The following is a 54,872-nucleotide window of genomic DNA, read 5'->3' as shown; positions in this document are numbered from 1 at the left end:
AGTGAAACGATGCATCGCCGATGGTAGTGTGGGGTTTCCCCATGTGAGAGTAGGTCATCGTCAAGATTCATTTCGCAAAACCCCTATCTGCGCATGCAGGTAGGGGTTTTGTCTTTGTGGCGGAAAAACAGTCGCGCTCCTACATGGGCCGTTCGCCGCCGTTGATAGGCCCTTTACCTATGCAAGCCAACAGCCCATAGCTATCATGCCTGCCTTATTCCAAGTCGAGACTGGCATGCTGAAGTTGTTGAATCTCCTCAAGGATGGCCGGTTCCATTCCGGAGAAGCTCTGGGGGCGGCCCTCGGGGTGAGTCGCAGCGCCGTTTGGAAGCAGCTGCAGCACCTGGAGAGTGAACTGAACCTCACCATTCACAAGGTTCGTGGGCGCGGCTATCAGCTGGCGGCGCCACTGGCTTTGCTCGATGCCCAGGCGATCGCCGGTTTTGCCGAAGGCGAGCAGTGGCCCGTTTTCATTCATGAAACCATCGATTCGACCAACGCCGAAGGCCTGCGGCTCGCCGGGGCGGGGCAGACCGCTCCGTTTCTTGTCCTGGCCGAGCGCCAGAGCGCTGGCCGTGGTCGCCGCGGTCGGCAATGGGTCAGCCCGTTCGCTGAAAACCTCTATTACAGCCTGGTGCTTCGTGTGGATGGCGGCATGCGCCAGCTTGAAGGCTTGAGCTTGGTGGTAGGGTTGGCGGTAATGCGTACCCTGCGGGCGTTTGGCGTAAAGGATGTGGGGCTCAAATGGCCCAACGACGTCCTCGTTCGGGAGCAGAAGATCACCGGCATTCTCCTGGAATTGGTGGGCGACCCGGCGGATGTCTGTCATGTAGTGCTGGGTATTGGCATCAATGTGAACATGCAGGCCAACGACCAGGTCGACCAAGTGTGGACCTCGATGCGTCGTGAAGTGGGTGCGACAATCGACCGTAACCGGTTGGCGGCAATGCTCAGTCAACAGTTGCAGCACGAATTGGCACGACATCGACGTTACGGCTTTGCCGCATTCCAGGAAGAATGGGAACAGGCGCACCTCTGGCAGGGGCGCAAGGTTTCTCTGGTTGCAGGTAGTACACGCATTGATGGCGTGGTGCTTGGCGTCGACGGGCAGGGCGGCTTGCGCCTTGAGGTGGACGGGGTGGAAAAGAGCTTCAGTGGTGGTGAGCTCAGTTTGAGGTTGCGTGATGATTCTTGAGCTCGATTGCGGTAACAGCTTTATCAAGTGGCGAGTAATCCACGTCACTGATGCGGCGATTGAAAGTGGCGGTATCGTCGACTCCGATCAGGCGCTGGTGGCCGAAGTGGCTGCACTGCCCGCGGTGCATCTTACCGGCTGCCGCATTGTCAGTGTACGCAGTGAGGCGGAAAACGACGCTCTGTGCGCGATGATTGCCCAGGCGTTTGCAGTGCAGGCGCGGGTGGCGCACCCAGCCCAGGAAATGGCGGGTGTGCGCAATGGTTATGTCGACTACCAGCGTCTGGGCATGGACCGTTGGTTGGCGGCCCTGGGCGCATATCACCTTGCCAAGGGCGCCTGCCTGGTCATTGATCTGGGCACCGCTGCAAAAGCGGATTTCGTTGCGGCGGACGGTGAGCACCTGGGTGGCTACATCTGCCCAGGCATGCCATTGATGCGTAGCCAGTTGCGTACCCACACCCGGCGTATCCGTTATGACGATGCCTCCGCCGAGCGTGCGTTGGCCAGTTTGGCGCCAGGGCGCTCGACTGTCGAAGCTGTCGAGCGCGGTTGCGTATTGATGCTGCAGGGTTTTGCGCGTACCCAGCTCGAGCAGGCGCGTGCATTGTGGGGGGAGAATTTCACGGTATTCCTTACAGGCGGCGATGCGCCGCTGGTAAGGGAGGCCGTGCCGCAGGCGCGTGTCGTGCCTGACCTGGTTTTCGTAGGCCTGGCCATGGCCTGCCCATTGAATTGAGGTGCCTATGCGTTGGTTGTTTCTGCTGTTACTGGTGCTCAACGTCTTTTATTACGTGTGGCATCAGCAGGAAGCCCCGCTGAAGGTCAAGGAGGTCGCGCCCCTGTCGCTGTACAAGGGCAGTCAGCAAGAGATTCGCCTGTTGCGTGAAACGGGTGTGTCGGCACCACCCAAGCGCCGGGATGAGTGCTTGGTAGTGGGTGGTGCAATGGCACAGGGGCAGCTCGATGCACTGCGTCAGCGCCTCTTGAGTCTGGACATTGCCACGCAGCCTATAGTGGGGCAGCTGCCTGGAGCAGATGGTCGTTGGCTCAAGGTTGCCCCGGAAAGCGAGCGATTGCTGGATCAAACCGTCCTCGTGAGTCTTTCCAACGATTTCAAAGACTTAAAACACAAAATTATTTTCTGCCAGGGTATTGCAACTGGCGAATAGCTTGATAGAATGGCGCCCGCTTCACAGGGAACACCACTCAGGTGGTAGAACTGGAAGCGGTGTCAAAGCAGCTAAGTTTCAGATTTGATTGAAAAAATTTGAAAAAACGCTTGACACTAGGACGGCAGACAAATAGAATGCCGGCCACATCTGGAGGGATTCCCGAGCGGTCAAAGGGGACGGACTGTAAATCCGTTGCGAGAGCTTCGAAGGTTCGAATCCTTCTCCCTCCACCAGTTTTAGCGAGAGCCGCAAGCTCCGCGGGTATAGTTTAGTGGTAGAACCTCAGCCTTCCAAGCTGATGATGCGGGTTCGATTCCCGCTACCCGCTCCAAGTTTGCTGGATTTTGCACAAAGTGTTTCGCTCTTGTAGCTCAGTTGGTAGAGCACACCCTTGGTAAGGGTGAGGTCAGCGGTTCAAGTCCGCTCAAGAGCTCCATATAAACAAGGCAGATATGAAAATATCTGCCTTTGTTTTATCAGCGCAAGACTATTTCTTCTGCGGAGGATTGTATCGATGGCTAAGGAAAAGTTTGATCGTTCCCTTCCCCACGTTAACGTCGGCACTATCGGCCACGTTGACCACGGTAAGACCACTCTGACCGCAGCTCTGACTCGCGTCTGCTCCGAAGTTTTCGGTTCGGCAGTCGTTGAGTTCGACAAGATCGACTCGGCTCCGGAAGAAAAAGCGCGCGGTATCACCATCAACACCGCTCACGTCGAGTACAACTCGAACATTCGTCACTACGCTCACGTTGACTGCCCAGGTCACGCTGACTACGTGAAGAACATGATCACCGGTGCTGCCCAGATGGACGGCGCGATCCTGGTTTGCTCGGCCGCCGATGGTCCGATGCCACAAACCCGTGAGCACATCCTGCTGTCCCGTCAGGTAGGCGTTCCGTACATCGTGGTCTTCCTGAACAAGGCTGACCTGGTAGACGACGCTGAGCTGCTGGAACTGGTCGAGATGGAAGTTCGCGACCTGCTGTCCACCTACGACTTCCCAGGCGACGACACCCCGATCATCATCGGTTCGGCTCGTATGGCCCTGGAAGGCAAAGACGACAACGAAATGGGTACTACCGCTGTCAAGAAGCTGGTAGAAACTCTGGATGCCTACATCCCTGAGCCAGTTCGTGCCGTTGACCAGCCGTTCCTGATGCCGATCGAAGACGTATTCTCGATCTCGGGTCGTGGTACCGTTGTAACCGGTCGTATCGAGCGTGGTATCGTCCGCGTTCAGGATCCGCTGGAAATCGTTGGTCTGCGTGACACCACCACCACCACCTGCACCGGTGTTGAGATGTTCCGCAAGCTGCTGGACGAAGGTCGTGCTGGCGAGAACTGCGGCGTTCTGCTGCGTGGTACCAAGCGTGACGACGTTGAGCGTGGCCAGGTTCTGGTCAAGCCAGGTTCGGTCAAGCCGCACACCAAGTTCACCGCAGAAGTCTACGTTCTGTCGAAGGAAGAAGGCGGTCGTCACACTCCGTTCTTCAAAGGCTACCGTCCTCAGTTCTACTTCCGTACCACTGACGTGACCGGTAACTGCGAGCTGCCGGAAGGCGTTGAAATGGTAATGCCAGGTGACAACATTCAGATGACTGTTACCCTGATCAAGACCATCGCAATGGAAGACGGTCTGCGCTTCGCTATCCGTGAAGGCGGTCGTACCGTCGGCGCCGGCGTCGTAGCAAAAATTATTGAATAAGTAGTTGATTTACTTGATCAGGCCGGTATAATGGCCGGCCTGATACAGCGTTACAGGTCAGTAGCTCAATTGGCAGAGCGACGGTCTCCAAAACCGTAGGTTGGGGGTTCGATTCCCTCCTGACCTGCCATTTCACCTCGGTGTGATGGCTTTCTTCTCACAGGATCCTCCTCGATGACTCCCAAAACTGAAGCCCAAGAATCGCGTTTTGATCTGTTCAAGTGGCTGGCTGTAGTGGCTTTGGTGGTTGTCGGCGTAGTGGGTAATCAGTATTACTCCGCCTCCCCGATCCTGTATCGCGTTCTCGCACTTCTCGTCCTGGCTGCTGTCGCGGGCTTTGTAGCTCTGCAGACTGCGAAGGGCAAGTCGTTCTTTGCGCTGGCGAAGGAAGCTCGTACCGAGATCCGTAAAGTCGTGTGGCCGACCCGCCAGGAAACCACCCAGACCACGCTGATTGTCGTGGCTGTCGTGCTGGTTATGGCACTGCTGCTGTGGGGTCTTGATTCCCTGCTCGGCTGGGCGGTCTCCCTGATCGTTGGCTAAAGGTGTCCCGTGGCTAAGCGTTGGTATGTTGTGCATGCTTACTCGGGTTACGAGAAGCATGTAATGCGCTCCCTGATCGAGCGCGTCAAGCTGGCTGGCATGGAAGACGGTTTCGGCGAGATCCTGGTCCCGACCGAAGAAGTCGTCGAAATGCGCAACGGCCAGAAGCGCAAGAGTGAGCGTAAATTCTTCCCTGGCTATGTGCTGGTCCAGATGGAGATGAACGAAGGGACTTGGCACTTGGTCAAGGACACCCCTCGTGTGATGGGCTTCATTGGTGGCACTGCAGACAAGCCTGCACCGATCACCGATAAAGAAGCTGAGGCTATCCTGCGTCGCGTTGCCGACGGTAGCGACAAGCCGAAGCCGAAGACGCTGTTCGAGCCGGGTGAAGTGGTTCGAGTCATTGACGGTCCGTTCGCTGACTTCAATGGTAGTGTCGAAGAAGTTAACTACGAAAAGAGTCGCCTGCAGGTGGCGGTGCTCATTTTCGGTCGCTCTACTCCGGTGGAGCTCGAGTTCAGCCAGGTCGAAAAGGTCTAGGCGGACGAAGCATCCCATACCCCGCAGCCCTGTGTGCTGCGGGGTTTTGTCGTCACTGGGATAAAACGCAAGTCATCCGGGGAGCCATCAGGCGTTCGTACCCGATATTGGAGTAGCTCATGGCTAAGAAGATTCAGGCTTACATCAAGCTGCAAGTTAAGGCCGGCCAGGCCAACCCAAGCCCACCCGTTGGTCCAGCACTGGGTCAACACGGTGTGAACATCATGGAATTCTGCAAGGCCTTCAACGCCCGTACCCAGGGTCAAGAAGCCGGTCTGCCGACTCCTGTGATCATCACTGTCTACAGCGACCGTAGCTTCACCTTCGAGACCAAGAGCACCCCTGCCTCGGTTCTGCTGAAGAAAGCTGCCGGCCTGACCAGTGGTTCGGCTCGTCCGAACACCGTTAAAGTCGGTACCGTTACCCGTGCTCAGCTGGAAGACATCGCGAAAGCCAAACAGGCTGACCTGACTGCCGCTGACCTGGACGCTGCTGTACGCACCATCGCTGGCTCTGCCCGCAGCATGGGCCTGAACGTGGAGGGTGTGTAATGGCTAAGCTGACCAAACGCCAAAAGGCAATCGCCGAGAAAATCGAAGCAGGCAAGGCCTACAACTTCGAAGAAGCGGCAACTCTGCTGGCCTCGCTGCCTGCTGCCAAGTTCGTAGAGTCCTACGACATCGCCGTTAACCTCGGTGTTGACCCGCGTAAATCCGACCAGGTCGTACGTAGCGCTACCGTGCTGCCACACGGCACTGGCAAGACCGTTCGCGTTGCCGTCTTCACCCAGGGTCCAGCTGCTGAAGCTGCTCTGGCTGCCGGCGCTGACCGCGTAGGTATGGACGATCTGGCTGCCGAAATGAAAGGCGGCGACCTGAACTATGACGTCGTCATCGCATCGCCTGATGCCATGCGCGTTGTAGGTCAGCTGGGTCAGGTTCTGGGTCCTCGCGGCCTGATGCCTAACCCGAAAGTGGGTACCGTGACCCCAGACGTAGCCGGCGCCGTCAAGAACGCCAAGGCTGGTCAGGTTCGCTACCGTACCGACAAGAACGGTATCATCCACACCTCCGTTGGCAAGATCGGCTTTGAAGCTGGCAAGCTGAAGGAAAACGTTGAAGCCCTGATCGCTGATCTGAAGCGTATCAAGCCAGCTTCTTCGAAAGGTATCTACGTTAAGCGCGTTACCCTGAGCACCACCATGGGCCCAGGTCTGGTCATCGATCAGAGCTCGCTGAACGTGTAAGAACATGGTGGCGCGACCTGTCGCGCCACCAGCAAAAATTGGGGTCCCTGCCTGGCGGGGGCTATCCAAGACCGTAGGCGGCGCAAGCCTTAAAATTCCAGCCCACGCAGATGGTGCTCCCGATTCGTTACCGAATCAGACACCAAAACGACATCCGGCTTCGGCCAGATGAAACGGTAAAAACCAGGAGTAAACCCGTGGCAATTAAACTCGAAGACAAGAAGGCCATCGTCGCTGAAGTCAACGAGGCTGCCAAAGTCGCTCTGTCCGCTGTCGTGGCTGATGCCCGTGGTGTGACTGTAAGCGCAATGACCGGACTCCGTAAAGAGGCCCGCGAGGCTGGCGTTTACGTACGTGTCGTACGTAACACCCTGCTCAAGCGCGCTGTTGAAGGCACCGAATTTTCGATCCTCAACGACGCGTTCAAAGGCCCGACCCTGATTGCTTTCTCCAACGAACACCCGGGCGCTGCCGCTCGTCTGTTCAAAGAGTTTGCCAAGGGTCAGGACAAGTTCGAGATCAAGGCAGCTGCGTTTGACGGCAATTTCATTGCAGCGAACCAGATCGACGTGTTGGCTACCCTGCCGACCCGCGACGAAGCTATCGCAAAACTGATGAGCGTTATTCAAGGCGCCACCAGCAAGCTGGCTCGTACTCTGGCAGCCATTCGCGACCAGAAAGAAGCTACCGCCGCCTAAGGCGTGCGAACTCTTTCAAAATCATACGTTTAATTTGATGGCTGCGTAGGCTGTCACCCCAATACAGGATTTAAGTCATGTCTCTGACTAACGAACAAATCATCGAAGCAATCGGCCAGAAAACCGTTCTGGAAGTTGTTGAGCTGATCAAAGCTATGGAAGAAACCTTCGGCGTTACCGCTGCTGTTGCCGCTGCTGGCCCAGCTGCTGCTGCTGCCGTTGTTGAAGAGCAGACCGAGTTCAACGTCGTTCTGACCGAAGCTGGCGACAAGAAAGTAAACGTGATCAAGGCCGTTCGTGAACTGACCGGTCTGGGCCTGAAAGAAGCCAAAGAGAAAGTCGACGGCGCTCCTCAGGTTATCGCTGAAGGCGTTTCGAAAGAAGCCGCTGAAGACGCGAAGAAGAAGCTGGAAGAAGCTGGCGCTAAAGTCGAGCTGAAGTAATCTCGACCTTGCGACTCCAGTCCGAGCGTTGAGCGAAGGGCTGATGGCTGGTGGCTTATGCCACCGGCCTTTTTCCGTTATTGGTGGCCGGTCAGGCCGGCCCCGATAACAAGCTGCAAGACACCCATGTGGGTGGCGCAAACCAAGGGGTTTGCACGATTTTCTGGCTGCTCCCGCCGGGAGAAGCCAAACAAGCAGGTGACCAAGCTGGGGAACGCTGATGGCTTACTCATACACTGAGAAAAAACGTATCCGCAAGGACTTTAGCAAGTTGCCGGACGTCATGGATGTGCCTTACCTCCTGGCCATCCAGCTGGATTCGTATCGCGAATTCCTGCAAGCGGGAGCATCCAAGGATCAGTTCCGCGACGTCGGCCTGCACGCGGCCTTCAAATCGGTATTTCCGATCATCAGCTACTCCGGCAATGCTGCCCTGGAGTACGTAGGCTATCGCCTGGGCGAACCCGCCTTCGATGTGAAGGAATGTGTCCTGCGTGGCGTGACCTTCGCGGTCCCACTGCGGGTCAAGGTGCGCCTGATCATCTTCGACAAGGAATCGTCGAACAAAGCGATCAAGGACATCAAAGAGCAAGAAGTCTACATGGGTGAAATCCCCCTGATGACTGAGAACGGTACCTTCGTTATCAACGGTACCGAGCGTGTGATCGTTTCCCAGCTGCACCGTTCGCCTGGTGTGTTCTTTGACCACGACCGTGGCAAGACTCACAGCTCCGGCAAGCTGCTGTACTCCGCTCGCATCATCCCTTACCGCGGTTCCTGGCTGGACTTCGAGTTCGACCCGAAAGACTGCGTGTTCGTACGTATCGACCGTCGCCGCAAACTGCCGGCCTCGGTGCTGTTGCGTGCCCTGGGTTACAGCACTGAAGAAGTGCTGAACACCTTCTACACCACCAACGTCTTCCACATTTCCGGCGAGAAACTCAGCCTGGAACTGGTGCCGCAGCGTCTGCGTGGTGAGGTTGCGGTCATGGATATCCATGACGAAACCGGCAAAGTCATCGTCGAGCAGGGCCGCCGTATTACCGCGCGCCATATCAACCAGCTCGAGAAGGCCGGCGTCAAGCAGCTGGACGTTCCTATGGAATACGTCCTGGGCCGCACTACCGCCAAGGCCATCGTGCATCCGGCTACCGGCGAGATCCTGGCCGAATGCAACACCGAGATGACCACCGAACTGCTGATCAAGGTCGCCAAGGCACAGGTCGTCCGTATCGAGACCCTGTACACCAACGACATCGATTGCGGTCCGTTCATCTCCGACACCCTGAAGATCGACACCACCAGCAACCAGCTGGAAGCGCTGGTCGAGATCTACCGCATGATGCGTCCTGGCGAGCCGCCAACCAAGGATGCTGCCGAGACGCTGTTCAACAACCTGTTCTTCAGCGCCGAGCGTTACGACCTGTCCGCCGTTGGCCGCATGAAGTTCAACCGTCGTATCGGTCGTACCGAGATCGAAGGTTCGGGCGTGCTGAGCAAGGAAGATATCGTCGAGGTTCTGAAGACCCTGGTCGACATCCGTAACGGCAAAGGCATCGTCGACGACATCGACCACCTGGGTAACCGTCGCGTACGTTGCGTCGGCGAGATGGCCGAGAACCAGTTCCGCGTTGGCCTGGTGCGCGTCGAGCGCGCGGTCAAGGAACGCCTGTCGATGGCGGAAAGCGAAGGCCTGATGCCTCAAGACCTGATCAACGCCAAGCCGGTTGCGGCGGCGGTGAAAGAGTTCTTCGGCTCCAGCCAGCTGTCCCAGTTCATGGACCAGAACAACCCGCTCTCCGAGATCACCCACAAGCGCCGCGTCTCCGCACTCGGCCCAGGCGGTCTGACCCGTGAGCGTGCCGGCTTCGAAGTCCGTGACGTACACCCGACCCACTATGGCCGCGTGTGCCCGATCGAGACCCCTGAAGGTCCGAACATCGGTCTGATCAACTCCCTGGCAGCTTATGCCCGCACCAACCAGTACGGCTTCCTGGAAAGCCCGTATCGCGTGGTGAAGGAAGGCGTGGTCAGCGACGACATCGTGTTCCTGTCGGCCATTGAAGAAGCGGATCACGTCATCGCCCAGGCTTCGGCCGCGATGAACGAGAAGAAGCAGCTGATCGATGAGCTGGTAGCTGTTCGTCACCTGAACGAATTCACCGTCAAGGCGCCGGAAGACGTCACCCTGATGGACGTTTCGCCGAAGCAGGTTGTTTCGGTCGCTGCGTCGCTGATTCCGTTCCTCGAGCACGACGACGCCAACCGTGCGTTGATGGGTTCGAACATGCAGCGTCAGGCTGTGCCGACCCTGCGTGCCGACAAGCCGCTGGTAGGTACCGGCATGGAGCGCAACGTTGCCCGTGACTCCGGTGTTTGCGTGGTTGCTCGCCGCGGTGGTGTGATCGATTCGGTCGATGCCAGCCGTATCGTTGTTCGCGTTGCCGACGACGAAGTGGAAACCGGCGAAGCAGGTGTGGATATCTACAACCTGACCAAGTACACCCGTTCGAACCAGAACACCTGCATCAACCAGCGTCCGCTGGTGAGCAAGGGTGACAAGGTTCAGCGTGGCGATATCATGGCCGACGGCCCGTCCACCGACATGGGTGAACTGGCACTGGGTCAGAACATGCGCATCGCGTTCATGGCGTGGAACGGCTTCAACTTCGAAGACTCCATCTGCCTGTCCGAGCGTGTGGTCCAGGAAGACCGTTTCACCACCATCCACATTCAGGAACTGACCTGTGTGGCGCGTGACACCAAGCTTGGCCCAGAGGAAATCACTGCGGACATCCCGAACGTGGGTGAAGCCGCACTGAACAAGCTGGACGAAGCCGGTATCGTCTACGTGGGTGCCGAAGTCGGCGCTGGCGACATCCTGGTCGGCAAGGTTACGCCAAAAGGCGAAACCCAGCTGACTCCGGAAGAAAAACTGCTGCGCGCGATCTTCGGTGAGAAGGCCAGCGACGTTAAGGACACCTCTCTGCGCGTGCCGACCGGCACCAAGGGTACCGTCATCGACGTACAGGTCTTCACCCGTGATGGCGTCGAGCGCGACAGCCGCGCCCTGGCCATCGAGAAGATGCAGCTGGACGAGATCCGCAAGGACCTCAACGAAGAGTTCCGCATCGTCGAAGGTGCAACCTTCGAACGTCTGCGTTCCGCCCTGAACGGCCAGGTGGTCGACGGTGGCGCGGGCCTGAAGAAAGGCACCGTGATCACTGACGAAGTGCTGGACGGTCTGGAGCACGGCCAGTGGTTCAAACTGCGCATGGCTGAAGATGCACTGAACGAGCAGCTGGAAAAGGCTCAGCAGTACATCGTCGATCGTCGCCGTCTGCTGGACGACAAGTTCGAAGACAAGAAGCGCAAGCTGCAGCAGGGTGATGACCTGGCACCGGGCGTACTGAAGATCGTCAAGGTCTACCTGGCAATCCGCCGTCGCATCCAGCCGGGTGACAAGATGGCCGGTCGTCACGGTAACAAGGGTGTTGTCTCGGTCATCATGCCGGTTGAAGACATGCCGCACGACGCCAACGGTACTCCGGTCGACGTCGTACTGAACCCGCTGGGCGTACCTTCGCGTATGAACGTTGGTCAGATCCTCGAAACCCACCTGGGCCTTGCGGCCAAGGGGCTGGGCGAGAAGATCGACCGCATGATCGAAGAGCAGCGCAAGGCCGCTGAGCTGCGCGTGTTCCTGACCGAGGTCTACAACGAGATCGGCGGTCGTCAGGAAAACCTCGACGAGTTCACCGACGAAGAGATCCTGGCCCTGGCCCACAACCTGAAGAAGGGCGTGCCAATGGCTACCCCGGTCTTCGACGGTGCCAAGGAGCGCGAGATCAAGGCCATGCTGAAGTTGGCCGACCTGCCAGAGAGCGGCCAGATGGTGCTGTTCGATGGCCGTACCGGCAACAAGTTCGAGCGTCCTGTGACCGTTGGTTACATGTACATGCTCAAGCTGAACCACTTGGTGGACGACAAGATGCACGCGCGTTCCACTGGTTCCTACAGCCTGGTTACCCAGCAGCCGCTGGGTGGTAAGGCGCAGTTCGGTGGTCAGCGTTTCGGGGAGATGGAAGTGTGGGCGCTGGAAGCATACGGCGCGGCATACACCCTGCAAGAAATGCTCACAGTGAAGTCGGACGACGTGAACGGCCGTACCAAGATGTACAAGAACATCGTGGATGGCGATCACCGTATGGAGCCGGGCATGCCCGAGTCCTTCAACGTGTTGATCAAAGAGATCCGTTCGCTCGGTATCGATATCGATCTGGAAACCGAATAACACGTGACGCGAAGGGGAGTGGGGCAGGTAATGCCCGCTCCCTGCTCCGCCAGGAGGAAAGGCCTTGAAAGACCTACTGAATTTGCTGAAAAACCAGGGTCAAGTCGAAGAGTTCGACGCCATCCGCATCGGTCTGGCGTCGCCTGAAATGATCCGTTCGTGGTCGTTCGGTGAAGTTAAGAAGCCGGAAACCATCAACTACCGTACGTTCAAGCCTGAGCGTGACGGCCTGTTCTGCGCCAAGATCTTTGGCCCAGTCAAGGACTACGAGTGCCTGTGCGGCAAGTACAAGCGCCTCAAGCACCGCGGTGTTATCTGCGAGAAGTGCGGCGTTGAAGTTGCCCTGGCCAAGGTTCGTCGTGAGCGCATGGCGCACATCGAACTGGCCTCGCCGGTTGCCCACATCTGGTTCCTGAAGTCGCTGCCGTCCCGTATCGGCCTGCTGATGGACATGACCCTGCGTGACATCGAGCGCGTGCTCTACTTCGAGAGCTACGTCGTTATCGACCCGGGCATGACCACCCTGGAAAAGGGCCAGCTGCTGAACGACGAGCAGTACTTCGAAGCGCTGGAAGAGTTCGGTGACGACTTCGACGCCCGCATGGGTGCCGAGGCTGTCCGCGAGCTGCTGCACGCTATCGACCTGGAGCACGAGATCGGTCGCCTGCGCGAAGAAATTCCGCAGACCAACTCGGAAACCAAGATCAAGAAGCTGTCCAAGCGCCTGAAGCTGATGGAAGCGTTCCAGGGCTCGGGCAACCTGCCTGAGTGGATGGTCCTGACCGTCCTGCCAGTGCTGCCGCCGGACCTGCGTCCGCTGGTTCCGCTGGATGGCGGCCGCTTCGCGACCTCCGACCTGAACGACCTGTATCGTCGGGTGATCAACCGTAACAACCGTCTGAAGCGCCTGCTGGATCTGTCGGCGCCGGACATCATCGTGCGCAACGAAAAGCGCATGCTGCAGGAAGCGGTCGACGCCCTGCTGGACAACGGTCGTCGCGGTCGCGCCATCACTGGCTCGAACAAGCGTCCGCTGAAGTCCCTGGCCGACATGATCAAAGGTAAGCAAGGTCGCTTCCGTCAGAACCTGCTCGGTAAGCGTGTGGACTACTCCGGCCGTTCGGTAATTACCGTAGGCCCGACCCTGCGTCTGCACCAGTGCGGTCTGCCGAAGAAGATGGCCCTCGAGCTGTTCAAGCCGTTCATTTTCGGCAAGCTGGAAATGCGTGGTCTGGCGACCACCATCAAGGCTGCCAAGAAGATGGTCGAGCGCGAGCTGCCAGAGGTTTGGGACGTGCTCGCCGAGGTGATCCGCGAACACCCCGTGCTGCTCAACCGTGCACCGACCCTGCACCGTCTGGGTATCCAGGCCTTTGAACCGGTTCTGATCGAAGGTAAGGCTATCCAGCTGCACCCGCTGGTCTGTGCCGCGTACAACGCCGACTTCGACGGTGACCAGATGGCCGTTCACGTGCCGCTGACGCTGGAAGCCCAGCTCGAAGCGCGCGCGCTGATGATGTCGACCAACAACATCCTGTCGCCAGCCAACGGTGAGCCAATCATCGTTCCGTCGCAGGACGTGGTACTGGGTCTGTACTACATGACCCGTGAAGCCATCAACGCCAAGGGCGAAGGTCGCGTATTCGCCGACCTGCAGGAAGTCGACCGCGTATTCCGCGCCGGCGAGGCTGCCCTGCACGCGAAAATCAAGGTTCGTATCAACGAAACCGTGAAAGAGCGTGACGGTTCCGTGGTCAAGAACACCCGCATTGTCGACACTACCGTCGGCCGTGCGCTGCTGTTCCAGGTTGTACCGGCAGGCCTGCCGTACGACGTGGTCAACCAGCCAATGAAGAAGAAGGCGATCTCCAAGCTGATCAACCAGTGCTACCGCGTGGTTGGTCTGAAAGAGACCGTTATCTTCGCTGACCAGCTGATGTACACCGGCTTTGCTTACTCGACCATTTCCGGCGTTTCCATCGGTGTTAACGACTTCGTTATCCCGGACGAGAAAGCCCGCATCATCGGTAACGCTACCGACGAAGTGAAGGAAATCGAGAGCCAGTACGCCTCCGGCCTGGTAACCCAGGGCGAGAAGTACAACAAGGTCATCGACTTGTGGTCGAAGGCGAACGACGAAGTGTCCAAGGCGATGATGGCCAACCTCTCGAAAGAGAAAGTCATCGACCGCGAAGGCAAGGAAGTCGAGCAAGAGTCCTTCAACTCGATGTACATGATGGCTGACTCCGGTGCGCGTGGTTCGGCAGCCCAGATCCGTCAGCTGGCCGGTATGCGTGGCCTGATGGCCAAGCCGGACGGCTCGATCATCGAGACGCCGATCACCGCGAACTTCCGTGAAGGCCTGAGCGTACTCCAGTACTTCATCTCGACTCACGGTGCTCGTAAGGGTCTGGCGGATACCGCACTGAAGACCGCTAACTCCGGTTACCTGACTCGTCGTCTGGTAGACGTTGCCCAGGATCTGGTAGTAACCGAGATCGACTGCGGCACTGACCAGGGCCTGCTGATGACGCCGCACATCGAAGGCGGCGACGTTGTAGAGCCGCTGGGTGAGCGCGTACTGGGTCGCGTCATCGCGCGTGACGTGTTCAAGCCAGGCACCGAGGACGTCATTGTTCCTGCCGGTACTCTGGTAGACGAGCAGTGGGTCGAGTTCATCGAGCTGAACAGCATCGACGAAGTGATCGTGCGTTCGCCGATCAACTGCGAAACCCGCTACGGCATCTGCGCCAAGTGCTACGGTCGCGACCTGGCTCGTGGTCACCAGGTGAACATCGGTGAAGCTGTCGGCGTTATCGCTGCCCAGTCGATCGGTGAGCCAGGTACCCAGCTGACCATGCGTACGTTCCACATCGGTGGTGCTGCTAGCCGTACCTCGGCTGCCGACAGCGTCCAGGTGAAGAACGGCGGTATGGTGCGTCTGCACAACCTGAAGCAGGTAGAGCGTGCCGATGGCAACCTGGTTGCCGTATCGCGTTCGGGCGAACTGGCCATTGCCGACGAATTCGGTCGTGAGCGTGAGCGCTACAAGCTGCCTTACGGTGCGGTGATTTCGGTCAAGGAAGGTGACAAGGTCGAAGCTGGCGCCATCGTCGCCAAGTGGGACCCGCACACCCACCCGATCGTAACCGAACTGAAAGGTACCGTGACCTTCGTGGGCATGGAAGAAGGCATCACCATCAAGCGTCAGACCGACGAATTGACCGGTTTGACCAACATCGAAGTCCTGGACGTCAAGGATCGCCCTGCCGCTGGCAAGGAAATCCGTCCGGCAATCAAGATGGTCGACGCTTCTGGCAAGGACCTGTACCTGCCAGGTACCGACGTACCTGCCCAGTACTTCCTGCCGGCCAACGCCCTCGTCGGCGTGGCTGACGGTGCCCAGATCGGTGTAGGTGACGTTATCGCGCGTATCCCGCAAGAAACGTCGAAGACCCGTGACATCACCGGTGGTCTGCCGCGCGTTGCCGACCTGTTCGAAGCGCGCCGCCCGAAAGAAGCCTCGATTCTGGCTGAAGTCAGCGGCACCATCGCGTTCGGTAAGGAAACCAAGGGCAAGCGTCGTCTGGTCATCACCCCGACCGACGGTAGCGATCCGTATGAAGAGCTGATTCCGAAGTGGCGCCACCTGAACGTCTTCGAAGGCGAACAGGTAAACCGCGGCGAAGTTATCTCCGACGGCCCGAGCGATCCGCACGACATCCTGCGTCTGCTGGGTGTGAGCGCGCTGGCGAAGTACATCGTCAACGAGATCCAGGACGTTTACCGTCTGCAAGGCGTAAAGATCAACGACAAGCACATCGAGACCATCCTGCGTCAGATGCTGCGCAAGGTCGAGATCTCCGAGTCGGGCGATTCCAGCTTCATCAAGGGCGACCAGATGGAACTGACCCAGGTACTGGTAGAGAACGAGCGTCTCGCCGCCGAGGACAAGTTCGTCTCCAAGTTCACCCGCGTGCTGCTGGGTATCACCAAGGCGTCGCTGTCGACCGAGTCGTTCATCTCCGCGGCTTCCTTCCAGGAAACCACCCGCGTACTGACCGAAGCGGCGGTAACCGGCAAGCGCGACTACCTGCGCGGCCTGAAAGAGAACGTGGTCGTGGGTCGTCTGATCCCGGCCGGTACCGGTCTGGCCTACCACAGCGAGCGCAAGCGTCGCCGTGATGCCGACAAGCCGCTGCGTGTAAGCGCCAGTGAGGTGGAAGCCGCACTGACCGAAGCGCTGAATTCCAGCGGTAACTAAGTACAGGGCAGGGCCCCGGCAAGCCCCGGACGGTCATCGACGACATGAAATGTTGCCGATGATCGGGCGGGGAGGGCCGGGGCCTTGTCTTGACTGGGTGCAAGATCCTCTTTAGACTTTTGTACCCTTAAATTTGGTGAGGCTCCGTCTCGCCAATTTTTGGCTTTCTTGCAAGACAATAGAGTCGCAAGACAATCAGTGGAGCTAGTAGATGGCAACTATCAACCAGCTGGTACGTCAGCCGCGTAAGCGTTCGGTCGAGAAGTCCGACGTTCCTGCGCTGCAGAACTGCCCGCAGCGTCGTGGCGTGTGCACCCGTGTGTACACCACCACGCCGAAAAAACCTAACTCGGCACTGCGTAAAGTATGCCGTGTGCGTCTGACCAACGGTTTCGAGGTTTCCTCGTACATCGGCGGTGAAGGCCACAACCTGCAAGAGCACAGCGTCGTCCTGATCCGTGGCGGCCGTGTAAAAGACTTGCCAGGTGTTCGTTACCACACCGTTCGCGGCTCTCTGGATACTTCGGGCGTTAAAGGCCGTAACCAGGGTCGTTCGAAGTACGGTACCAAGCGTCCGAAGTAATCGGTCGTTTGCAGACATCCATTTTTTTGAGTCGATAAGAGTAAGGTCGGGCAGGGGTCGAAGACCCACGTCCCGGGCTAACCTGAAGACCGTTTGAGGGCTTATCATGCCAAGACGTCGTGTAGCAGCAAAACGTGAGATCCTGGACGATCCGAAGTACGGATCCCAGATCCTCGCCAAGTTCATGAACCACGTGATGGAAAGCGGCAAGAAGGCCGTAGCCGAGCGCATCGTTTACGGTGCCCTGGATACCGTCAAAGCACGCAAGAACAGCGATCCCCTGGAAATCTTCGAGAAAGCTCTCGACGCCATCGCTCCGCTGGTCGAAGTTAAGTCCCGTCGTGTCGGCGGTGCCACTTACCAGGTTCCGGTTGAAGTTCGTCCATCCCGTCGTAACGCTCTGGCAATGCGCTGGCTCGTAGACTACGCCCGCAAGCGCGGCGAGAAGTCGATGGCTCTGCGCCTGGCCGGCGAACTGCTGGATGCTGCTGAAGGCAAGGGTGCTGCAGTCAAGAAGCGTGAAGACGTGCACCGTATGGCCGAGGCCAACAAAGCGTTCTCGCACTACCGCTTCTAATTCAAGCATCAATCATTTTGCGAGGGCTTTATGGCTCGTACTACAGCAATTAACCGCTACCGTAACATCGGTATCTGCGCCCACGTTGACGCGGGCAAGACTACCACTACCGAGCGGATCCTGTTCTACACAGGTCTGAGCCACAAGATGGGCGAGGTGCACGACGGCGCCGCGACCACCGACTGGATGGTGCAGGAGCAGGAGCGCGGTATCACCATTACCTCCGCTGCCGTTACCACCTTCTGGAAAGGTTCCCGTGGTCAGTACGACAACTACCGCGTAAACGTCATCGATACCCCCGGCCACGTTGACTTCACCATTGAAGTAGAGCGTTCGCTGCGTGTACTCGACGGCGCGGTCGTTGTGTTCTGCGGTACCTCCGGCGTTGAGCCGCAGTCCGAAACCGTATGGCGTCAGGCCAACAAGTACGGCGTTCCACGTGTTGTCTACGTGAACAAGATGGACCGTGCTGGTGCCAACTTCCTGCGCGTTGTCGGCCAGATCAAGAACCGCCTGGGTCACACCCCGGTTCCGGTCCAGCTGGCTATCGGTGCGGAAGACGACTTCCAGGGTCAGGTCGACCTGATCAAGATGAAAGCCATCTACTGGAACGAAGACGACAAGGGCACCACCTACCGCGAGGAAGAAATTCCTGCGGATATGGTCGAGCTGGCTAACGAATGGCGCAACAACATGGTTGAAGCCGCCGCCGAAGCCAACGAAGAACTGATGAACAAGTACCTTGAAGAAGGTGAGCTGACCGTCGAAGAGATCAAGGCAGGCCTGCGCGCGCGCACCCTGGCCAGCGAGATCGTTCCGGCTGTCTGCGGTTCGTCGTTCAAGAACAAGGGCGTTCCCCTGGTTCTCGATGCCGTTATCGACTTCCTGCCTGCTCCGACCGAAATCCCGGCGATCAAGGGTATCCACCCTGACCTGATCGACGTGCCGAAGGACGAAGTCAAGCCTGAGCAGTTCGACGAGCGTCACGCTGACGACAACGAGCCGTTCTCGGCCCTGGCGTTCAAGATTGCCACCGACCCGTTCGTTGGTACTCTGACCTTCGTCCGCGTTTATTCGGGCTTCCTGACCTCCGGTGACTCCGTCATCAACTCGGTCAAGGGCAAGAAAGAGCGCGTTGGTCGTATGGTGCAGATGCACGCCAACCAGCGTGAAGAAATCAAGGAAGTACGTGCAGGCGACATCGCTGCTCTGATCGGCATGAAGGACGTCACCACCGGTGACACCCTGTGCAACGCCGACAAGCCGATCATCCTCGAGCGTATGGACTTCCCTGAGCCTGTGATTTCGCTCTCCGTAGAGCCGAAAACCAAGGCTGACCAGGAGAAGATGGGTATCGCACTGGGCAAGCTGGCCCAGGAAGACCCGTCGTTCCGCGTCAAGACCGATGAAGAAACCGGTCAGACCATCATCTCCGGTATGGGTGAGCTGCACCTGGACATCCTCGTTGACCGCATGAAGCGCGAGTTCAACGTCGAGGCCAACATCGGCAAGCCGCAGGTTTCGTACCGCGAGAAGATCACCAAGTCCAACGTCGAGATCGAAGGCAAGTTCGTTCGTCAGTCGGGCGGTCGTGGTCAGTTCGGTCACTGCTGGATCCGTTTCTCGGAGCCGGATTCGGACGACAAGGGCAACATCACCGAAGGTCTGGTGTTCTCCAACGAAGTCGTTGGTGGTGTAATTCCTAAGGAATACATCCCTGCGATCCAGAAGGGTATCGAAGAGCAGATGAAAAACGGCGTTGTTGCCGGTTATCCTCTGATCGGCCTGAAGGCCGCGGTATTCGACGGTTCGTACCACGACGTCGACTCCAACGAAATGGCGTTCAAGATCGCTGCTTCGATGGCAACCAAGCAACTGGCCCAGAAGGGCGGTGGCGTGGTTCTCGAGCCGATCATGAAGGTCGAAGTTGTAACCCCGGAAGACTACCTGGGTGACGTGATGGGTGACCTGAACCGTCGTCGTGGTCTGGTCCAGGGTATGGATGAGTCGGTCTCTGGCCGTGTCGTCCGCGCTGAAGTTCCGCTCGGAGAGATGTTCGGTTACGCAACCGACGTTCGTTCCATGTCTCAGGGTCGCGCAAGCTACTCCATGGAATTCTCCAAATACGCCGAAGCTCCGTCGAACATCGTCGAAGCACTCGTTAAAAAACAAGGCTAATCCCCTTTAGGCAAGAGGTTCACTGTCGTGGCTAAAGAAAAATTTGATCGTTCCCTTCCCCACGTTAACGTCGGCACCATCGGCCACGTTGACCACGGTAAGACCACTCTGACCGCAGCTCTGACTCGCGTCTGCTCCGAAGTTTTCGGTTCGGCAGTCGTTGAGTTCGACAAGATCGACTCGGCTCCGGAAGAAAAAGCGCGCGGTATCACCATCAACACCGCTCACGTCGAGTACAACTCGAACATTCGTCACTACGCTCACGTTGACTGCCCAGGTCACGCTGACTACGTGAAGAACATGATCACCGGTGCTGCCCAGATGGACGGCGCGATCCTGGTTTGCTCGGCCGCCGATGGTCCGATGCCACAAACCCGTGAGCACATCCTGCTGTCCCGTCAGGTAGGCGTTCCGTACATCGTGGTCTTCCTGAACAAGGCTGACCTGGTAGACGACGCTGAACTGCTGGAACTGGTCGAGATGGAAGTTCGCGACCTGCTGTCCACCTACGACTTCCCAGGCGACGACACCCCGATCATCATCGGTTCGGCTCGTATGGCCCTGGAAGGCAAAGACGACAACGAAATGGGTACTACCGCTGTCAAGAAGCTGGTAGAAACTCTGGATGCCTACATCCCTGAGCCAGTTCGTGCCGTTGATCAGCCGTTCCTGATGCCGATCGAAGACGTATTCTCGATCTCGGGTCGTGGTACCGTTGTAACCGGTCGTATCGAGCGTGGTATCGTCCGCGTTCAGGATCCGCTGGAAATCGTTGGTCTGCGTGACACCACCACCACCACCTGCACCGGTGTTGAGATGTTCCGCAAGCTGCTGGACGAAGGCCGTGCTGGCGAGAACTGCGGCGTTCTGCTGCGTGGTACCAAGCGTGACGACGTTGAGCGTGGCCAGGTTCTGGTCAAGCCAGGTTCGGTCAAGCCGCACACCAAGTTCACCGCAGAAGTCTACGTTCTGTCGAAGGAAGAAGGCGGTCGTCACACTCCGTTCTTCAAAGGCTACCGTCCTCAGTTCTACTTCCGTACCACTGACGTGACCGGTAACTGCGAACTGCCGGAAGGCGTTGAAATGGTAATGCCAGGTGACAACATTCAGATGACTGTCACCCTGATCAAGACCATCGCAATGGAAGACGGTCTGCGCTTCGCTATCCGTGAAGGCGGTCGTACCGTCGGCGCCGGCGTCGTGGCCAAAATCATCGAGTAATCACTCGACCGATTGAAAAAACCCCCGCTCAGCGGGGGTTTTTTTTATTGGGTTGACACTAAATGGGGGCGTCTATAGAATCACGCCTCCTTTTAGCGGGCGTAGTGCGTCCGTTGGGAACAGCCTGGAGTCTGAAATCCAATGCAAAATCAGCAAATCCGTATCAGGTTGAAGGCTTTCGACCATCGCCTGATCGACCAATCCACCCAGGAAATCGTGGAAACCGCGAAACGTACTGGTGCACAAGTGCGTGGTCCAATTCCACTGCCTACCCGCAAAGAGCGTTTCACCGTTCTGGTTTCCCCGCACGTCAACAAAGACGCGCGTGACCAGTACGAGATCCGCACTCATAAGCGCGTTCTGGACATCGTCCAGCCAACGGATAAAACCGTTGATGCGCTGATGAAGCTTGATCTGGCGGCAGGTGTGGAAGTACAGATCAGCCTCGGCTAAGACTTCGGTCTAGTCGTGTAACGCTCTGAAATGGGCGGCCATAGCGGGTGAAAGCCCCGTACACTCATGAGGTTTACAACATGACTATTGGTGTAATCGGTCGCAAGTGCGGTATGACCCGCATTTTCACCGAAGAAGGTGTCTCCATTCCGGTCACGGTCATCGAGATCGAGCCGAATCGCGTCACCCAGTTCAAAACTGAAGAAACCGATGGCTACCGTGCAGTGCAAGTCACTGTCGGCGAGCGTCGTGCTTCGCGTGTGACTGCCGCTCAGGCAGGTCACTTCGCCAAGGCCAACGTTGCCGCTGGTCGCGGTGTCTGGGAGTTCCGTCTTGAAGAAGGCGATTTCCAGGCTGGCGATCTGATCAAAGCTGAACTCTTCACTGCAGGCCAGCTGGTAGACGTTACTGGTCAGTCCAAAGGTAAAGGCTTCGCCGGTACCATCAAGCGCTGGAACTTCCGTGGCCAGGACAACACCCACGGTAACTCCGTGTCGCACCGTGTCCCAGGTTCCATCGGCCAGTGCCAGACTCCTGGTCGTGTGTTCAAGGGCAAGAAAATGTCCGGTCACATGGGCGCCGAGCGCGTGACTGTTCAGTCCCTGGAAGTTGTTCGCGTAGACGCTGAACGCAACCTGCTGCTGGTCAAGGGTGCCGTTCCAGGCGCTACTGGCGGCGACGTGGTTGTACGTCCGGCTGTCAAGGCTCGCGGTTAAGGGGAAACTGACATGCAACTCAATGTAAATGACGCTCAGGCGATCGAAGTTTCCGAACTGACTTTCGGTGGCGAATTCAACGAGACGCTGGTACACCAAGCAGTCGTGGCCTACATGGCCGGCGGCCGTCAGGGCACCAAGCAGCAGAAGACCCGTTCCGACGTGGCTGGTGGCGGTAAGCGCCCATGGCGTCAGAAGGGTACTGGCCGCGCTCGTGCTGGTACCACTCGTGGTCCGATCTGGCGTGGCGGTGGTGTAACCTTCGCAGCTCGCCCTCAAGATCACTCGCAGAAGCTCAACAAGAAGATGTACCGCGCAGCCCTGCGCTCCATCCTCGCTGAGCTGGTGCGTAGCGACCGTCTGGTCGTGGTTCAGGACTTCGCTGTTGAAGCGCCGAAAACCAAAGATCTGCTGAACAAGCTGAACGGCATGGGTCTGAACGACGTACTGATCGTTTCCGACGCTGTTGATCAGAACCTGTACCTGGCTGCTCGCAACCTGCCGCACGTCGACGTACGTGATGTACAAGGTTCCGACCCGGTCAGTCTGATCGCATACGAGAAAGTGTTGATCACTGTCTCGGCCGTGAAGAAATTCGAGGAGCTGCTGGGATGAACCAGGAACGCGTATTCAAAGTCCTCCTTGGCCCGCACGTTTCCGAGAAGGCTACCGTTCTGGCTGAGAAAAAAGGCCAGTTCGTATTCAAGGTTGCTACCGATGCAACCAAGCTGGAAATCAAGAAAGCTGTCGAAGGCCTGTTCAACGTAAAAGTTGAAAACGTGTCGACTGTTAACGTTCTGGGTAAAACCAAGCGTACCGCACGTGGTCTGGGCAAGCGTAATGACTGGAAGAAGGCGATCGTCTCCCTTCAGCCAGGCCAAGATCTCGATTTCAGCAGCAGTGCTGAGTAAGGAAGGGGTGCATCATGGCAATCGTTAAATGCAAACCGACTTCCCCTGGCCGCCGTTTCGTGGTCAAGGTGGTCAACCAGGAGCTGCACAAAGGCGCTCCTCACGCACCGCTGATCGAGAAGAAATCGAAGTCTGGTGGTCGTAACAACAATGGCCGCATTACCACTCGTCACGTTGGTGGTGGTCACAAGCAGCATTACCGTCTGGTCGACTTCCGTCGCAACGACAAAGATGGCATCCCAGCCACTGTCGAGCGTATCGAATACGACCCGAACCGTACTGCTCACATCGCCCTGCTGTGCTACGCAGACGGTGAGCGTCGCTACATCATCGCCCCTAAAGGCGTGAGCGCTGGCGACCAGCTGATCGCAGGTGCCCTGGCCCCAATCAAGGCCGGTAACTCCCTGCAGCTGCGCAACATTCCAGTAGGTAGCACCATTCACGGCATCGAACTGAAGCCGGGTAAAGGTGCACAGATCGCACGTTCCGCTGGTGCTTCGGCTCAGCTGATCGCTCGCGAAGGTGTCTACGTGACCCTGCGTCTGCGCTCTGGTGAAATGCGTAAAGTCCTGGCTGAGTGCCGTGCGACCCTGGGCGAAGTCTCGAACTCCGAGCACAGCCTGCGTTCGCTGGGTAAAGCTGGTGCCAAACGCTGGCGCGGCGTTCGCCCAACCGTTCGTGGTGTTGCCATGAACCCGGTTGACCACCCACACGGTGGTGGTGAAGGTCGTACCTCCGGTGGTCGTCATCCGGTATCGCCATGGGGCTTCCCAACCAAGGGTGCTAAAACCCGTGGTAATAAGCGTACCGACAACATGATCGTCCGTCGTCGCAAGTAACTAGAGGGATACGACAGTGCCACGTTCTCTGAAAAAAGGTCCTTTTATCGATCTTCACCTGTTGAAGAAGGTCGAAGTGGCGGTGGAGAAGAACGATCGCAAGCCAGTTAAAACCTGGTCGCGCCGTTCGATGATCCTGCCACAAATGGTCGGTCTGACCATCGCGGTACACAACGGTCGTCAACATGTTCCAGTTCTCGTGAATGAAGACATGGTCGGCCACAAACTGGGCGAGTTCGCCGGTACCCGCACCTACCGCGGGCACGTGGCTGACAAGAAAGCCAAGCGTTAAGGGGTAAGGAAATGGAAGTAGCCGCTAAGTTGTCGGGCGCTCGCATCTCCGCCCAGAAAGCCCGCTTGGTCGCCGACCAGATCCGCGGGAAGAAGGTGGGCGAAGCGCTCAACCTGTTGGCCTTCAGCAGCAAAAAAGCCGCTGAAATCATGAAGAAAGTCCTCGAGTCGGCCGTTGCCAACGCCGAACACAACGAAGGCGCAGACGTTGATGACCTGAAGGTCTCCACCGTCTTCGTCAACGAAGGGCGTTCGCTGAAGCGCATCATGCCACGTGCCAAAGGCCGTGCTGATCGCATCGTCAAGCGGTCTTGCCATATCACTGTCAAGGTTGCGGACAAGTAACGGAGTCGATCAGATGGGTCAGAAAGTACATCCCACTGGCATTCGCCTGGGAATCGTCAAGGAGCACACCTCCGTCTGGTACGCAGACGGTGCTACTTACGCAGATTACCTGTTGAAGGATCTGAAAACGCGTGAGTACCTCCAAGACAAACTAAAAAGCGCGTCCGTAAGCCGTATCGATATTCATCGTCCGGCTCAAACTGCACGCATCACCATCCACACCGCTCGTCCCGGTATCGTTATCGGCAAGAAAGGTGAAGATGTCGAGAAGCTGCGTCAGGACCTGACCAAGCAGATGGGTGTGCCTGTGCACATCAACATCGAAGAGATCCGCAAGCCGGAACTCGACGCTATGCTGGTTGCGCAGAGCGTAGCTCAGCAGCTGGAACGCCGCGTAATGTTCCGTCGCGCCATGAAGCGCGCCGTGCAGAACGCCATGCGTATTGGTGCCAAGGGCATCAAGATCCAGGTGAGCGGTCGTCTCGGCGGTGCTGAGATTGCTCGTACCGAGTGGTATCGCGAAGGTCGTGTGCCGCTGCACACCCTGCGTGCCGATATCGACTACAACACCTACGAAGCTCACACCACCTACGGTGTGATCGGTGTGAAGGTTTGGATCTTCAAAGGCGAAGTTATTGGTGGTCGCCAAGAAGAACTGAAACCACAAGCACCAGCGCCTCGTAAAAAAGCTGCTAAGTAAGGGGTACGCCAAATGTTGCAACCAAAGCGTACAAAATTCCGCAAGCAGATGACTGGCCACAACCGTGGTCTGGCACTGCGCGGTAGCAAAGTCAGCTTCGGCGAATTCGCCCTGAAAGCTGTTGCTCGCGGTCGCCTCACCGCTCGCCAGATCGAGTCCGCACGTCGTGCGCTGACCCGTCACGTAAAACGTGGCGGCAAGATCTGGATCCGTGTGTTCCCGGACAAACCGATCTCCAAGAAGCCTCTCGAGGTTCGTATGGGTAAAGGTAAGGGCTCCGTGGAATACTGGGTTGCCCAGATTCAGCCAGGCAAAGTCCTGTATGAAATCGAGGGTGTTTCTGAAGAGCTGGCGCGCGAAGCTTTCGCCCTGGCTGCTGCAAAGCTGCCTCTCGCCACCTCCTTTGTTAAGCGGACGGTGATGTGATGAAAGCGAATGAACTTCGTGAAAAATCGGCACAGCAACTGAATGAGCAACTGCTCGGCTTGCTGCGCGACCAGTTCAATCTGCGTATGCAGAAAGCAACTGGCCAGTTGGGGCAGTCGCACCTGCTCTCGCAAGTTAAGCGTGACATCGCTCGCGTGAAAACTGTGCTCAACCAGCAGGCAGGTAAGTGATCATGGCTGAAGCTGAAAAAACCGTCCGTACGCTGACTGGCCGTGTCGTCAGCGACAAAATGGACAAGACCATCACCGTTCTGATCGAGCGTCGCGTAAAGCACCCGATCTACGGTAAATACGTTAAGCGTTCGACTAAGCTGCACGCGCACGACGAAGCCAACCAGTGCAAGATCGGCGACAAGGTTTCCATCCGTGAAACCCGTCCGCTGGCCAAGACCAAGTCCTGGGCACTGGTTGAAGTCCTCGAACGCGCTGTTGAAGTCTAAGGGCTAGGGGTCGGAGAAATTTTATGATTCAGACTCAATCCATGCTCGATGTGGCCGATAACAGCGGCGCTCGTCGCGTCATGTGCATCAAGGTACTCGGTGGTTCGCACCGCCGTTACGCTGGCATCGGTGACATCATCAAGGTAACCGTGAAGGAAGCGATTCCGCGCGGTAAGGTCAAGAAAGGCCAAGTGATGACCGCTGTTGTCGTGCGCACCCGTCACGGTGTTCGTCGCGCTGACGGTTCCATCATTCGTTTCGACGGCAACGCTGCTGTTCTGCTGAACAACAAGCAAGAGCCGATCGGCACTCGCATCTTCGGGCCAGTGACCCGTGAACTTCGTACCGAGAAGTTCATGAAGATCGTCTCGCTCGCCCCTGAAGTGCTGTAAGGAGATCCGACATGCAAAAGATTCGTCGTGACGACGAGATCATCGTGATCGCCGGCAAAGACAAAGGTAAGCGCGGTAAGGTGCTGAAGGTTCTGGCTGACAACCGTCTGGTTGTTGGTGGTGTGAACCTGGTCAAGCGTCATACCAAGCCTAACCCGATGGCGGGCGTACAGGGCGGTATCGTCGAAAAAGAAGCGCCTCTGCACGCTTCCAACGTTGCCATCTTCAACGGTGAAACCAACAAGGCTGACCGCGTTGGTTTCAAAGTAGAAGACGGTAAAAAAATTCGTGTCTTCAAGTCGACCCAAAAAGCGGTTGATGCTTGAACACTGCTAGGTAGAAGACCATGGCACGACTGAAAGAGATTTACCGGAACGAAATCGCTCCTAAGCTTAAGGAAGAACTTAAGCTGTCGAACGTGATGGAAGTTCCGCGCGTTACCAAGATCACCCTGAACATGGGTCTGGGCGAAGCGATCGGTGACAAGAAAGTCATCGAGCACGCTGTTGCCGACCTGGAAAAGATCACCGGTCAAAAGCCGGTCGTGACTTTCGCTCGTAAATCCATCGCGGGCTTCAAAGTCCGTGAGGGCTGGCCGATCGGCGTCAAGGTGACCCTGCGTCGCGACAAGATGTACGAATTCCTGGACCGCCTGCTGGCGATCTCCCTGCCTCGGGTTCGCGACTTCCGCGGCCTGAATGCCAAGTCCTTCGATGGCCGTGGCAACTACAGCATGGGCGTGAAAGAGCAGATCATCTTCCCGGAAATCGACTACGACAAGATCGATGCTCTGCGCGGTTTGGACATCACCCTGACCACCACTGCTCGTTCGGACGACGAAGGCCGCGCTCTGCTGCGTGCTTTCAAGTTCCCGTTCCGCAACTGATTGGAGTAGGAAAATGGCCAAGAAGAGCATGAAAAACCGCGAGCTGAAGCGTCAGCTCACGGTAGCCAAGTACGCCAAAAAGCGTGCCGAGCTGAAAGCGACCATCGTCAACCTGAACGCCTCTCCTGAAGAGCGTTTCGCTGCCGTTGTCGCCCTGCAGAAGCAGCCACGCGATGCCAGCGCCGCGCGTCTGCGCAACCGTTGCCGCCTGACCGGTCGTCCTCACGGTGTATACCGTAAGTTCGGCCTGGGCCGTAACATGCTGCGTCAAGCTGCAATGCGCGGTGACGTACCAGGTCTGGTCAAGGCCTCCTGGTAATCGCTGCAGGCTGGACCCCGGCGGAAGGGGAGCAATCTTCCGACCGCCGGTGACCTCGCCAACAAACAAGCCCCTATATGGGGCTTGTTTCGTTTCTGCCTTGTGTCTAGAATGACCGGCTCACCTGAGCCTGGGTTTTTTGCCCTGTCCGCTCGGGTGGTTGTGATAGCCGCAAGGCTAATAATTCTTGTATCAGGAGCATCTAGCCCATGAGTATGCAGGACCCGTTAGCGGACATGCTAACTCGCATCCGTAATGCCCAGATGGCTGAAAAGTCCGTCGTAAGCATGCCTTCCTCCACCCTGAAGGTCGCGGTTGCCAAAGTTCTGAAAGACGAAGGTTACATCGCCGGCTACCAGGTAACTGGTGAGGCCAAGCCTTCCCTGTCGATCGAACTGAAGTACTTCGAAGGCCGTCCGGTCATCGAGGAACTGAAGCGCTCCAGCCGTCCAGGCCTGCGCCAGTACAAGTCCGTCGCAGAACTGCCGAAAGTACGTGGCGGTCTGGGCGTGTCTATCGTCTCCACCAACAAAGGTGTGATGACTGATCGCGCTGCACGCGCTGCCGGTGTCGGCGGCGAAGTTCTGTGCACAGTGTTCTAAGGGGAGATAGGCATGTCTCGCGTCGCTAAGAACCCCGTTAAGCTGCCAGCAGGCGTCGAAGTCAAATTCGCCGGCCAGCAGCTTTCGGTGAAGGGTGCCAAAGGCACTCTCGAACTGAACGTTCACTCGTCTGTTGAAGTTACCGAAGAGTCTGGCGAGCTGCGTTTCGTCGCTCGCAACGGTGACCAGCAAGCTCGCGCCATGGCCGGTACCACCCGTGCTCTGGTGAACAACATGGTCCAGGGCGTAAGCCAAGGCTTCGAGCGCAAGCTCCAGCTGGTCGGTGTTGGTTACAAGGCACAGGCCAAGGGCACCGTCCTGAACCTGGCCCTGGGCTTCTCGCACCCAGTGGACTACGAACTGCCAGCCGGTATCACCGCTGAAACCCCAAGCCAGACCGACATCCTGATCAAGGGTATCGACAAGCAGCTGGTGGGTCAGGTGGCCGCTGAAATCCGCGACTTCCGTCCGCCAGAGCCTTACAAAGGCAAGGGTGTGCGTTACGCGGACGAAGTAGTCCGTCGTAAAGAAGCCAAGAAGAAGTAGGGCCTAGCAAATGACCGACAAAAAAGTTACTCGACTGCGTCGCGCTCGCAAAGCACGTCTCAAGATGCACGAACTCGAAGTCGTGCGCCTGTGCGTGTTCCGCTCCTCGCAGCACATCTACGCCCAGGTCATTTCGGCCGACGGCAGCAAGGTTCTGGCAAGCGCCTCGACCTTGGACAAAGAACTGCGTGATGGCGCCACTGGCAACATCGACGCGGCCACTAAGGTTGGCAAGCTGGTAGCTGAGCGTGCGAAAGCCGCCGGTGTATCTCAAGTTGCCTTTGACCGTTCCGGCTTCAAGTACCATGGCCGCGTCAAAGCGCTGGCTGATGCTGCTCGTGAAGGCGGGCTGGAGTTCTAAGTTATGGCAAATAACGATCAAAAGCGCGACGAAGGCTACATCGAGAAGCTGGTTCAAGTTAACCGCGTTGCCAAAACCGTAAAAGGCGGCCGTATCTTCACCTTCACCGCGCTGACCGTGGTAGGTGATGGTAAAGGTCGTGTTGGCTTCGGCCGTGGCAAGTCGCGCGAAGTACCTGCCGCGATCCAGAAAGCCATGGAAGCTGCTCGCCGCAACATGATCCAGGTTGACCTGAAGGGCACCACCCTGCAGTACGCCACCAAGGCTGCCCACGGCGCCTCGAAGGTTTACATGCAGCCTGCCTCGGAAGGTACCGGTATCATCGCCGGTGGCGCAATGCGTGCTGTCCTGGAAGTTGCTGGTGTTCAGAACGTTCTGGCCAAGTGCTACGGTTCGACCAACCCTGTGAACGTGGTTTACGCCACCTTCAAGGGTCTGAAAGCCATGCAATCTCCTGAATCCATTGCTGCCAAGCGCGGCAAGAGCGTCGAGGAGATCTTCTGATCATGGCAACCGTAAAAGTAACGCTGATCAAGAGCGTCTCGGGCCGTCTGCCTAACCACAAGCTGTGCGTTAAAGGCCTGGGTCTGCGTCGCATCGGTCACACTGTAGAAGTCCAGGATACTCCCGAAAACCGCGGGATGATCAACAAGGCTTACTACATGCTGAAGGTCGAGGGTTAATCGATGAAACTCAATGATCTGAGTCCAGCGCCGGGTTCCCGTCGCGAGAAGCATCGTCCAGGTCGTGGTATCGGTAGCGGTCTGGGTAAGACCGGCGGCCGTGGCCACAAAGGTCAGACTTCCCGTTCGGGTGGTTCGATCGCTCCTGGCTTCGAAGGCGGTCAACAGCCGCTGCACCGTCGTCTGCCGAAGTTCGGCTTCGTTTCCCTGAAAGCCATGGACCGCGCCGAAGTGCGTCTGTCCGAGCTGGCCAAGGTGGAAGGCGACGTGATCTCCGTGCAATCCCTGAAGGATGCCAACGTGATCGGCCAGAACGTACAGCGCGTGAAAATCATGCTGTCTGGCGAAGTCACTCGCGCAGTCACCATCAAGGGTATCGCAGCCACCAAGGGTGCGCGTGCGGCTATCGAAGCAGCTGGCGGCAAGTTCGAGGAATAAATGGCTAAGCAAGGTGCTCTCTCTTCGCTCGGTAAGGGCGGGATGTCGGAACTCTGGGCTCGTCTGCGCTTTCTGTTCATGGCGATCATCGTCTATCGGATAGGTGCGCATATCCCGGTTCCTGGCATCAATCCGGACCGTCTGGCGGATCTGTTTCGGCAGAATGAGGGGACCATTCTTAGCTTGTTCAACATGTTTTCCGGTGGCGCGCTCGAGCGCATGAGCATCTTTGCACTGGGGATCATGCCGTACATCTCGGCATCGATCATCATGCAGCTGATGACGGCGGTCAGCCCGCAACTGGAGCAGTTGAAGAAGGAAGGTGAAGCTGGCCGTCGCAAGATCAGCCAGTACACCCGCTACGGCACCGTTATCCTGGCACTGGTTCAAGCCATTGGCATGTCCATTGGCCTGGCCAACCAGGGCGTGGCGTTTTCTGTAGGCCTGGGCTTCCATGTCGTCGCCGTCTCCACCTTCGTGGCAGGCGCGATGTTCATGATGTGGCTGGGCGAGCAGATCACCGAGCGCGGTGTGGGCAACGGTATCTCGATGTTGATCTTCGCAGGTATCGTTGCCGGTCTTCCGAGAGCAATCGGGCAGTCTTTCGAGTCTGCACGCACAGGCGATATCAACATTTTCGCCCTGGTCGCTATCGGTTTGCTGGCAGTAGCGATTATCGGCTTCGTGGTGTTCATTGAGCGTGGTCAGCGTCGTATCGCCGTTCACTACGCCAAGCGTCAGCAGGGCCGCAAGGTCTTCGCTGCGCAGACCAGCCACTTGCCGCTGAAGGTGAACATGGCAGGGGTCATCCCGGCCATTTTCGCGAGCAGCATTCTGCTGTTCCCGGCTTCGCTGGGTGCCTGGTTCGGTCAGTCCGAAGGTATGGGCTGGCTGCAGGACATCTCGCAGTCGATCGCTCCTGGTCAGCCGTTGAACATTCTGCTGTTTAGTGCAGGGATCATTTTCTTCTGCTTCTTCTACACAGCGTTGATGTTCAACCCGAAAGACGTAGCGGAAAACCTGAAGAAGTCCGGTGCCTTTATTCCGGGTATCCGTCCTGGTGAGCAGTCGGCGCGCTACATTGATGGCGTTCTGACCCGTCTGACCATGTTCGGTGCTCTTTACATGATGGCCGTCTGCCTTCTGCCCCAGTTCCTGGTGGTGGCAGCAAATGTGCCGTTCTACCTTGGCGGGACCTCGTTGCTGATTGTGGTAGTGGTTGTGATGGACTTCATGTCCCAAGTACAATCGCACCTCGTTTCGCACCAGTACGAATCCCTGATGAAGAAAGCCAACCTGAAAGGCTACGGTGGCAGCGGTCTGCTGCGCTGATACGCCCCTAAGGTTCGAGGAGTCGGTAATGAAAGTTCGTGCATCGGTGAAAAAGCTGTGCCGTAACTGCAAGATCATCCGTCGCGAAGGCGTCGTACGAGTGATCTGCAGCGCGGAACCGCGTCACAAACAGCGCCAAGGCTGAGTGTGATCTGCGCTTCAAACCCAGCAGCTAGTGTGCTGCTGGGTTGATTATTCGTTTCTACAGCGATATTATCTCGCGCCCTATTTCTTGGCTTCCGGGGCGTAGGTAGCTGTCAATTGGAGTCCCACTGAATGGCCCGTATTGCAGGCGTCAACATTCCAGATAACAAGCATGCTGTTATCTCGCTGACCTACATCTATGGTGTCGGTCGCACTACTGCACAGAAGATCTGTGCAGACGCTGGTGTAAACCCAGCCGCTAAGATCAAGGATCTGAGCGACGAGCAAATCGAAACCCTGCGTGGCGAAGTCGCGAAGTTCACCACCGAAGGTGACCTGCGTCGTGACATCAACATGAAGATCAAGCGCTTGATGGACCTGGGTTGCTACCGCGGCCTGCGTCATCGTAAAGGTCTGCCGGTTCGCGGTCAGCGCACCAAGACCAACGCACGCACCCGTAAGGGCCCGCGTAAGCCGATCCGCAAGTAATCGCCCAGGAATATAGACATGGCAAAACCTGCTGCTCGTCCTCGTAAGAAAGTCAAAAAGACAGTGGTTGATGGCATCGCCCACATCCATGCCTCTTTCAACAACACCATCGTGACCATCACCGACCGTCAGGGCAATGCTTTGTCCTGGGCGACCTCCGGTGGTTCGGGTTTCCGTGGTTCGCGCAAATCCACCCCGTTCGCAGCCCAGATCGCTGCTGAGCGTGCTGGTCAAGCTGCGCTGGAATACGGTCTGAAGAACCTCGACGTAAACGTCAAGGGTCCAGGTCCAGGTCGTGAGTCCGCCGTTCGTGCACTGAACAGCTGCGGCTACAAGATCGCCAGCATCACCGACGTGACGCCAATCCCGCACAACGGGTGCCGTCCGCCGAAGAAGCGTCGCGTGTAATCAGGAGACAGATAAATGGCACGTTACATTGGTCCAAAATGCAAACTGTCTCGTCGTGAAGGCACTGACCTGTTCCTGAAGAGCGGCGTTCGCGCTCTGGAATCGAAGTGCAACATCGAAGCAGCCCCAGGTATCCACGGCCAGCGCCGTGGCCGTCAGTCCGACTACGGTACCCAGCTGCGCGAGAAGCAAAAAGTTCGTCGTATCTACGGTGTTCTGGAGCGTCAGTTCCGCGGTTACTACCAGGCTGCAGCCTCGAAAAAAGGCGCAACCGGTGAAAACCTGCTGCAACTGCTCGAGTGCCGTCTGGATAACGTCGTCTACCGTATGGGCTTCGGCTCGACTCGTTCCGAGTCCCGTCAGCTGGTTTCGCACAAAGCGATCAGCGTCAACGGTAAGACTGTAAACATTCCATCCTACCAAGTTCGTCCGGGTGACGTGGTCGCGGTTCGCGAGAAGTCGCTGAACCAGCTGCGCATTGTTCAAGCCCTTGAACTGTGCGCCCAGCGTGGCCGCGTTGAGTGGGTTGACGTGGATGCTGCTAAAAAGTCGGGCGTTTTCAAGAACGTTCCTGCTCGCAGCGACCTGTCTGCCGACATCAACGAGAACCTGATTGTCGAGCTCTACTCCAAGTAAGGGCTAGAAAATAGGTGCATCCATGCAGATTTCGGTAAATGAGTTCCTGACTCCCCGCCACATTGATGTGCAGGTAGTCAGTCCGACCCGCGCCAAGATCACGCTCGAGCCTCTCGAGCGTGGCTTCGGCCATACCCTGGGCAACGCGCTGCGCCGCATCCTGTTGTCCTCCATGCCTGGCTGTGCAGTAGTCGAGGCCGAGATCGACGGCGTACTCCATGAGTACTCCGCGATCGAAGGTGTTCAGGAAGACGTAATTGAAATCCTGTTGAACCTGAAAGGCCTGGCTATCAAACTGCACGGTCGTGACGAAGTTACGCTGACCTTGTCGAAAAAGGGTTCGGGGGTGGTTACCGCTGCCGATATTCAGCTGGATCACGATGTCGAGATCGTCAACCCCGATCACGTAATCGCGAACCTGGCGTCGAACGGCGCCCTGAACATGAAGCTCACTGTAGCTCGTGGTCGTGGTTACGAGCCGGCCGACTCCCGTCAGACCGACGAAGACGAAAGCCGTAGCATTGGCCGTCTGCAGTTGGACGCTTCGTTCAGCCCGGTGCGTCGTATCGCCTATGTGGTCGAAAACGCCCGTGTTGAACAGCGTACCAACCTGGACAAGCTGGTCATTGATCTGGAAACCAACGGCACCCTGGATCCTGAAGAGGCTATCCGCCGCGCTGCGACCATCCTGCAACAGCAGCTGGCCGCGTTCGTCGACCTCAAAGGTGACAGCGAGCCTGTCGTAGTCGAGCAGGAAGACGAGATCGATCCGATCCTGCTGCGTCCGGTTGACGACCTGGAACTGACTGTACGTTCGGCCAACTGCCTCAAGGCGGAGAACATCTACTACATCGGCGACCTGATTCAGCGTACCGAAGTAGAGCTGTTGAAGACTCCTAACCTGGGCAAGAAGTCCCTGACTGAAATCAAGGACGTCCTGGCCTCTCGTGGTCTGTCTCTCGGCATGCGCCTCGACAACTGGCCGCCTGCAAGTCTTAAGAAAGACGACAAGGCGACCGCCTGATCGTCGTAATCACCGAACGTAGTGTTTGGTAAGGAATGAATCATGCGTCATCGTAAAAGTGGACGTCACCTGAGCCGTACCAGCTCTCACCGCAAGGCTATGTTCCAGAACATGGCAGTGTCGCTGATCGAGCACGAGCTGATCAAAACCACCCTGCCGAAAGCCAAGGAACTGCGCCGCGTTGCCGAGCCGCTGATCACCCTGGCCAAGGAAGACAGCGTAGCTAACCGTCGTCTGGCTTTCGACCGTACCCGTTCGAAATCCGCCGTTGGTAAGCTGTTCAACGACCTGGGCAAGCGTTATGCCACCCGTCAGGGCGGCTACCTGCGCATCCTGAAGTGCGGTTTCCGCGCTGGCGACAACGCGCCTATGGCGTACGTCGAGCTGGTTGATCGTCCTGTCGGCGGTGCTGTAGAAGCTGCTGAGTAAGACGTTCTGTCTGCTGCAAAGAACCGGGCCTAGTGCCCGGTTTTTTGTTTCTGTATGTATTGTTTATTTCTATTGATACAAGTCAGGTAATGAATTTGTACCTGTAACCTTGCTCGTCAATACTCTCTCCACAGCCGCCAAGCCGGCATTTGAAGACCGTATGGAGAGCCCATGAGCAAGATTCTCACCACCGCCAGCGGTGCACCCGTAGCCGATAACCAGAATTCCCGTTCCGCCGGCCCACGCGGCCCGTTGCTGCTCGACGACTTCCACTTGATCGAGAAGCTTGCCCATTTCAACCGTGAGAACATTCCTGAGCGTCGCGTGCACGCAAAGGGCTCGGGCGCCTATGGCACCTTTACCGTTACCCGCGATATCACCGCCTACACCAGTGCCAAGCTGTTTGAACAGATTGGCAAGCAGACCGAGACCTTCCTGCGCTTCTCCACTGTTGGTGGTGAGCGTGGCTCTGCGGACACCGAGCGCGACCCGCGCGGTTTTGCCGTGAAGTTCTACACCGAGGAAGGCAACTGGGACATCGTCGGCAACAACACGCCGGTGTTCTTCATTCGCGACCCGCTGAAGTTCCCGGACTTTATCCACACCCAGAAGCGGCATCCGCAATCCAACCTGAAGAATGCCCAGATGATGTGGGACTTCTGGTCGCACTCCCCCGAGGCGCTGCACCAGGTCACCATCTTGTTCTCCGACCGTGGCATCCCGGACGGCTACCGCCATATGCACGGCTTCGGCAGCCACACCTATAGCCTGATCAACGCCGAGGGTGAGCGCACCTGGGTCAAATGGCACTTCAAGACCCAGCAAGGCATCAAAAACCTCACGCCGGCAGATGCTGCGCGTCTGGCTGGTACTGACCCGGACTACGCCCAGCGCGACCTGTTCGAAGCCATTGAGCGAGGAGATTACCCGCGCTGGACCGTATGCATCCAGGTGATGAGCGAAGCCGAGGCGGCCAGCCGCGACGAAAACCCTTTTGACGTGACCAAGACCTGGTCGCAGAAGGATTACCCGTTGATCGAAGTGGGGGTGCTGGAGCTCAACCGCAATCCGCTCAACTACTTTGCCGAGGTCGAGCAGGCTGCGTTTGGGCCCAGCAACATGGTGCCAGGTGTCGGCCTGTCGCCAGACCGCATGCTGCAAGGGCGGGTATTCGCCTACGCTGACGCGCACCGCTATCGGGTGGGCACCAACCACCAGCAACTGCCGGTGAACGCGCCACGTTGCCCGGTTAACAGCTATCAGCGTGATGGTTCCATGGCCACTGGCAGTTACGGCAGCGCCCCGAACTATGAGCCCAACAGCTACAGTGATGCACCGAAGCAGTCGCCGCGCCATGCCGAGCCTGCACTGGCCCTGAAGGGTTCGGCTGACCGTTATGATCACCGCGAAGACACCGACTACTACAGCCACGCCGGCGCACTGTTCCGCCTGATGAACGATGAGCAGAAAGCCCTGCTGGTCAACAACATTGCCGGCACCATGGCAGGCGTCAGCGAAGACGTGGTCCTGCGCCAGCTGCAATACTTCTTCAAGGCCGATCCGGCCTACGGCGAAGGGGTTGCCAAGGCCTTGGGCATCAACCTGGCTTAAGTCGAAGTGATAAGAAGAACCGCCCTCATTTGGGCGGTTTTTCAATGAATATCACTACTGTTTAACCGATTTTTTGCTTCAAATTGCGCGTTTTTCAGTGACCGCGGGCAAAAGCTGGTTCACACTATGTGGCATAGACGTTTTCACATGGAGAAGCAGGGCGATGCAAGGCCACCCGGACGTAATCAACTACCTCGTCACGCTGCTGAAGGGCGAACTGGCGGCACGCGACCAGTACTTCATTCACTCGCGCATGTACGAAGACTGGGGCCTGTCCAAGCTCTACGAGCGCATCAACCATGAGATGGAAGAAGAAACGCAGCACGCCGATGCCCTGATGCGTCGCATCCTCATGCTTGAAGGTACTCCCGACATGCGTGCGGACGATCTGGAGGTCGGCAGCACCGTGCCGGAAATGATCGAGGCTGATCTCAAGCTCGAGTACAAGGTGCGCGGAGCGCTGTGCAAGGGCATTGAACTGTGCGAGCTGCACAAGGACTACGTCAGCCGCGACATCTTGCGCGCCCAGCTGGCTGATACCGAAGAGGATCACACCTACTGGCTGGAGAAGCAGCAGGGGCTGATCAAGGCCATTGGCCTCGAGAATTACCTGCAGTCGCAGATGTAAAAGCCTGGGGCTGCCTTGCAGCCCTATCCGACCGGTACGGCGCCCCGGCAAGGCCGCTCCCACAGGGAAATGCATTACTCCTGTGGGAGCGGCCTTGCCGCTCCGTATCGGTCGGATGGGGGCGCAAAGCGCCCGCAGGGCCTTACGCCCGATCCCGCTCCAGCAGCGGTTTCAGGTAGTGCCCGGTATACGACTGTTTCATCGTACTCAGTTCTTCCGGCGTACCGCAGGCAATGATCTGCCCGCCTTTCGAGCCACCCTCCGGCCCCAGGTCCACCAGCCAGTCCGCGGTCTTGATTACATCCAGGTTGTGCTCGATCACCACCACGGTATTACCGTGGTCACGCAGCCGATGCAGCACGTCCAGTAACTGCTGGATATCGGCAAAGTGCAGGCCCGTGGTCGGCTCGTCGAGGATGTACAAGGTCTTGCCGGTGTCACGCTTGGACAGTTCCCGCGACAGCTTCACCCGCTGTGCTTCGCCGCCCGACAGTGTGGTCGCCGACTGCCCCAGCTTGATATATGACAGCCCCACATCCATCAGCGTCTGCAGCTTGCGCGCCAGCGCCGGCACCGCATCGAAGAACTCGCGGGCATCCTCGATGGTCATCTCCAGCACCTCGTGGATGTTCTTGCCCTTGTACTTGATCTCCAGGGTTTCGCGGTTGTAGCGCTTGCTCTTGCACACGTCGCACGGCACATAGATGTCCGGCAGGAAGTGCATCTCCACCTTGATCAGGCCATCGCCCTGGCAGGCCTCGCAACGGCCACCCTTGACGTTGAACGAGAAGCGCCCCGGGCCGTAGCCACGCGAACGCGATTCCGGCACACCGGAGAACAGCTCGCGAATAGGCGTGAAGATGCCGGTGTAGGTCGCCGGGTTCGAGCGAGGTGTGCGGCCGATCGGGCTCTGGTCGATATCCACAACCTTGTCCAGGTGCTGCAAGCCATCCATGCTGGCATGCGGCGCCGCTTCCAGGCTGCTTGCGCCATTCAGTGCAGTAGCGGCCAGCGGGAACAGGGTGTTGTTGATCAGCGTCGACTTGCCCGAGCCGGAAACCCCGGTCACGCAGGTCAGCAGGCCGATCGGGATTTCCAGGTCGACGTTTTGCAGGTTGTTGCCACGCGCGCCCTTGAGCTTGAGTTGAAGCTTTTTGTTGCGCGGCGTGCGCTTGGCCGGTACGACGATCTTCTTGCGCCCGGAAAGGTACTTGCCAGTCAGCGAGTCGGGGTGGTCCATGACCTCCTGCGGCGAGCCCTCGGCGACGATCTGCCCGCCGTGCACGCCGGCCCCCGGGCCAATGTCCACCACGTAGTCGGCCAGGCGAATGGCGTCCTCGTCGTGTTCCACCACGATCACCGTGTTGCCCAAGTCGCGCAGGTGGTTGAGGGTGGCCAGCAGGCGGTCGTTGTCACGCTGATGAAGGCCGATGGAGGGTTCATCGAGGATGTACATCACCCCCACCAGGCCCGCGCCGATCTGGCTGGCCAGGCGGATACGCTGCGCTTCGCCACCGGACAGGGTATCGGCGCTGCGGTCGAGGGTGAGATAGTCGAGACCGACGTTGACCAGGAACTGCAGGCGCTCGCAGATTTCCTTGAGGATCTTCGCTGCAATTTCGCCGCGGCGACCGGTCAGGGTCAGCTTGCCGAAGTAGTTGCTGGCTTCACCGATCGGCAGGTTGGTCACTGCGGGCAAGGTCTTCTCGCCCACCCATACATGCCGTGCCTCACGCCGTAGGCGGGTGCCGCGGCAATCCGGGCAGGGCTGGGTACCGAGGAACTTGGCCAGTTCTTCACGCACGGTGGCCGACTCGGTCTCGCGGTAGCGGCGTTCGAGGTTCGGCACGATGCCTTCGAACGGGTGCGAGCGCTTGACGATGTCACCACGGTCGTTGAGGTATTTGAAGTCGACACTCTGTTTGCCGCTGCCCTGCAGGATCACCTTCTGGTGCTCGGCCGAGAGTTCGCCGAACGGTTCCTCCAGGCTGAAGCCGTAGTGCGCGGCCAGCGAACCGAGCATCTGGAAGTAGTACACGTTGCGCCGGTCCCAACCACGGATCGCGCCTTCGGCCAAGGTGAGCTCGGCATTGACCAGGCGTTTGGTGTCGAAGAACTGCTTCACCCCCAGGCCATCGCAGGTCGGGCAGGCGCCGGCCGGGTTGTTGAAGGAGAACAGCTTCGGCTCCAGCTCGCTGATGGCATGGCCACAGACCGGGCAGGCGAAGCGCGCGGAGAAGATCGTCTCTTCGCCGGGTTCGTCGTCCATCGGCGCCACCAGGGCGATGCCGTCGGCCAGCTTGAGCGCCGTCTCGAACGATTCGGCCAGGCGCTGTTGCAGGTCGGCGCGAACTTTGAAGCGGTCCACCACCACATCGATGCTGTGCTTTTTTTGCTTGTCCAGCTTGGGCAGTTCATCGAGTTCGTAGAGCTTGCCATTGACCCTGGCACGCACGAAGCCCTGGGCGCGCAGCTCGTCGAACACTGCCAGGTGCTCGCCCTTGCGCTCGCGAACCACCGGCGCCAGCAGCATCAGCTTGCTGCCTTCCGGTCGCTCAAGCACCAGGTCGACCATCTGGCTGATCGTTTGCGCCTCCAGCGGGATGTCGTGGTCCGGGCAGCGTGGGGTACCAACGCGGGCGTACAGCAGGCGCAGGTAGTCGTAGATTTCGGTGATGGTGCCGACCGTGGAGCGGGGGTTGTGCGAGGTCGACTTTTGCTCGATGGAAATGGCCGGCGACAGGCCTTCGATGGTGTCGACGTCAGGTTTTTCCATCATCGACAGGAACTGCCGGGCATAGGCCGACAGCGACTCCACATAGCGGCGCTGGCCTTCGGCATACAGGGTATCGAACGCCAGGGACGACTTGCCGGAACCGGACAGGCCGGTGATCACGATCAGCTTGTCCCGCGGCAGGGTCAGGTCGATGTTCTTCAGGTTGTGGGTACGCGCCCCACGAATCAGGATCTTGTCCACTGCGGCCTCGCTTGGCGGGCATAAACAAGGAAGTATACGGCGCGCTGCCAGTACGCGGCAAAGCGTCGCGTAGATGCCGTCAAGCTGTCGGACTGATAGAATCGCCGCCGGTTCACACGAGGTTTATCCATGCACGACACCCACAACGAGCGCATGAGCAGCGGCGAAACCCGCGCTGCTAGCGGCCTGGCCCTGGTCTTTGCCTTTCGTATGCTGGGCATGTTCATGGTCTTGCCGGTGCTGGCCACCTACGGCATGGACCTGGCCGGCGCCACGCCTGCGCTGATTGGCCTGGCCATTGGTGCCTATGGTTTGACCCAGGCGGTATTGCAGATCCCGTTCGGGATGATTTCCGACCGCATCGGCCGCCGGCCGGTGATTTACCTGGGGTTGGTCATCTTTGCCCTTGGCAGTGTATTGGCGGCCCAGGCCGACTCCATCTGGGGGGTGATCGCCGGGCGTATCCTGCAGGGCGCCGGGGCGATTTCCGCTGCGGTGATGGCGCTGCTGTCCGATCTCACCCGCGAGCAGCACCGGACCAAGGCCATGGCCATGATCGGCATGAGCATCGGCCTGTCGTTTGCCGTCGCCATGGTCGTCGGCCCATTGCTGACTCGTGCCTTTGGCTTGTCAGGATTGTTCCTCGCCACGGCAGGACTTGCCCTGGTCGGCATCCTGCTGATCGCTTTTGTCGTGCCCAATACCCACAGCATCCTGCAGCACCGTGAGTCGGGTGTGGCGCGCCAGGCTATCGGCCCGACCCTGCGTCATCCGGACCTTCTGCGCCTGGACGTGGGTATCTTCATCCTCCACGCCATCCTCATGGCCAGCTTCGTCGCGCTGCCACTGGCCTTTGTCGAGCGCGGTGGTCTGCCGAAGGAGCAGCACTGGTGGGTATACCTGACCGCGTTGTTCATCTCATTTTTTGCAATGGTCCCGTTCATCATCTACGGCGAGAAAAAGCGCAAGATGAAACGCGTGCTGGCCGGGGCGGTCAGTGTGTTGCTGCTGGTGGAGGTGTTCTTCTGGCAGTGGGCTGACGGTTTGCGCGGACTGGTGATCGGCACCGTGGTATTCTTTACTGCATTCAACCTGCTGGAGGCATCGCTGCCTTCGCTGGTCAGCAAGGTGTCGCCTGCAGGTGGCAAGGGAACGGCCATGGGGGTTTACTCCACCAGCCAGTTCCTCGGCGCTGCCCTGGGAGGAATCCTCGGTGGCTGGTTGTTCCAGCACGGCGGGCTGAACATGGTGTTCCTCGGTTGTGCGGTACTGTGTGCCATCTGGTTGGTCGTCGCCTTGCGCATGAACGAGCCGCCCTATGTGACCAGCCTGCGCATGCCGCTGACGCCAGAGGCAGTCCGGGAAGCCGGCCTGACCGAGCGCCTGATGGCCGTGCCGGGTGTGACCGACGCCGTCGTGGTGGCAGAAGAAGCTGCCATCTATATCAAACTGGATACGAAAATTTTGGACCGCACGACCCTCGAGCGCCTGGTGAACCCGGCCTCTTCGGCGTGCGAAGCCTAGGAGAACGTTATGGCCCGTGGGGTTAACAAAGTCATTCTGGTCGGCACCTGTGGCCAGGATCCCGAAGTCCGCTACCTGCCCAACGGTAACGCCGTGACCAACCTGAGCCTGGCTACCAGCGAGCAGTGGACCGACAAGCAGTCGGGCCAGAAGGTCGAGCGTACCGAGTGGCACCGTGTGTCGCTGTTCGGCAAGGTTGCCGAAATCGCCGGCGAATACCTGCGCAAGGGTTCGCAGTGCTACATCGAAGGCAAGCTGCAGACCCGCGAATGGGAAAAAGACGGTATCAAGCGCTACACCACAGAGATCATCGTCGACATCAACGGCACCATGCAGCTGCTCGGCGGCCGTCCGCAGGGCCAGCAGCAGGGCGGTGACCCGTACAACCAAGGTGGCGGCAACTACGGTGGCGGCCAGCAGCAACAGTACAATCAGGCTCCGCCACGTCAGCAGGCCCAGCGCCCGCAGCAGGCCCCTCAGCGTCCAGCACCACAGCAGCCCGCACCGCAGCCGGCGGCTGACTTTGACAGCTTCGATGACGATATCCCGTTCTGATTCGAACGGTAAGGCATCGCGCTGTACCAGCAACCCGGAGCAATCGCTCCGGGTTTTTTATGCCTGAGGGAATGACGCAATAAGCGGTCATGGCGTGAACATCAAAATACTCATATAAATTGTCTCTTTTGTTGTAGGGCATTTCTGAGTTTGCTCTTGCGTCAACTATCAGCTGCCGCGATTGCTTAGCATCTACTTTTTTCAGGGGGTGGATCATGCAATCAGAAAGTGAAGAGTTTGATCAAATTGAAATTCAGCTGAATTCTTCGTCAGGCGATTATCGTGTCCCGGGGTTCTGTGATGGTTACGCGGTGTACCGTAATGGTTGTAAAAAGGGCGCCGGTTATACTGGGGGCTTACTGCTCCTGCTAGGTTTTTCCATCGCTGCGCTGGCCATCGGAGCGCTGGTTTTCGGCCCGTCGACGATCACTTACTACCGATCAACCGGCCCCTCCTGGTTTCAGTATGTCCAGATGTACGCGCCGGCGATAATGATGGCTGGCGGTGCGCTGTTTACCTTGGGTGGTTATCTGTATTCAAAGAAGGCAATGGGGCGAGAGGAGTTTCTGGTGACGATTTACAAGCTCATCGCGCCTGATGGGCAGGTTGTTACTGGAACAGTTCATCTCCGTTATCTGGGTGGTGATAACTTTAATATAAGAATCAACTGAGGGGCAGGCAGGCCAGAAGGGCGAGGAAATTTTATCCTCGCGTGCTGACAGACGTCACGGTGCCTGCTTACTATGCCGCTGGCCTGGCTAGGTGGTGATGAATTGTCGCTTTGGCAGTTTCTTGGCTTGCTGACCTGTTTCTTTGGTGTGTTGTTGGCCAGCGGCAGCGCTAAGAGGGTAGGTGAGCAGGGGCGGCCGACGAGCCGTTTGCCGGTTGCGTTCGCTCTGTTGGCGGCGGCGCTTTTTACGGCGTCAGTTTCTGGCTTCAATAGAACAACCGCGGCTCCGGCGAGTCCAGCAGGCTGGCCAGCTTGGTCAGGGCAAAGCCGAGTTCCTGGCGGCTGGGGGCCATCAGGGCGATGCGCACGCCGCAGGTAGCGTGACTGCGTTCAGCCAGGAACTGACTACCACTGACTACCGTGACGCCATTGTCGCGCGCCAGGTTGGCGAACTCATCGCTGGTCCATGGCTGCGGCAACTCCAGCCAGATGTGGAAACTGTTGGGCTGGCTGCGGATCCTGTACTTGCCAAGAATCTCCCGGGCCATTTGCTGGCGCGCGGCCGCCTCTTCCTGTTGTTCCCTCACTAGCTGGTCGGCCATGCCGCTGTTGATCAGGTTGCTGGCCAGTTGCGCCATCAACGGTGATGGCATCCAGACGCTGCTGCGTACCATCGACGATAGCCGCGACAGCGTTTGCGGCGGGGCATACAGGTAACCGATGCGCAGCGCCGGCAGCACGCTCTTGGACAGGCTGGTCAGATACACCGAGCGCTCGGGCGCATAGGCTGCAAGCGGTTGGTAATCCGGTGCGGGCTCGAGGAAACCGTAGATATCGTCATCGACGATAAACAGGTCGAACTCGCGGGCGATCTCGGCGATGGCCTGGCGCCGTGCGTGGGGCATGATCGAGTTGGTCGGGTTCTGGTGCGTGGTGACGCACACCAGCAGGGAAGGGCGGTGCTCCAGGCACGCCGCGCGCAATGCTTCGGGAATCAGGCCGTGCTCGTCCATGGCCACGCCGCGCAGGCGGCGGCCCATGCTGTGGGCCAGGGAGATGATGCCCGGGTAGCAGAACGACTCGCATAGCACCACATCGTCGCTCTTGGAAAGGCTGGCGATGGCCACCAGTAGACCGTGCTGTGCCCCCGAAGTCAGTACCACCTGCTGCCAGCACGCCTCGGGTAGCCGGCGCCGGATCCAGGCAGCGCCGGCCTGCTTGTGGGTCGCGTGGCCACCTTCGGTGACGTAGTCGAGTACTTGCGTCAGGTCGGGCGACGCGGCCAGCTTGGTTATGGCCCCGCGCAGCCAGTCGGTCATGTGGGCATCGTTGGGCTTGATGATCGACAGGTCGATCTGGCCGCTCTCACGCTCGGCCGGCGCAGGTCCGGGCCTGACGACAGGGGCAGCATTTGGCACCTGCGGTTGCGGCAGCACGAAGGTACCTCGACCGACTTCGCCCACCACCAGGCCACGCTTGGCGGCTTCGTCATAGGCCCGGCCGATGGTCCCGGGGGTCACGCTCAAGGACTCAGCCAAGTCCTTGAGCGTCGGCAAACGTTCGCCAGCAGCGAGCCGGCCGCTGCCGATGTCCTGCTCAAGGGCGTCGGCGATCATCAGGTAGACCGGCTGCGCCAGGTCGCTGTAGTGAGGAACCCACATGGAAATGGCACCAGAATCTGCAAGAGCGCGGAAGCCTAGCACGAAAGGCCTGATGGACGTAATCGTGATTTCCGCCCATGAATTACCATGATTGCATCGATCATACCTCCTGCTTGGCTTCATATGCTGCCAATCTGGACGGGCTAAGCTTTAGCACCTCGGTCTGTCTTTTTTTCAGAAAAACCCATTTAAATCATATTGTTAGTCGGTTTGGCAGGACTTGCTTCACGGCGTGTACAAGAAATTCATTGAATCGATGTTATTTTTGTAAATACAATCATTGCATCGATTCAATCTGCCGGAATAAGGATATACCTTTATGGAGCTGTTAGGCGCGTTCTGGGCGGAGCACTGGTTGCTGGCGATCCTCATGCTCGGGGCGATTGCCTTCGTAGCTGGCTTCGTCGACAGCATTGCCGGTGGCGGCGGGCTGTTCCTGGTGCCGGGCTTTCTGCTGGTTGGCATGCCACCCCAGGTGGCCCTCGGCCAGGAAAAACTGGTCAGCACCCTCGGCACGTTGGCGGCCATTCGCAACTTCCTGGCCAATAGCAAGATGGTCTGGCAGGTGGCGCTGGTCGGCGTGCCGTTCGCATTGCTCGGTGCCTACCTGGGGGCACACCTGATCGTGTCAATCTCTCAGGAAACCGTGGGCAAGATCATCCTGGCGCTGATCCCCTTCGGCATCCTCATCTTCCTCACCCCCAAGGACCGCCCGGTCAAGGAGCGCGAACTGTCATCGCGCATGCTGTTCACCGTGGTCCCGCTGACCTGCCTGGCCATCGGTTTCTATGACGGCTTCTTCGGCCCCGGTACCGGCAGCATGTTCATCATTGCTTTCCATTACCTGCTGCGCATGGACCTGGTCTCCAGCTCGGCCAACTCCAAAACCTTCAACTTCGCGTCCAACATCGGCGCCCTGGTGGCCTTCGTCATTGCCGGCAAGGTCGTCTACCTGCTGGCGTTGCCGCTGGTGGCCTGCAACATCCTCGGTAATCACCTGGGCAGCGCGCTGGCCCTGCGCAAGGGCAACGAAGTGGTACGCAAGGCGCTGGTGTTCTCGATGCTTTGCCTGTTCACCAGCTTGGGCTTGAAGTACCTGACCTGACTCATCGACAAGGAAACAACTGATGAAAACCGCATTCGTAACCGGCGCCTCGGCGGGCTTTGGTCGCGCCATCTGCCGTACCTTGGTCGGCAAAGGCTACCGCGTGATCGGTGGCGCCCGGCGCATGGACAAGCTGCAAGCGCTGGAAGCCGAACTGGGCGCCAACTTCATTCCGCTGGCGCTGGATGTCACCGACCCGGTGTCGATCGAGATGGCGGTCGAGCGGATTCGTGATGCTTCGCTACAGATCGACCTGCTGGTCAATAATGCCGGGCTGGCGCTGGGGGTGGACCGTGCCCAGGCCAGCAGCGCGGAAAACTGGCAGCGGATGATCGACACCAACATCACCGGCCTGGCCATGGTCACCCACAAGTTCCTGCCGCAGATGGTGGAAGCCGATAGCGGCATGATCATCAACATTGGCTCGATCGCCGGCACCTACCCCTACCCGGGCGGTAACGTGTATGGCGCCAGCAAGGCTTTCGTCCGCCAGTTCAGCCTCAACCTGCGTGCCGACCTGGCGGGCACCCGCGTGCGGGTGAGCAACATCGAGCCGGGGCTGTGCTCGGGCACCGATTTCTCGGTGGTGCGCCTGAACGGTGACCTGGATGCCGTGCAGGCCCTGTACCGGGATGTGCAGGCCATCCTGCCCGAGGATATCGCGGCCACGGTGGCCTGGATTGCCGAGCAGCCGGCGCATGTGAACATCAATACCATCGAAATCATGCCGGTGGCGCAGAGCAGCGCGGCGCTGAACGTGGTACGCAACCTGCCGCATTGCTGACCGGTCGGGTGGATGGCACCGGCGTTGCCGGTGTTCGCGGGTGAACCCGCTCCTACAGGAAAGCGCGACGGCTTGGGCATGTGTAGTACCTGTGGGAGCGGGCTCACCCGCGAATCAGACATCACAGCGCCTTGTGCTGACCTATGTCATCGCACCTTCTCGATTCTTGGCTAGTCTTACCTGTTGGCGGCCATCAATTGGCCGCCACCGTGAGTACCAAGAGGCGCCGGCCATGTTCCGTGCGTCCACCACCTGATCAGGAGTGCACGATGGACCTGAACCGTCGGCAGTTCTTCAAGGTCGCCGCCGTCGGCCTTGGAGGCTCGAGCCTTGCGGCGTTGGGCATGGCCCCGACACCCGCATTCGCCGAGCAGGTGCGTCACTTCAAGCTGGCGCATACCAAAGAGACCCGTAACACCTGCCCCTACTGCTCGGTCGGCTGCGGCCTGATCATGTACAGCCAGGGCGATGCGGGCAAGAACGTCAAACAGAACATCATCCATATCGAAGGTGACGCCGACCACCCGGTCAACCGCGGCACCCTCTGCCCGAAAGGCGCCGGCTTGCTGGACTTCATCCACAGCCCGAGCCGCCTGCAGTACCCCGAGGTGCGCAAACCGGGCAGCAAGGAGTGGGTGCGGGTCAGCTGGGACGAGGCGCTCGATCGCGTCGCCGACCTGATGAAGCAGGATCGCGACGCCAACTTCATCGAAAAGAACGCCCAGGGGCAAACGGTCAACCGCTGGCTCACCACCGGTTTTCTCGCTGCTTCCGCCGCCTCCAGCGAGGCCGGCTACCTGACCCACAAGGTCGTCCGCGCAACAGGCATGCTGGGGTTCGATAACCAGGCTCGTGTCTGACATGGCCCGACGGTGGCAAGTCTTGCCCCGACGTACGGCCGTGGCGCCATGACCAACCACTGGTCCGATATCGCCAACGCGAATCTGGTCCTGGTAATGGGTGGCAACGCAGCAGAAGCGCATCCGTGCGGCTTCAAGTGGGTGACCGAGGCCAAGGCGCACAACAAGGCGCGGCTGATCGTGGTCGACCCGCGCTTTACCCGTACCGCTTCGGTGGCGGATTACTACGCACCAATCCGTACCGGTACCGACATCGCCTTCATGGGCGGGCTGATCAATTACCTGCTGAGCAACGACAAGATCCAGCACGAGTACGTGCGCAACTACACCGACGTGTCGTTCATCGTCAAAGAGAACTATGGCTTCGAGGATGGCCTGTTCAGCGGTTACGACGAGGCCAAGCGCGTGTATGCCGACAAGTCCGGCTGGGGTTACGAGCTGGGTGAGGACGGTTTTGCCAAGGTCGATCCGACCCTGCAGCACCCGCGCTGCGTATTCCAGCTGATGAAGCAGCACTACAGCCGCTATACCCCCGAGCTGGCAAGCATGACCTGTGGCATGCCGCAGGACGCCATGCTGAAGATCTGGGAAGAGATCGCCACCTGCTCGGTACCGGGCAAGACCATGACGATCCTTTACGCGCTCGGCTGGACGCAGCACTCGATCGGCGCACAGATCATCCGCAGTGCGGCCATGGTCCAGTTGCTGCTGGGCAACGTCGGCATGCCGGGGGGTGGGGTCAACGCCTTGCGCGGGCACTCCAACATCCAGGGCCTGACCGACCTCGGCCTGCTGTCCAACTCGCTGCCGGGTTACCTGACCCTGGCTGGCGATGCCGAACAGGACTACGCCGCCTACATTGACAAACGTGCCTCCAAACCGCTGCGCCCGGGGCAACTGTCGTACTGGCAGAACTATGGCAAGTTCCACGTCAGCCTGATGAAAGCCTGGTACGGCGCCAACGCCACGGCCGAGAACAACTGGGGCTACGACTGGCTGCCCAAGCTCGATGTGCCGGCCTACGATGTGCTGCGCATGTTCGAGATGATGAGCCAGGGCAAGGTCAACGGCTACATGTGCCAGGGCTTCAACCCGATTGCCGCGCTGCCGGACAAGAACCGCGTCACCGCCGCCCTGGCCAAGCTCAAGTGGCTGGTGATCATGGACCCGCTGGCCACAGAAACTTCGGAGTTCTGGCGCAACGCCGGGCCGTTCAACGATGTCGACACGGCTAACATCCAGACCGAAGTAATCCGCCTGCCCACCACCTGCTTCGCCGAGGAAGACGGCTCGCTGGTCAACAGCAGCCGCTGGTTGCAGTGGCACTGGAAGGGCGCCGATGGCCCGGGCGAGACCCGCACCGACGTGCACATCATGAGCGAGCTGTTCCTGCGCCTGCGCCAACGCTACCAGGCCGAGGGCGGCGCCTACCCGGACCCGCTGATGAACATCAGCTGGCCATACAAGATCCCGGAAGAGCCATCCCCGGAGGAGCTGGCCAAGGAAATGAACGGCTGGGCGGTGACCGACGTTACCGACCCGACTGGCGCAGTGCTCAAGGCCGGCCAGCAACTGGCGGGCTTTGGCCAGCTCAAGGACGATGGCAGCACCGCGTCCGGCTGCTGGATCTTCGCCGGCAGCTGGACCGAGCAGGGTAACCAGATGGCTCGCCGTGACAACAGCGACCCGTACGGCATGCACCAGGTGCAGAACTGGGCCTGGGCCTGGCCGGCCAACCGCCGCATCCTCTACAACCGTGCTTCCAGCGACCCGCAAGGCAAGCCGTGGGACCCGGAGAAGAAGCGCCTGGTCTGGTGGAATGGCAAGGCCTGGACCGGTACCGACGTGCCCGACTTCAAGGTCGATTCGCCACCCGAGGCGGGGATGAACCCGTTCATCATGAACCCCGAGGGCGTGGCGCGGTTCTTCGCCATCGACAAGATGGCCGAAGGCCCGTTCCCCGAGCACTACGAGCCGTTCGAGACGCCGATTGGCATCAACCCGCTGCACCCGCAGAACAAGAAGGCCACCAGCAACCCGGCCGGGCGGGTCTTCGACTCGGTGTGGGACACCCTGGGCAAGCACGACGAATTCCCGTACGCGGCGACCACGTACCGGCTTACCGAGCACTTCCACTTCTGGAGCAAGCATTGCCGCCTCAACGCCATTGCCCAGCCCGAGCAGTTCGTCGAAATCGGCGAGGTGCTGGCCAACGAGAAGGGGATCAAGGCCGGTGACCGGGTGCGGGTGTCGAGCAAGCGCGGGCACATCGACGCCGTGGCGGTGGTGACCAAGCGGATTCGCCCGCTCAAGGTCAACAACCAGACCGTGCACCAGATCGGCATCCCGCTGCACTGGGGCTTCACCGGGGCCACGCGGCATGGCTACCTGACCAACACCCTGGTGCCTTTCCTGGGTGACGGCAATACCCAGACGCCAGAGTCCAAGTCGTTCCTCGTCAAAGTGGAGAAACTCTGATGGCCAGCCAAGACATCATCGCCCGCTCGGCCACCACCACCGTACCGCCTTCGGTACGCCAGCAGCAGGAAGTCGCCAAGCTGATCGACACCACCAAGTGCATCGGCTGCAAGGCCTGTCAGGTGGCGTGTTCGGAGTGGAACGAACTGCGTGACGAGGTCGGCCACAACCACGGCACCTACGATAACCCCCAGGACCTCACCGCCGAGACCTGGACCCTGATGCGCTTCACCGAGCATGAGCGCGACGACGGCAACCTGGAGTGGCTGATCCGCAAGGACGGCTGCATGCACTGCGCCGAGCCAGGTTGCCTGAAGGCCTGCCCGAGCCCGGGGGCGATCATCAAGCACGCCAACGGCATCGTCGACTTCAACCAGGACCACTGCATCGGTTGCGGCTACTGCATCACCGGCTGCCCGTTCAATATCCCGCGCATCTCGCAGAAGGACCACAAGGCGTACAAGTGCACCCTGTGTTCCGACCGCGTGACGGTGGGCCTGGAGCCGGCCTGCGTGAAAACCTGCCCGACCGGGGCGATCGTGTTCGGCAGCAAGGACGAGATGAAGGTGCATGCTGCCGAGCGCATTGTCGACCTCAAGTCGCGAGGCTATGACAATGCCGGGCTGTACGACCCGGACGGCGTCGGTGGCACCCACGTGATGTATGTGCTGCACCATGCCGATACGCCGAAGCTGTATGCCGGCCTGCCGGACCAGCCGGTGATCAGCCCGCTGGTCGGGCTGTGGAAGGGCATCACCAAGCCGCTGGCGCTGCTGGCCATGGGCGCGGCGGTGCTGGCCGGGTTCTTCCACTATGTGCGGGTCGGGCCGCAGCGGGTAGAGGAGGACGAACACCCGACACATGCGGATGAAAGCGTGCACCAGGTGGACCCGTCGGTCCATGTCTATGATCCGACCAAGCCCGGTGGGCAAGGGGAGCAGCGGCCATGAACGACAACAAACCCATCCTGCGCTACAACGCCAACGAGCGCAGCAACCACTGGGTCGTCGCGATCCTGTTCATCCTGGCTGGCCTGTCGGGGCTGGCGCTGTTCCATCCGGCGCTGTTCTGGCTCAGCAATCTGTTTGGCGGTGGGCCGTGGACGCGCATTCTGCATCCGTTCCTGGGCGTGGCGATGTTCGTGTTCTTCCTCGGCCTGGTGTTGCGTTTCTGGCGCGCGAACTTCATCACTGCCAATGATCGTCTATGGTTGCGGCGTATCGATCGGGTCATGCTGAACAGGGAAGACGGCGTGCCACCGATCGGCAAGTACAACGCCGGTCAGAAGCTGCTGTTCTGGACCCTGTTGCTGTGCATGCTGGTGCTGTTGATCAGCGGCGTGGTGATCTGGCGTGCCTGGTTCAGTCATTACTTCGATATCGGCGCCATTCGCCTCGCCACTCTGCTCCACGCCCTGGCAGCGTTCGTGCTGATCCTCAGCATCATCGTGCACATCTACGCCGGCATCTGGATCAAGGGCTCGATCGGCGCCATGCTGCATGGCTGGGTCAGCCGCGCCTGGGCGCGCAAGCACCATGAGTTGTGGTACCGCGAAGTGACCGGTGACAAGACGCCGGGCAATCACGGACGAAAAGAAGGATAAGCGCTTGAGCACGATACTCGAACCCGGGCAGATCGAAGCGTCGGCGGTGATGCCGCCGTTTCTGCACCTACCCCCCGCCAACCTGTTCGAACTGCGGGCCGCGCGCCTGGAGCAGCTGGCCGAGGGCAATGCCCTTGGCGAATACCTGAAGCTGGTGGCCCGCTTGTGCCGTGTCCAGCAGCAGCTTGTGGATAACCCGCCCACCTGCATGCCGGTAGCCGAGGCGCGTCAGCGCCTGTGCATAAGTCATGGCCTGCCGCCGCTGGCGGCGGACAGCCTGGTCCGTGAAGGGCCATGGCTGGTCTGGTTGCAGGCCTTGCTCGAGCACTTCAATGCGCAGACCAGCGGCCCGCTGGGTGAGGCGTTGCTAGCCCTGCGTGGCAGCGACGACAACCAGCGCAAGGGCTGGGGCATTGCCTTGCTCGCCGGCCAGTACGACGCAGTGCCCGCGGCGCTGGTGCCGTTCATTGGCGCGGCCCTGCAGGCGGCCTGGTCCAGTTGGCTGCTGGCGTTGCCCGCGTCCGAGCTCAAGCCCGCCGGCGGCCTGGCCCAGTGCCCGGCCTGCGGTTCGCCGGCGATGGCCGGGGTAGTGCGCAACCGTGGCAAGCACAATGGCCTGCGCTACCTGGCCTGCTCGCTGTGTGCCTGCGAATGGCATGTGGTGCGGGTCAAGTGCGTGTACTGCGAGTCGAGCAAGGACCTGCGCTACACCAGCCTCGACGATGACCGCCATGCACCGGGCAAGGCGCCGCTGCGGGCGGAGTGCTGCCCCGAATGCGAGTGCTACCTGAAGCAGAACTACCTGGAAAACGATGCGGCAGCCGAGCCGCTGGCCGATGACCTGGCCAGCCTGGCACTGGATATTCGCCTGGACGAGGAGGGCTTCCATCGGTTGGCACCGAACCTGATGCTCGCACCCGGATAGTAGCTGAGTGTCTACACTGTAAGACCGAGTCGCCCTTTTCGCGGGCATGCCCGCTCCCACATGGACCTGCGCAGAACCTTGTGGGAGCGGGCACGCCCGCGAAGAGGCCAGAACAGACAACGGAATAGTCCAAGGTAGTACCGCATGTCCTCCAGCCTAGCCAGCGACACCCCACGCCTACCCTCCATCGACACCCTTTTGCGCCACCCGGCCTGCCTCCCGCTGATCGACCGCCATGGCCGCGACGCGGTCCTTGCCACCCTGCGGCAACTGCTCGACGACCTGCGCGACCCTGCCCGCAGCGGCCAGCTCAGCGCCGCCGAACTGGCCGCTGAAGTGCTGCTGGGCCGCACCGGCGAACGCCTGGCCACCCAGCAGCGCAGCCAGGTCCGCCGTGTGTTCAACCTCACCGGCACTGTCCTGCACACCAACCTCGGCCGCGCCTTGTTGCCAGAAGAGGCTATCGAGGCCATGCAGACCGCCGCCCGCTACCCACTCAACCTGGAGTTCGACCTGGCCACCGGCAAGCGCGGTGACCGGGACGACCTCATCGAAGGGCTAATCCGCGAGCTGACCGGCGCCGAAGCCGTCACCGTGGTCAACAACAACGCCGCCGCCGTGCTGCTGGCGCTCAACAGCCTGGGCGCGCGCAAGGAGGGCATCATCTCCCGCGGTGAACTGATCGAGATCGGTGGTGCCTTCCGCATCCCCGACATCATGGCCCGTGCCGGCGTGAAGCTGCACGAAGTCGGTACCACCAACCGCACCCACGCCCGTGACTACGAGGCTGCCGTCAACCCACGTACCGGCCTGCTGATGCGGGTGCATTGCAGCAACTACAGCATCCAGGGCTTCACTGCCCAGGTGCCCACCGCCGAGCTGGCGCGCATCGCCCGCCAACATGACTTGCCGCTGCTGGAAGACCTGGGCAGCGGCAGCCTGCTTGACCTTACCCGCTGGGGCCTGCCCGCCGAACCAACCGTGCGTCAGGCCCTGGCTGACGGTGCCGATATCGTCACCTTCAGTGGCGATAAACTGCTGGGCGGGCCGCAAGCCGGGATCATCGTCGGGCGCAAGGCGCTGATCGACAGAATCAAGAAGAACCCGCTCAAGCGCGCGCTACGGGTCGACAAGATCACCCTCGCCGCACTCGAAGCGGTGCTGGCGCTGTACCGTAACCCCGACCGCCTGGCCGAGCGCCTGCCCAGCCTGCGCCTGCTGACCCGCAGCCAAACCGAAATTCGGGCCCAGGCCGAGCGCCTGGCGCCAGCGCTCAAGGCCTGCCTCGGCGAACAGTGGGCGGTCAGCGTGGAGTCGGCGCTGGGCATGATCGGCAGTGGTAGCCAGCCGGTGGCCCGCCTGCCGAGCGCAGCGTTGTGCCTGCGCCCGCAGGTTTCGAAGAAGCTGCGCGGGCGCAGCCTGCACGTGCTGGAGCGGGCCTTGCGTGACCTGCCGGTGCCGGTGCTCGGGCGCATTGCCGACGACGCCCTGTGGCTGGACCTGCGCCAGCTGGATGACGAAGCCCAGTGGCTGGCACAGCTGCCCGCCCTGCAATTGGGGCCGGTACAGTGATCGTTGGTACCGCCGGCCACATCGACCACGGCAAGACCGCACTGCTTCAGGCCCTGACCGGCCAGGCCGGGGACCAGCGCCAGGAGGAGCGTGCGCGTGGCATGACCATCGACCTTGGCTACCGCTATGCGGCCTTGACCGAGGGCGCAGCACTGACCGGTTTCATCGATGTACCGGGCCATGAGCGCTTTATCCACAACATGCTGGCCGGCGCCCAGGGCATCGACCTGGTGTTGCTGGTAGTGGCGGCCGACGACGGGGTGATGCCACAAACCCGCGAGCACCTGGCAATCATCGAGCTGCTGGGCATTCCCCAGGCATTGGTGGCGATCAGCAAATGCGACCGGGTAGAGTCGGCCCGCCTGGCCGACGTTCAGGCACAGGTCAGCGAATTGCTGGCGCCGGGCCCTTATGCGGGGGCACGGCAGTTGCCGTTGTCGAGTGTGACCGGCGAAGGTATCGATGCCCTGCGCCAGGCTTTGCTGGCGGCCGGCCAGCGCGTGCGCCAGCGCAGTGTGCGCGGCGGATTCCGCCTGGCCGTTGACCGTGCTTTCGCTGTCACCGGTGCGGGGGTGGTGGTCACGGGTACGGCGCTGGCCGGGCGGGTCAGTGCCGGCGACACTTTGTTGCTGGGCAAGGCCGGCAAACCGGTGCGGGTACGTGGCCTGCACGCGCAGAACCAGGCCGCCCTGGTGGCCGAGGCGGGCCAGCGGGTGGCGCTGAACATCGCAGCCGAACGCCTGGCGGTGGAGCAGGTGCATCGGGGTGACTGGTTGGTCCCCGAGTGGCTGCATGCGCCCAGCGTGCGGGTGGATATCGAGCTGAAGCTGTTGCCGGGCGAGACCCGCACCTTCGAACATTTCAGCGCGGTGCATGTGCACCTCGGTACCCAGGACGTAACGGCCCGAGTGGCCTTGCTCGAAGGTGAAACCTTGGTGGCGGGCCAACGTATGTTCGCCCAGTTGCTGCTCAACGCGCCGCTGCAGGCGGTACACGGCGACCGCCTGGTGCTGCGCGACCAGCGTGCCCAGCGCACCCTGGGGGGCGGCAAGGTACTTGATCCGTTCGCACCAAGCCGTCAGCGTCGCAGCGATGAGCGCCTGCGCCAGTTGCAGGTGCTGCGCGATGCCGAGGACCTGGAGCAGGCCCTGCCGGCGCTGCTCGCCAGTGCACCAGGGGGTATCGACCCGCAGCGCCTGGAGCGACAGTTCAATCGCCTGCGCGAAACCTGGCAGATGCCGGAAGATGTGCTGGTGGTGGCCACGCGGCAAGGCCAAGTGCTGTTTGCCAGTGCGCGGTGGCAAGCGCTCAAGCACCAGGTGCTGGAGCAGCTGGCGCGGTTCCATGAACAGGAGCCCGACCAGCTCGGCCCGGACCGCGACCGCCTGCGCCGCTTTGCTGCCTTGCCGCTGGAGCGGCCT

Annotated in this window: 59 protein-coding genes and 4 tRNA genes (1 of these 63 running past the window's edge); 61 read left to right on the top strand and 2 right to left on the bottom strand. The window is 59.5% G+C overall.

Going from position 1 to position 54,872, the window contains the following annotated elements; translation table 11 throughout:
- The first annotated feature begins 235 nt into the window (after positions 1-235).
- The 50 genes from birA (at position 236) to bfr (ending at position 36,737) form a co-directional block, all read left to right on the top strand.
- Positions 236-1,195, top strand: coding sequence for a bifunctional biotin--[acetyl-CoA-carboxylase] ligase/biotin operon repressor BirA (gene birA / locus CAF70_RS17630; RefSeq protein ID WP_085626173.1), 960 nt, complete (start codon positions 236-238; stop codon positions 1,193-1,195).
- A complete protein-coding gene (locus tag CAF70_RS17625) occupies positions 1,185-1,934 on the top strand; it encodes a pantothenate kinase (RefSeq protein ID WP_085626172.1) in 750 nt (249 codons plus the stop codon). Before birA ends, CAF70_RS17625 begins: the two co-directional genes overlap by 11 nt.
- 7 nt (positions 1,935-1,941) lie before the next feature.
- Positions 1,942-2,367 carry a hypothetical protein gene (locus tag CAF70_RS17620; protein WP_085626171.1) on the top strand — a complete coding sequence of 142 codons (426 nt, stop codon included), beginning with the start codon at positions 1,942-1,944 and terminating at the stop codon, positions 2,365-2,367.
- Positions 2,368-2,519: 152 nt separating this feature from the next.
- A tRNA-Tyr gene (locus CAF70_RS17615) sits at positions 2,520-2,603 on the top strand.
- 24 nt (positions 2,604-2,627) lie between these two features.
- Positions 2,628-2,701: transfer RNA gene (locus CAF70_RS17610), tRNA-Gly, on the top strand.
- A 29-nt stretch (positions 2,702-2,730) separates the two neighbouring features.
- Positions 2,731-2,806, top strand: a tRNA-Thr gene (locus CAF70_RS17605).
- 78 nt (positions 2,807-2,884) lie between these two features.
- On the top strand, positions 2,885-4,078 hold the full coding sequence (gene tuf / locus CAF70_RS17600; RefSeq protein ID WP_013970626.1) for an elongation factor Tu: 1,194 nt from the start codon (positions 2,885-2,887) through the stop codon (positions 4,076-4,078).
- 54 nt (positions 4,079-4,132) lie between these two features.
- Positions 4,133-4,208 (top strand) — tRNA-Trp (locus CAF70_RS17595).
- 44 nt (positions 4,209-4,252) lie between these two features.
- The gene (gene secE / locus CAF70_RS17590; protein WP_003257081.1) at positions 4,253-4,621 is read left to right on the top strand and encodes a preprotein translocase subunit SecE; all 369 of its coding nucleotides are present in this window, start codon (positions 4,253-4,255) and stop codon (positions 4,619-4,621) included.
- A 9-nt stretch (positions 4,622-4,630) separates the two neighbouring features.
- Positions 4,631-5,164 (top strand): transcription termination/antitermination protein NusG, encoded by a 534-nt coding sequence (gene nusG, locus CAF70_RS17585; RefSeq protein WP_003255501.1) that lies wholly within the window; start codon positions 4,631-4,633, stop codon positions 5,162-5,164.
- Positions 5,165-5,283: 119 nt separating this feature from the next.
- The gene (gene rplK / locus CAF70_RS17580) at positions 5,284-5,715 is read left to right on the top strand and encodes a 50S ribosomal protein L11 (RefSeq protein WP_003255500.1); all 432 of its coding nucleotides are present in this window, start codon (positions 5,284-5,286) and stop codon (positions 5,713-5,715) included.
- Complete coding sequence (gene rplA, locus CAF70_RS17575) at positions 5,715-6,410, top strand: 50S ribosomal protein L1 (RefSeq protein ID WP_085626170.1); 696 nt, start codon at positions 5,715-5,717, stop codon at positions 6,408-6,410. The genes rplK and rplA overlap by 1 nt, the downstream gene beginning before the upstream one ends.
- Positions 6,411-6,607: 197 nt before the next feature.
- The gene (gene rplJ, locus CAF70_RS17570; protein WP_016715872.1) at positions 6,608-7,108 is read left to right on the top strand and encodes a 50S ribosomal protein L10; all 501 of its coding nucleotides are present in this window, start codon (positions 6,608-6,610) and stop codon (positions 7,106-7,108) included.
- Between the two features lie 77 nt (positions 7,109-7,185).
- Entirely contained in the window at positions 7,186-7,551 is a 366-nt protein-coding gene (gene rplL, locus CAF70_RS17565; RefSeq protein ID WP_085626169.1) for a 50S ribosomal protein L7/L12, read from the top strand.
- A gap of 220 nt (positions 7,552-7,771) precedes the next feature.
- Entirely contained in the window at positions 7,772-11,845 is a 4,074-nt protein-coding gene (gene rpoB / locus CAF70_RS17560) for a DNA-directed RNA polymerase subunit beta (RefSeq protein WP_013970631.1), read from the top strand.
- A 64-nt stretch (positions 11,846-11,909) separates the two neighbouring features.
- Positions 11,910-16,109 (top strand): DNA-directed RNA polymerase subunit beta', encoded by a 4,200-nt coding sequence (rpoC, locus tag CAF70_RS17555; protein ID WP_085626168.1) that lies wholly within the window; start codon positions 11,910-11,912, stop codon positions 16,107-16,109.
- Between the two features lie 211 nt (positions 16,110-16,320).
- Complete coding sequence (gene rpsL / locus CAF70_RS17550) at positions 16,321-16,692, top strand: 30S ribosomal protein S12 (RefSeq protein WP_003255492.1); 372 nt, start codon at positions 16,321-16,323, stop codon at positions 16,690-16,692.
- Between the two features lie 106 nt (positions 16,693-16,798).
- Positions 16,799-17,269: a 30S ribosomal protein S7 gene (gene rpsG / locus CAF70_RS17545; protein WP_003246741.1), complete on the top strand. Its 471-nt coding sequence runs from the start codon at positions 16,799-16,801 to the stop codon at positions 17,267-17,269.
- 30 nt (positions 17,270-17,299) lie between these two features.
- The gene (fusA, locus tag CAF70_RS17540; RefSeq protein WP_085626167.1) at positions 17,300-19,447 is read left to right on the top strand and encodes an elongation factor G; all 2,148 of its coding nucleotides are present in this window, start codon (positions 17,300-17,302) and stop codon (positions 19,445-19,447) included.
- A 27-nt stretch (positions 19,448-19,474) separates the two neighbouring features.
- A complete protein-coding gene (tuf, locus tag CAF70_RS17535; protein ID WP_013970626.1) occupies positions 19,475-20,668 on the top strand; it encodes an elongation factor Tu in 1,194 nt (397 codons plus the stop codon).
- 141 nt (positions 20,669-20,809) lie between these two features.
- Complete coding sequence (gene rpsJ / locus CAF70_RS17530; protein WP_003186070.1) at positions 20,810-21,121, top strand: 30S ribosomal protein S10; 312 nt, start codon at positions 20,810-20,812, stop codon at positions 21,119-21,121.
- 80 nt (positions 21,122-21,201) lie between these two features.
- Entirely contained in the window at positions 21,202-21,837 is a 636-nt protein-coding gene (gene rplC / locus CAF70_RS17525; protein ID WP_003257089.1) for a 50S ribosomal protein L3, read from the top strand.
- 12 nt (positions 21,838-21,849) lie between these two features.
- A complete protein-coding gene (rplD, locus tag CAF70_RS17520) occupies positions 21,850-22,452 on the top strand; it encodes a 50S ribosomal protein L4 (RefSeq protein WP_008089819.1) in 603 nt (200 codons plus the stop codon).
- Positions 22,449-22,748 (top strand): 50S ribosomal protein L23, encoded by a 300-nt coding sequence (gene rplW / locus CAF70_RS17515; RefSeq protein ID WP_003255484.1) that lies wholly within the window; start codon positions 22,449-22,451, stop codon positions 22,746-22,748. The genes rplD and rplW overlap by 4 nt, the downstream gene beginning before the upstream one ends.
- 14 nt (positions 22,749-22,762) lie before the next feature.
- On the top strand, positions 22,763-23,587 hold the full coding sequence (gene rplB / locus CAF70_RS17510) for a 50S ribosomal protein L2 (protein ID WP_015268750.1): 825 nt from the start codon (positions 22,763-22,765) through the stop codon (positions 23,585-23,587).
- Between the two features lie 16 nt (positions 23,588-23,603).
- Entirely contained in the window at positions 23,604-23,879 is a 276-nt protein-coding gene (rpsS, locus tag CAF70_RS17505) for a 30S ribosomal protein S19 (RefSeq protein WP_003255482.1), read from the top strand.
- Positions 23,880-23,890: 11 nt separating this feature from the next.
- Complete coding sequence (gene rplV / locus CAF70_RS17500; RefSeq protein ID WP_003103908.1) at positions 23,891-24,223, top strand: 50S ribosomal protein L22; 333 nt, start codon at positions 23,891-23,893, stop codon at positions 24,221-24,223.
- 13 nt (positions 24,224-24,236) lie between these two features.
- Entirely contained in the window at positions 24,237-24,923 is a 687-nt protein-coding gene (gene rpsC, locus CAF70_RS17495) for a 30S ribosomal protein S3 (RefSeq protein WP_003255481.1), read from the top strand.
- Between the two features lie 12 nt (positions 24,924-24,935).
- On the top strand, positions 24,936-25,349 hold the full coding sequence (gene rplP, locus CAF70_RS17490; RefSeq protein WP_003255479.1) for a 50S ribosomal protein L16: 414 nt from the start codon (positions 24,936-24,938) through the stop codon (positions 25,347-25,349).
- Positions 25,349-25,540, top strand: coding sequence for a 50S ribosomal protein L29 (gene rpmC / locus CAF70_RS17485; protein ID WP_002555481.1), 192 nt, complete (start codon positions 25,349-25,351; stop codon positions 25,538-25,540). Before rplP ends, rpmC begins: the two co-directional genes overlap by 1 nt.
- Before the next feature lie 2 nt (positions 25,541-25,542).
- On the top strand, positions 25,543-25,809 hold the full coding sequence (rpsQ, locus tag CAF70_RS17480; RefSeq protein ID WP_003255478.1) for a 30S ribosomal protein S17: 267 nt from the start codon (positions 25,543-25,545) through the stop codon (positions 25,807-25,809).
- A gap of 23 nt (positions 25,810-25,832) precedes the next feature.
- Positions 25,833-26,201 (top strand): 50S ribosomal protein L14, encoded by a 369-nt coding sequence (gene rplN / locus CAF70_RS17475; protein WP_002555479.1) that lies wholly within the window; start codon positions 25,833-25,835, stop codon positions 26,199-26,201.
- Positions 26,202-26,212: 11 nt separating this feature from the next.
- The gene (rplX, locus tag CAF70_RS17470) at positions 26,213-26,527 is read left to right on the top strand and encodes a 50S ribosomal protein L24 (RefSeq protein ID WP_013970637.1); all 315 of its coding nucleotides are present in this window, start codon (positions 26,213-26,215) and stop codon (positions 26,525-26,527) included.
- Between the two features lie 20 nt (positions 26,528-26,547).
- The gene (rplE, locus tag CAF70_RS17465) at positions 26,548-27,087 is read left to right on the top strand and encodes a 50S ribosomal protein L5 (protein WP_003257095.1); all 540 of its coding nucleotides are present in this window, start codon (positions 26,548-26,550) and stop codon (positions 27,085-27,087) included.
- Between the two features lie 13 nt (positions 27,088-27,100).
- Entirely contained in the window at positions 27,101-27,406 is a 306-nt protein-coding gene (rpsN, locus tag CAF70_RS17460; RefSeq protein ID WP_009397499.1) for a 30S ribosomal protein S14, read from the top strand.
- A gap of 209 nt (positions 27,407-27,615) precedes the next feature.
- Positions 27,616-28,008, top strand: coding sequence for a 30S ribosomal protein S8 (gene rpsH / locus CAF70_RS17455; protein ID WP_009681971.1), 393 nt, complete (start codon positions 27,616-27,618; stop codon positions 28,006-28,008).
- Positions 28,009-28,020: 12 nt separating this feature from the next.
- The gene (rplF, locus tag CAF70_RS17450) at positions 28,021-28,554 is read left to right on the top strand and encodes a 50S ribosomal protein L6 (RefSeq protein WP_009681972.1); all 534 of its coding nucleotides are present in this window, start codon (positions 28,021-28,023) and stop codon (positions 28,552-28,554) included.
- A gap of 10 nt (positions 28,555-28,564) precedes the next feature.
- Positions 28,565-28,915: a 50S ribosomal protein L18 gene (rplR, locus tag CAF70_RS17445; RefSeq protein ID WP_009397496.1), complete on the top strand. Its 351-nt coding sequence runs from the start codon at positions 28,565-28,567 to the stop codon at positions 28,913-28,915.
- Positions 28,916-28,918: 3 nt separating this feature from the next.
- Positions 28,919-29,419, top strand: coding sequence for a 30S ribosomal protein S5 (rpsE, locus tag CAF70_RS17440; RefSeq protein WP_003255465.1), 501 nt, complete (start codon positions 28,919-28,921; stop codon positions 29,417-29,419).
- A 2-nt stretch (positions 29,420-29,421) separates the two neighbouring features.
- Positions 29,422-29,598, top strand: a complete 177-nt coding sequence (gene rpmD / locus CAF70_RS17435; protein WP_003255463.1) for a 50S ribosomal protein L30 — start codon at positions 29,422-29,424, stop codon at positions 29,596-29,598.
- Between the two features lie 3 nt (positions 29,599-29,601).
- Positions 29,602-30,036: a 50S ribosomal protein L15 gene (gene rplO / locus CAF70_RS17430; protein ID WP_003257107.1), complete on the top strand. Its 435-nt coding sequence runs from the start codon at positions 29,602-29,604 to the stop codon at positions 30,034-30,036.
- A complete protein-coding gene (gene secY / locus CAF70_RS17425) occupies positions 30,037-31,368 on the top strand; it encodes a preprotein translocase subunit SecY (RefSeq protein ID WP_003257108.1) in 1,332 nt (443 codons plus the stop codon).
- 28 nt (positions 31,369-31,396) lie between these two features.
- Entirely contained in the window at positions 31,397-31,513 is a 117-nt protein-coding gene (rpmJ, locus tag CAF70_RS17420) for a 50S ribosomal protein L36 (protein WP_002555468.1), read from the top strand.
- Between the two features lie 131 nt (positions 31,514-31,644).
- Positions 31,645-32,001 carry a 30S ribosomal protein S13 gene (gene rpsM / locus CAF70_RS17415; protein WP_003257112.1) on the top strand — a complete coding sequence of 119 codons (357 nt, stop codon included), beginning with the start codon at positions 31,645-31,647 and terminating at the stop codon, positions 31,999-32,001.
- An 18-nt stretch (positions 32,002-32,019) separates the two neighbouring features.
- Positions 32,020-32,409: a 30S ribosomal protein S11 gene (gene rpsK, locus CAF70_RS17410; protein ID WP_003255454.1), complete on the top strand. Its 390-nt coding sequence runs from the start codon at positions 32,020-32,022 to the stop codon at positions 32,407-32,409.
- 15 nt (positions 32,410-32,424) lie between these two features.
- On the top strand, positions 32,425-33,045 hold the full coding sequence (rpsD, locus tag CAF70_RS17405) for a 30S ribosomal protein S4 (protein WP_003257114.1): 621 nt from the start codon (positions 32,425-32,427) through the stop codon (positions 33,043-33,045).
- A 22-nt stretch (positions 33,046-33,067) separates the two neighbouring features.
- Positions 33,068-34,069 carry a DNA-directed RNA polymerase subunit alpha gene (gene rpoA, locus CAF70_RS17400; RefSeq protein WP_003255452.1) on the top strand — a complete coding sequence of 334 codons (1,002 nt, stop codon included), beginning with the start codon at positions 33,068-33,070 and terminating at the stop codon, positions 34,067-34,069.
- A 42-nt stretch (positions 34,070-34,111) separates the two neighbouring features.
- Positions 34,112-34,498, top strand: a complete 387-nt coding sequence (gene rplQ, locus CAF70_RS17395; protein ID WP_003255451.1) for a 50S ribosomal protein L17 — start codon at positions 34,112-34,114, stop codon at positions 34,496-34,498.
- Positions 34,499-34,669: 171 nt separating this feature from the next.
- Complete coding sequence (locus tag CAF70_RS17390; RefSeq protein WP_085626166.1) at positions 34,670-36,109, top strand: catalase; 1,440 nt, start codon at positions 34,670-34,672, stop codon at positions 36,107-36,109.
- Between the two features lie 163 nt (positions 36,110-36,272).
- Positions 36,273-36,737 (top strand): bacterioferritin, encoded by a 465-nt coding sequence (bfr, locus tag CAF70_RS17385; RefSeq protein ID WP_003255449.1) that lies wholly within the window; start codon positions 36,273-36,275, stop codon positions 36,735-36,737.
- 142 nt (positions 36,738-36,879) lie between these two features.
- Here the strand turns inward: bfr and uvrA are convergent, their stop codons facing one another.
- Positions 36,880-39,714 (bottom strand): excinuclease ABC subunit UvrA, encoded by a 2,835-nt coding sequence (gene uvrA / locus CAF70_RS17380; RefSeq protein WP_085626165.1) that lies wholly within the window; start codon positions 39,712-39,714, stop codon positions 36,880-36,882.
- 129 nt (positions 39,715-39,843) lie between these two features.
- Between uvrA and CAF70_RS17375 the strand changes: the two genes are divergently transcribed.
- The 3 genes from CAF70_RS17375 (at position 39,844) to CAF70_RS17365 (ending at position 42,464) form a co-directional block, all read left to right on the top strand.
- The gene (locus tag CAF70_RS17375) at positions 39,844-41,238 is read left to right on the top strand and encodes an MFS transporter (protein ID WP_085626164.1); all 1,395 of its coding nucleotides are present in this window, start codon (positions 39,844-39,846) and stop codon (positions 41,236-41,238) included.
- Positions 41,239-41,247: 9 nt separating this feature from the next.
- Entirely contained in the window at positions 41,248-41,793 is a 546-nt protein-coding gene (locus CAF70_RS17370) for a single-stranded DNA-binding protein (protein ID WP_003255446.1), read from the top strand.
- Positions 41,794-42,008: 215 nt separating this feature from the next.
- Positions 42,009-42,464, top strand: coding sequence for a hypothetical protein (locus tag CAF70_RS17365; RefSeq protein WP_085626163.1), 456 nt, complete (start codon positions 42,009-42,011; stop codon positions 42,462-42,464).
- Between the two features lie 265 nt (positions 42,465-42,729).
- Here the strand turns inward: CAF70_RS17365 and CAF70_RS17355 are convergent, their stop codons facing one another.
- Entirely contained in the window at positions 42,730-44,124 is a 1,395-nt protein-coding gene (locus tag CAF70_RS17355; RefSeq protein ID WP_085626162.1) for a PLP-dependent aminotransferase family protein, read from the bottom strand.
- Positions 44,125-44,443: 319 nt separating this feature from the next.
- On the opposite strand from CAF70_RS17355, the gene CAF70_RS17350 reads away from it, so the two are divergent.
- The 8 genes from CAF70_RS17350 to selB all read left to right on the top strand — a co-directional run.
- Positions 44,444-45,229 (top strand): TSUP family transporter, encoded by a 786-nt coding sequence (locus CAF70_RS17350; protein ID WP_085626161.1) that lies wholly within the window; start codon positions 44,444-44,446, stop codon positions 45,227-45,229.
- 22 nt (positions 45,230-45,251) lie between these two features.
- Positions 45,252-46,013 carry an SDR family NAD(P)-dependent oxidoreductase gene (locus CAF70_RS17345; RefSeq protein WP_085626160.1) on the top strand — a complete coding sequence of 254 codons (762 nt, stop codon included), beginning with the start codon at positions 45,252-45,254 and terminating at the stop codon, positions 46,011-46,013.
- Positions 46,014-46,282: 269 nt separating this feature from the next.
- Positions 46,283-49,351 (top strand): formate dehydrogenase-N subunit alpha, encoded by a 3,069-nt coding sequence (fdnG, locus tag CAF70_RS17335; protein ID WP_143491636.1) that lies wholly within the window; start codon positions 46,283-46,285, stop codon positions 49,349-49,351.
- Positions 49,351-50,301: a formate dehydrogenase subunit beta gene (fdxH, locus tag CAF70_RS17330; RefSeq protein WP_085626158.1), complete on the top strand. Its 951-nt coding sequence runs from the start codon at positions 49,351-49,353 to the stop codon at positions 50,299-50,301. Before fdnG ends, fdxH begins: the two co-directional genes overlap by 1 nt.
- On the top strand, positions 50,298-50,954 hold the full coding sequence (locus tag CAF70_RS17325; protein ID WP_085626157.1) for a formate dehydrogenase subunit gamma: 657 nt from the start codon (positions 50,298-50,300) through the stop codon (positions 50,952-50,954). The genes fdxH and CAF70_RS17325 overlap by 4 nt, the downstream gene beginning before the upstream one ends.
- Positions 50,955-50,958: 4 nt before the next feature.
- Positions 50,959-51,879, top strand: coding sequence for a formate dehydrogenase accessory protein FdhE (fdhE, locus tag CAF70_RS17320; protein WP_085626156.1), 921 nt, complete (start codon positions 50,959-50,961; stop codon positions 51,877-51,879).
- Positions 51,880-52,023: 144 nt separating this feature from the next.
- The gene (gene selA / locus CAF70_RS17315; protein WP_085626155.1) at positions 52,024-53,451 is read left to right on the top strand and encodes an L-seryl-tRNA(Sec) selenium transferase; all 1,428 of its coding nucleotides are present in this window, start codon (positions 52,024-52,026) and stop codon (positions 53,449-53,451) included.
- Positions 53,448-54,872, top strand: partial view of a selenocysteine-specific translation elongation factor gene (gene selB, locus CAF70_RS17310; RefSeq protein WP_085626154.1) — the 5' portion only. The gene runs 498 nt beyond the window's last position; the window shows 1,425 of its 1,923 coding nt (coding positions 1-1,425); it begins with the start codon at positions 53,448-53,450; its stop codon lies beyond the right edge, outside the window. Before selA ends, selB begins: the two co-directional genes overlap by 4 nt.

It is taken from the genome of Pseudomonas sp. B19(2017), assembly GCF_002113165.1.
Lineage (GTDB): Bacteria > Pseudomonadota > Gammaproteobacteria > Pseudomonadales > Pseudomonadaceae > Aquipseudomonas.
Note: the sequence above shows the minus strand (reverse complement) of the source record. Positions and strands in the feature narration are given on the sequence as shown.

Coding starts and splice junctions, on each gene's coding strand:
- rplR (WP_009397496.1), top strand. CDS start 28,565: ATGACCGACAAAAAAGTTACTCGACTGCGTCGCGCTCGCAAAGCACGT.
- rpsJ (WP_003186070.1), top strand. CDS start 20,810: ATGCAAAATCAGCAAATCCGTATCAGGTTGAAGGCTTTCGACCATCGC.
- selA (WP_085626155.1), top strand. CDS start 52,024: ATGTCCTCCAGCCTAGCCAGCGACACCCCACGCCTACCCTCCATCGAC.
- CAF70_RS17620 (WP_085626171.1), top strand. CDS start 1,942: ATGCGTTGGTTGTTTCTGCTGTTACTGGTGCTCAACGTCTTTTATTAC.
- rpsG (WP_003246741.1), top strand. CDS start 16,799: ATGCCAAGACGTCGTGTAGCAGCAAAACGTGAGATCCTGGACGATCCG.
- rplN (WP_002555479.1), top strand. CDS start 25,833: ATGATTCAGACTCAATCCATGCTCGATGTGGCCGATAACAGCGGCGCT.
- rpoB (WP_013970631.1), top strand. CDS start 7,772: ATGGCTTACTCATACACTGAGAAAAAACGTATCCGCAAGGACTTTAGC.
- rpsL (WP_003255492.1), top strand. CDS start 16,321: ATGGCAACTATCAACCAGCTGGTACGTCAGCCGCGTAAGCGTTCGGTC.
- rpmC (WP_002555481.1), top strand. CDS start 25,349: ATGAAAGCGAATGAACTTCGTGAAAAATCGGCACAGCAACTGAATGAG.
- rplX (WP_013970637.1), top strand. CDS start 26,213: ATGCAAAAGATTCGTCGTGACGACGAGATCATCGTGATCGCCGGCAAA.
- rplV (WP_003103908.1), top strand. CDS start 23,891: ATGGAAGTAGCCGCTAAGTTGTCGGGCGCTCGCATCTCCGCCCAGAAA.
- CAF70_RS17390 (WP_085626166.1), top strand. CDS start 34,670: ATGAGCAAGATTCTCACCACCGCCAGCGGTGCACCCGTAGCCGATAAC.
- rpmD (WP_003255463.1), top strand. CDS start 29,422: ATGGCAACCGTAAAAGTAACGCTGATCAAGAGCGTCTCGGGCCGTCTG.
- bfr (WP_003255449.1), top strand. CDS start 36,273: ATGCAAGGCCACCCGGACGTAATCAACTACCTCGTCACGCTGCTGAAG.
- CAF70_RS17370 (WP_003255446.1), top strand. CDS start 41,248: ATGGCCCGTGGGGTTAACAAAGTCATTCTGGTCGGCACCTGTGGCCAG.
- CAF70_RS17350 (WP_085626161.1), top strand. CDS start 44,444: ATGGAGCTGTTAGGCGCGTTCTGGGCGGAGCACTGGTTGCTGGCGATC.
- rplC (WP_003257089.1), top strand. CDS start 21,202: ATGACTATTGGTGTAATCGGTCGCAAGTGCGGTATGACCCGCATTTTC.
- CAF70_RS17625 (WP_085626172.1), top strand. CDS start 1,185: ATGATTCTTGAGCTCGATTGCGGTAACAGCTTTATCAAGTGGCGAGTA.
- CAF70_RS17345 (WP_085626160.1), top strand. CDS start 45,252: ATGAAAACCGCATTCGTAACCGGCGCCTCGGCGGGCTTTGGTCGCGCC.
- rplQ (WP_003255451.1), top strand. CDS start 34,112: ATGCGTCATCGTAAAAGTGGACGTCACCTGAGCCGTACCAGCTCTCAC.
- rpmJ (WP_002555468.1), top strand. CDS start 31,397: ATGAAAGTTCGTGCATCGGTGAAAAAGCTGTGCCGTAACTGCAAGATC.
- rpsK (WP_003255454.1), top strand. CDS start 32,020: ATGGCAAAACCTGCTGCTCGTCCTCGTAAGAAAGTCAAAAAGACAGTG.
- rpsM (WP_003257112.1), top strand. CDS start 31,645: ATGGCCCGTATTGCAGGCGTCAACATTCCAGATAACAAGCATGCTGTT.
- fusA (WP_085626167.1), top strand. CDS start 17,300: ATGGCTCGTACTACAGCAATTAACCGCTACCGTAACATCGGTATCTGC.
- rpsQ (WP_003255478.1), top strand. CDS start 25,543: ATGGCTGAAGCTGAAAAAACCGTCCGTACGCTGACTGGCCGTGTCGTC.
- rplD (WP_008089819.1), top strand. CDS start 21,850: ATGCAACTCAATGTAAATGACGCTCAGGCGATCGAAGTTTCCGAACTG.
- birA (WP_085626173.1), top strand. CDS start 236: ATGCTGAAGTTGTTGAATCTCCTCAAGGATGGCCGGTTCCATTCCGGA.
- rplA (WP_085626170.1), top strand. CDS start 5,715: ATGGCTAAGCTGACCAAACGCCAAAAGGCAATCGCCGAGAAAATCGAA.
- rplP (WP_003255479.1), top strand. CDS start 24,936: ATGTTGCAACCAAAGCGTACAAAATTCCGCAAGCAGATGACTGGCCAC.
- CAF70_RS17355 (WP_085626162.1), bottom strand. CDS start 44,124: ATGTGGGTTCCTCACTACAGCGACCTGGCGCAGCCGGTCTACCTGATG.
- rplF (WP_009681972.1), top strand. CDS start 28,021: ATGTCTCGCGTCGCTAAGAACCCCGTTAAGCTGCCAGCAGGCGTCGAA.
- rplB (WP_015268750.1), top strand. CDS start 22,763: ATGGCAATCGTTAAATGCAAACCGACTTCCCCTGGCCGCCGTTTCGTG.
- rplL (WP_085626169.1), top strand. CDS start 7,186: ATGTCTCTGACTAACGAACAAATCATCGAAGCAATCGGCCAGAAAACC.
- rpsD (WP_003257114.1), top strand. CDS start 32,425: ATGGCACGTTACATTGGTCCAAAATGCAAACTGTCTCGTCGTGAAGGC.
- rpsE (WP_003255465.1), top strand. CDS start 28,919: ATGGCAAATAACGATCAAAAGCGCGACGAAGGCTACATCGAGAAGCTG.
- rplK (WP_003255500.1), top strand. CDS start 5,284: ATGGCTAAGAAGATTCAGGCTTACATCAAGCTGCAAGTTAAGGCCGGC.
- rpsH (WP_009681971.1), top strand. CDS start 27,616: ATGAGTATGCAGGACCCGTTAGCGGACATGCTAACTCGCATCCGTAAT.
- fdxH (WP_085626158.1), top strand. CDS start 49,351: ATGGCCAGCCAAGACATCATCGCCCGCTCGGCCACCACCACCGTACCG.
- rplE (WP_003257095.1), top strand. CDS start 26,548: ATGGCACGACTGAAAGAGATTTACCGGAACGAAATCGCTCCTAAGCTT.
- tuf (WP_013970626.1), top strand. CDS start 2,885: ATGGCTAAGGAAAAGTTTGATCGTTCCCTTCCCCACGTTAACGTCGGC.
- CAF70_RS17375 (WP_085626164.1), top strand. CDS start 39,844: ATGCACGACACCCACAACGAGCGCATGAGCAGCGGCGAAACCCGCGCT.
- rplO (WP_003257107.1), top strand. CDS start 29,602: ATGAAACTCAATGATCTGAGTCCAGCGCCGGGTTCCCGTCGCGAGAAG.
- rpoA (WP_003255452.1), top strand. CDS start 33,068: ATGCAGATTTCGGTAAATGAGTTCCTGACTCCCCGCCACATTGATGTG.
- rpsC (WP_003255481.1), top strand. CDS start 24,237: ATGGGTCAGAAAGTACATCCCACTGGCATTCGCCTGGGAATCGTCAAG.
- CAF70_RS17325 (WP_085626157.1), top strand. CDS start 50,298: ATGAACGACAACAAACCCATCCTGCGCTACAACGCCAACGAGCGCAGC.
- rplW (WP_003255484.1), top strand. CDS start 22,449: ATGAACCAGGAACGCGTATTCAAAGTCCTCCTTGGCCCGCACGTTTCC.
- secY (WP_003257108.1), top strand. CDS start 30,037: ATGGCTAAGCAAGGTGCTCTCTCTTCGCTCGGTAAGGGCGGGATGTCG.
- rpsN (WP_009397499.1), top strand. CDS start 27,101: ATGGCCAAGAAGAGCATGAAAAACCGCGAGCTGAAGCGTCAGCTCACG.
- secE (WP_003257081.1), top strand. CDS start 4,253: ATGACTCCCAAAACTGAAGCCCAAGAATCGCGTTTTGATCTGTTCAAG.
- CAF70_RS17365 (WP_085626163.1), top strand. CDS start 42,009: ATGCAATCAGAAAGTGAAGAGTTTGATCAAATTGAAATTCAGCTGAAT.